Consider the following 57,671-nt stretch of genomic DNA (forward strand, 5'->3'; position numbering starts at 1 on the left):
TCGACAGCCGTTCGGAGCCGCTTTCGGTGCAGAGCACGGTGTCGCCGAGCTTCAAGCCCCAACCCTCATCGTCGAAGATGAGGTTCGGTTCCATGGTGAAGCTCATGTTCGGCGCGAAACGATGCGGATCTCCGGCGTCCAGGATCATGGCCTCCAGCCAGGTCGGCGGATAGGCGATGCCGAGGCTGTAGCCGATGCGATGCGCCCGCCGCCGGACGAGGTCGTGCTGCGCCAGCACCGCGTTACAGGCGGCATCCGGCGCTCCGACCGGCGCTCCCGGCTTCGCGGCCTCCACCGCCGCCGCGAAGGCGTGCGACAACGCATCCGCCGCCGCAAGCACGCGCGACGGCGGCTCGCCGAGCACGGCGGTCCGCATGGTAACGGCATGATAGCGATGGTAGCAGCCGGCGACCTCCAGCATCACGAGATCGCCTGGGGCGAGCGCCACGCGATTGGCCATGGCGTGGACCATGCTGGTCCGCCGTCCGAAGACGACGAGCGGGGGAATCGCCGGATACTCGCTTCCCATCCGGCCGAGCTCGAGCTGCATGAGGCCGGTGAGTTCCGTTTCCGTCAGGCCCGGTCGCAGCGCATCCAATGCGACCCGCATGGCGCGGTCCGCCATCTGCGCGGCTTTCCGCTGGCAATCCACTTCCTCGGACGTCTTGATCAGGCGCGCTTCCGCCACCAGGGTCGTGGCGTCGATGAGACGCCCGTCGGGCAGCGCCGCTTGCAGAGCCAGATACTGCGCCGGGCTGATCCAGGTCGACTGCGTCTCCACTCCAATCCGCGCGCCGGACAGGCCCGCGCCCTTGAGAACATCCGCGACCGCGGCGGCAGGCTCTTCGCTGGCGATATCGTAGTATCGCGTCGCCGCTGCGGCCGACAGTTCCTCGACGGCGCTCGCTTCGATCTGGCGGATGACAAAGACAGGCTCCGGCAGGCGCGGCGACAGGATCAGACCCTGATACCAGAGATAGCCGATCGCGTCATAGCCGCAGAGATAGTTGACATTGTCTGGCGCGGTGGTGACGAGCGCGTCGAGACCCGCCTCCTCCATTCGCGCCAGGACGGCCTCTATCCGGCGGCGATAGGTCGAGCGAGGGAAGGCGGTCTGCATCAGGAATCTCCATGGGGGTTGGCTCCCGTCGGCAACCCGCGCACGCGAGCGGCGAGGACGAGGATGGCGGTGAGGGCGATCATCAGCACGCTGAGCGCCGCGATCGCCGGATCGATGTTGAAGCGCAGCCCTTCCCAGACACGCTTGGGAAGCGTCGCGATGTCGGCGCCTGAGATGAGCAGCGTGACCACTGTCTCCTCCCAGGAGACGGCGAACGCCGTGCCGAAGGCGACGGCGAGCGGCAGGCGCAGATTGGGAGCGGCGACCGTCCAGCCGACACGTAACACGCTTGCCCCCAGGCTTTGCGCCGCACGAGCCAGCGCCGGATCGAGCCGCGCCGTCCCCACGCCCACGGCCACCGCCGCATAGGGCGCCGCCAGGATCGTGTGCGCGAGAACCAGGCCGGCATAGCTGGCCACCAGGCCCAGGCGCGCTTCCGCGACATAGAGCACGACGCCCGAAACGATCTGCGGCGCAAAGAGCGGCAGCATGGTCAAGCCGAGGAGCAGGCCCCTCAGGCGCGTTCGCCTTAGCCATAGTCCAATCATCAGGGCCGCGGCGAGCCCGGTGGCGAGCAGCGCCGACGCGAAGCCCACGACCAGGCTCGTGCCGATGGCATCGAGCCACTGCCCGGCCCCCAGGACTTCCCGGTAATGACGCAGCGACCAGGTCCCATGCGGGAAGGAAAGATATCGTTCCGGAGTGAAGGATACCGGGAAGACCACGAGGACGGGCGCGATCAGGAAGGCGAGCGCCGCCGTCGCGAGGGCCAGCGTCAGCCGGCGAGGCGCGAGGCTCGAGAACATCAGCGTTTCCCCACGACGCGCCGTCCGAGCGCGAATCCGCCGAACAGAACCGCCACCGCGAACATCAGCAGGATGGTGGCCGCGGTTCCCTTCGACCAGTCCGCCAGTTGAAAGATCTGGATGTAGATGAACTCGGCGACGAGCGTTACGCGACCCCCGCCCAGAATCGCCGGCGTCACGAAGAAGCCCAGCGAGAAGACGAAAACGATGATGGCCGCGGCGATGATCCCGGGAAATGCCAGCGGCATCAGCACGCTCCAGAATCTCCGGCCCCTGCCCGCGCCCAGGCTCTGCGCCGCCAGCAGCAGGCGGAAATCGACCGCCTTCATGGCGGCGAGAATGGGAAAGACCGCGTATGGGATCATGTAGTGGACCATGCCGATCACCACCGCGAATTCGTTGCGGACGAGTGCGAGCGGCTCGCCGGACAGGCCGAGCGCGACGATCGCGTCGTTCACCGGCCCGTCCTTGCCGAGCAGCACGAGCCAGGCAAAGGCGCGAACCAGGACCGAAATCCAGAAGGGCACGAGAATGGCGATCTCGACGAGGAGGCGCGCGCGCGGCGTCGCGAACGCCCATACGTAAGCCAGGAGCCCGCCGACGGCGACGCTGATCGCCGTCGTCAGCGCCGCCACGCATATCGTGCGGCCGAGCACCGCGGCGAAAGTCGCGTCGCCGAGGAGCTCTCCATACGCCTCCAGCGAAGGCCCGCCCCGGCCTTGCAGGCTCCACGCCGCAAGGCCGAGGAAGGGCACGACATAGGCGAACACGACAAGAGCCGGGAGCGGCAGCACAAGTCCCGCCAGCGCCAGGTTTTCCCGATGCCCCACTCGCATCATCCGAACAGCGCCAGCCAGCGCTGGAGCGCCGCATCGTAGTTGTCGGCGTACCAGGCATTGTTCTTGATGACCTGGCGGGCGAGGTTGGCCGGATCGGAAGGATTCCGGCCGCGCAGTGCCTCGGCTATGTGGGCGTTCGCGGCCGGGTTCGTCGGACCATAGTTGTAGAGTTCCATGATCCGCGCCTGCACGGCCGGATCCTGGGTCACGGCCAGCGCGCGACGAGCCGCCTCGAGACCCGCCGGATTGCCGCGCGGCACCACCCAGACCCCATAGTCGAGAATGCCCTGGTCGAAGGTCCAGTCGACGGCGCCGCCAGTATCTGCCTTGAGCAGGATCGCGCGCGAGTGCCACACATGTCCGATCGTCACCTCGCCGTCGCGCAGCAGCTGCTGGCTCTCCGCTCCGGAACCCCAGTTGGTCAGGATATGCGGCTTCAGTTCCTCGAACTTGCGCAGGGCCCTGTCGACATCGAGAGGATAGAGCTGGTCCGGCGGCACTCCGTCGGCAAGGAGCGCGCATTCGAGATTGGCGCTCATCCATTTGTAGAACGATCGCTTGCCGGGGTATTTTTCCACGTTCCAGACATCCGCCCAGCTGCGCGGCGGGTCGTCGCCGAAGCGCTTGGCGTCATAGGCGATGACGTAGCTGAAGGTGGAATACGGCACCGCGTGAGGATCGGTCATCCCGGACGGGGCAACCGCGGGGTCCAGCACATCGCTCACTTTCTCCAGGAGACCCTGGCGACCGAGCCTGATGGCCGAATAGGCCTCCACATCCGCGAGGTCCCATAGGGGCGCGCCGCTTTCCACTTGCGTCTTGATGGTGCCCTCGAGCGGTCCGCTGCCGTCGATCCGCAGCGACAGACTTGTCGCGGCCTTCATCGGCTCGGCGTAGGCGGCTTCGTAGGCGGCGATTGCGTCGCCACCCCAGTTGGCAATCATAAGCTCGCCCTGCTTGCCCCACGCCGGTCGGCCGAGCCCAGCCGCAAGCCCCAATGCTCCCAAGCCGACGAGCGCGTCCCGGCGGGTTATTTCCGTGTTGGTCCTCATATCCTGTTCCCCTTCTTGTTTATGCGTGGCCATCATCGGAAATGGTCCACGTCGCCTGATCCTGCCATCCGATGTGCAGGCGCTCGCCCGGCAGGGGGGAGAGCGCGGACTTTTCCGCCTCCGACAACTTGGCCATCCAGACACGCTCGGCGTCGTCGCGCAGAGTTGCGCGCCAGCAGTCCCCGGCGAACACGAGGTCCACGAGCGCGGCATGCCGGTCGTCCTTACCGGAACGGGCGAGCTTGACCTCCTCCGGCCGGATCAGGATCAGGGAGCCGCCGCGCGATCTGCCGGCCGTCATCGGCAGCAGGTTTGCCTCGCCGACGAATTCGGCCACGAAGCGCGAAACGGGACGGCGGTACAGCTCTTGCGGGGTGCCCGTTTGAACCAGCCGCCCGGCGCGAAACACCGCGATGCGATCGGAGAGCGTCATGGCTTCCTCCTGATCATGGGTGACGAGAACGAAGGTCCGGCCCGCGTCGCGATGAAGCGCCCTCAGCTCGGCCTGGAGCCGTCTGCGCAGGTCACGATCCAGCGCCGAAAGCGGTTCATCGAGCAGCAGTAAAGGCGGCTCGAAGACAAGGGCCCTGGCCATGGCCACGCGCTGCTGCTGCCCTCCCGAAAGTTCGGCCGGACGGCGCCCCGCCAGGGATCCAAGCCCCAGCCGATCGAGCATCAGCGCGGCTTGCCGTCGGCGTTCGCCGCGCGGAACGCCGCGGACCCAGAGCGGATAGGCGACGTTGTCGAGCGCGCTCAGATGCGGGAACAGCGCGTAACCCTGGAACACCACGCCGAACCCCCGCGCCTGGGCTGGCTTGGAGGTGATATCGCGCGCCTCGTGGAGGACTGTGCCGCTGAAGGGGGGCACGAAGCCGGCTATTACGTTGAGCGTCGTCGTTTTCCCGGACCCTGAGGGCCCGAGAAAGGAGAGGAACTCGCCAGGATTCACATCCAAGCTGACGCCGGCGAGAGCCGGCGCCGACCCATAACGCACCTCGATGTCGCGAAGCGACAGGATTGCGGTGCGATTTGCAGGTGTCGGCATGCTGGGACGGTCCGAGTGATGAGCTCATATGGATGTAGTTTTTCTCGATCAACAACCGATAATTTTGCAAGATATGTAGAGAAATTCTCAAGCATCTGAGACGCCGCGACCCATCTGTTGTGTAGGCAGTCCATGCTCGCGACGCGGCCGGCTGCAGCCAGACGACGCAGCGCCAAAGCGTGAAGCAGGCCGATCGCCCACCGTGGCGAAGGGCCTGTCAGACGGGTCGATGCTCGCTTCCAAGCGGGCAGAGAAAGCCGCCGAGGCTTTCATCCCGATCGGCGCGCGCCTTCCTGGAAACGAACGGCGTCACGACGTCCTGACCGGCTGCCACCAATCCGGAATCTCATGATCGATCGGCTGGATCTCCCGAGAAAGGCTGGACATGGCCTCGACGCCGGTGTCCCCGAAGATGACGGTGTCGATACAACCGGCACCTCCGACAAAGCTCTCGAAACTGGCGACCAGATTTTTCTGGATCGTCTTTTTTTCACTGAAGTCGATGTCCCAAGTGAACTCGCCCACCCAATCAGGCGTGAAAGCAATGCCGAACTGATATCCGCCGATCCATTCGCGGAGATTCCATATGCCAGCGTCCTTATAGTACTTTTGCAGCGCGCTGCTCACGACCGAGAATGTATCCCCTGCCTTTGCGGTCCTGTGCAATACCTCAATCGCATCTGCCGCGATCTTGCTGGCCTTCGCGAGTTCGGGCGGCACATTCTTGCCGAGGTAAAACTGGCGGGCCGTATTGACGTGGTAGCGATGCTTGACCGCGCACGGATCAAGCAGAAGCGGGCCATTGTTGATGGGGCGGGTGCTGGACAGCGCATGGCAATATCTGCGCGTCCGTGAGACCGTATTGTGCAGCCCGGCAGTTTCGCCGCCCTCCTGGGCCATGGCCCATTCCATCTCGGCCCACACCTGCATTTCGGTCATCCCCGCATGCAGGCGCATCGTCTTTGGAGGATCGGTGCGCTGAATAGGATCATCGCTGTGCCTTATATTGCGGCTTGAGACGTGCAGGTTTCCGGACAGCACGTGAGCATATGCAGCGTCGAGGACCTTTGCGGCCTCCTTCATGACGTCAAGTTCTGCATCGGATTTGATGCGCTGCAGGTCGCGCAGCGGAACAGTGATGTCCTTGATCTTTGCGGTGAACCGTTTCGTGAGCTGTTCGGACAGATCGGCAGTCGTCGCCGCGTTCTGCCGTGGGGACCACATCTCGATCCCGATCACCACGTCTTTGGTCAGCCATCCTTGAGCCTCGAGTTCATCCAAAAGGAACTTGTGCACGCTCTCCTTGTCCGGCTTGGCGTCTTCGGGATGCTTCGGATCATCGAAGTGGCTGAAACCTCCGGCGATCGATGTGAACTGGATCAAATCCTTGTGATCGGAGGAATCGAACAGGAGGAAGCCGTCAGTCAGCTCCAACCCCTGTTTCGGCTTTGGGTTCCATTCTGGATTTGGACTGACGGTCTGGGCCTTTACCGATCTCTTGAAAATCGTGTGGTTGGAGTACTGTGTATCCTCGGTGCGGGCACCGTTCAACGGCACTCGGATCACTGCGTTCTTGCCTATATGGACCGCTGTAAAGTTGCACGGTGCCCATTCCGTGGTCGAGCCGGTTCGGTACCACCGCGCCTGATAGCCATGCAGCCAGCACTGCGCCTCGGGGGAGGACAACAGAACGACCTCGACGCGGCTGGGTCTCGGATTCTTCATTTCCTCCGGATCGTTCGGGTCCTTCATGTCCCCCATCGCGTCACGGAGCTTGCCCAACCGTGAAGCGTATTCGTCGGCCGAGAAGGCTATCTGCGGGGTAACTGCGGCATTGTCGTTCCGCATCCACTCTTCGAGCCTCAACAATTCTTCCATTGTTACTTTTTCGACCATTGTGGCGCCCATCTTCCATCTTGTGGAAGCCGCCAATTGGATTGGCGGTCTCCGGTTGAAATTGAAGGACAATCGATTCTGTAGTCGGGTCTGCTGTTACGCCTGCATAGGCATCGGGGCTGGCTGGAAATAATCTGAATGTATTGATATTGTACATGCAATAGATTTTTTTATGATTTAAATTGAGAAAAAATCAACTTTAGAGTGGCTTTCCAGTGAAACATCCATCAACCCCACCGACGCGGCGTAACCAGGCGAGACATCTCCCGAACCTGACCGCACTGGAGGCCTTCGAGGCAGCAGCCCGGCTCGGTGGACTAGCGCGAGCCGCCGACGAACTCTCGGTAACCACGAGCGCGGTATCCCACCAGGTCCGGGCGCTCGAGGAGCAGATCGGCGTGACGCTCTTCGACCGGACGAGCCGCCCCCTTCAACTGACCGTGGCCGGACAGCTTCTTCTGCCGGCGCTGCGCCAGGCCTTCGACGGCATCGCCGATCGGCTGACGGTGCTCGGCGCGAGCCCCATGCGCGGGGAGCTGCGCATCGCTTGCGCGCCTCTCCTCCTCTCGAGGCGAGTGCTGCCGCTGCTTGCCGAATATCTCGATCAGAACCGGGAGCTGAGCTTGTCCATCGTCACCCAGACCCCCCTGCCGGAAGGAACCGACATCGTCATCTCTTTCGGCGACGTTGACGTTCCCGGCGAGCGCAGGCCGCTCATGACGGACGCCTCCCTTCGCTTTTTCGCAGTGTGCAGTCCGCGACGCCTCAACCTTCCGCCGGCGATCCGGACGCCGAGCGATATCCTCAAGCATCCATTGATACACTACGACGATGGTTCGGACTGGCGCAGGCTGATGGCGACCGCCGGCCTAGTAAGCGATGCCGAGCCGCCGCTGCTGCGGGTGCCCAACCCGGTCATGGCATTCGAGCTGGCGGCGTTGGGCTGCGGGTTCGCGATCGCCGACGCAATGACGGCCGCTGACGAACTCGCGAGCGGCCAGCTGGTGCGTGTCTCCGATGTCGAGATGGACGCGCCGGCGCAGTATATGATGATCCTTCCGACGGACGAACCGCGTCGCCGCCGGGTCCGTGATCTGGAACGTTTTCTGTTCGAACGCCTGAGCTCCGGCCGGGTTTAACTGCTCTTCAAGCCGTTTGCGATGCTTTTCGATGGGAACCACGGGAGAAGGATCGCGTCGTGATCGACGCTGCCAGATGAGCAGATCGTCCCAATGGTCGAGAATCAAGGTGACGTTGATCGGCGCGCCAATGTTGGTTCGATAGCGCCGGATATGCGTCGCCTTTCTCGGATGTGTGGAACTTCCGGTCTTTGAGGTTACGCAGTCGGGGCGCGAAGCGTGCGTCGATACCGAGTTGATCCGCAAGATAGTTGATCACAGCCGCGAGCGGCTGCTCGTTATCCCACAAGAGCCGCACCGTCTGGTGCATTGTGCAAAGTTGAACCGCGAAGCCTAGCTTGTTCTGCGGTCGGCGGCGAAGCTCGCATTCCAAACGATCTGCCGGATCCAGTGTAAAGTGACGGATCAGGCTATCCTCGTCCGTCGATGCTCAGAGGATCGGCCTGGGGCTGTCGGCACGCCGCCTAAACGCCGATTGTGGTCGCGCCAGCTTGTGAATGAGCCTATGCAGGGGAATGATTTTCTACGTTTCCGGGCTCCTAAAAGAGTTTGCGACAGAGCCAGATCGCATAAAGGCCGCCAATCACGATAGCGACTGAAATCAAGCGCCGCATCTATACGCAACAAAATAAATTTCCTGGTTTCTAGCACATTCACTTCCGGCCAAGAGACGGCTCATACAATATCTAGTTGCTAACGACGGTCCGAAACAGCAGATAATCTGCACTTATCTCTGCAAACCGTCCCGCCTTATCTCTCCTGGCGTCACCAGCCATTTCTGATGCATGGTCGCGGTCATATGGCTTTGGCTCGAAAATCCGGTAAGCCGCGCCACTTCGCTGAGCGGGATTTCAGCGTTTGACGCCAGACGTTCAACTTCCCGCAGCCGCAAGCCCAAGACGAACTCATGGGGCGCCTGTCCTGTGCTCTGACGGAATGCGCGGCCAAAATGGCTTGGAGAAAACCCCGCGACCGCAGCGAGCTTTGCAAGGCTGATCTTTTCGCCCATATGAGCCTGAATGTAGTCCACCACACGCGTCATGATATTCGGTGGAATCCCGCCCTGCCTGCGCGGAACTCCACGCTGGCCCAGTTGGGAATAACTGCGCAACAGATGCGTCGCGAAAACGGTGATGAGCGAATCCACATAGAGCTCATTCGGCGAAGCATAACGAGCGCGCTTGAATTCGCTCTCGAGCATCCTGGCAATCCTCAACGCTGCGTGATCGACATGGCCCGGCCGAAGCAATTCCAGATCGATCGTGTCATTGTCGAATTCCGCGATCGCCAATTGCTGCAACCTCTCCGGCGACAACGCGAACAGGAAATTTTCCTTTGGCGTTTCCCAGCCGGCAAAGAATTCCGACTGAGCAGGCACCAGCTCAAGTGTTCCGGCCGTGGCGCTGAACTTTTCGCGCTTGTCGCTATTGAGCCCGACGATCCGCTGGGGTTGAGGGGTCAGCATGACGATGGCAAAATGGGCCGGCGCCGTAAAGGAAATCACATTTGGCCCGGTCCGCGTTCGCGTGACGCTGCCCGCCGATGAATGAAGCTTTGGCCCCCAACCGTCAGGCACCATGCTAAGCATTTTGTGTCGCTACCATCTGCAGCCCTTCCCCATTTCAACTGCGGCGCAAAAAGCGCGATTACATCTCCACCACGACTCTTCATATAGCTGTATATATGCAAATTATGATAACTAGAATCAGATTAACTACGCTCAGAAAGCGCATTCCGGATATTCATACATATTGTCGGCTAACCGGACGTATCGTTGTGCCACTGAAATGGCATTTAAACCGCTTTTTTTCGACTCTCTTCCGAGAAGTAGATTTCCGTCACCCGAAACTGCCCATTGAGGCTCTGTCGCAAACGCGAAGTCGAGATGCAGAAAGGGTGCTTGGTCAGTTTTTACCCGGCCAGGATTTCGAACTGCTCGACAGCGATGGCGCCGGATTATAGGCGTACCTCGTCTGTCGTTTGCGCATCATATGAACCATTTCAATCCCAGACAGGATCGTCGCGGCGCTAGCGCTTTGCCGGATGCGGATTGGCTTCAACGATTGCCGTGATCGATTTTGCAGGCGGCTTTCGCCATCGCAGGCAATGACTGCCCCCGGTTCGTCCGGCTGCCGTCGATGACGATACGATCTGGTCGACCATGACGGTTCAGCGCTTTGCGGATGAAGCGTTTGGCTGCCTGCAGGTCACGGTTCTCACTGAAGAAGAACTCGGCCGTGTCGCCCACGCTATCGATGGCGCGATAGAGATACATCCATCGAGCACGAACCTTCACATAGGTCTCATCAACATGCCATTTACGGGTGACAGGTCGCTTGCGATGGTTGAACCCGTTCGAGCAACAGCGGTGAGAACCGCACGACCCAGCGATGGATTGCGGAATGATCGACGTGAATGCCGCGCTCGGCCATCATCTCTTCCAGACCCGAAGGCTGAGATTGTACGCCAGGTACCAGCGTACACACAGCAGGATCACCGAACGGTTGAAATGGCGGCCTGAAAACAGGAACACCCTCCCAATTGAGGAACTCACATGCCTCAGCCAAGGTTGACGATGGGTTTGCGACAAAGCCAAAGGCCTGAGAACTTACGCATCGATCGCGCAAGGGGCTGAACAATCGCGCCGAAAACTCGCATCTGCCTCTGCGAAAACGCGGGGCGGCTGATGCAACGGTTTCGCTCGCCATGCGCGCTGCAACGCTTCACAAGCGTCTTCTCCGCAGTCCGAAATCTCTTCGTGCCGCCTCGTTCGGAACACTCAGCTATGCGGCATGTCGGAAGCCCACTTCAAGGAATTAACCTGACATCACCCCGGGAACTGCGGATGCTGCACTCTATGAAGCAAAGGCGCTCGGGGAGGGACCGGGTGTTGAGCGCGACTACGGCAGGACAGCGATCCAACCCGTGACCAAATCCCCCGGCGAAAGAGACATCACATGGTATTTGCTGCTCTTCTATCCGCCGGCCACCCTGCTTTTGGTGGGCATGAACACAGAAAACAATCCGAAAGCGCCGCAGGCAATTGCCGCAAAAAGCGGAAGGCCGTGCAAGGTCATCTCCATAGCGATGCCGCACAGGAATGGTCCTGCGAAAGCGCCCACTCCCCATGCCACGGAAAGCAGCGCGTAGATGCCGACGAGTTCCGAGCCTTCATAAAGATCGCCAAGCATCGCCACAGTCGTGGTGTAGATTCCAACGAATACGCCGCCCCAGACGAATAGCAGCGGATAGGCAAGCCAGGCGTGACCGAGCGCCATTGGCCAGAAAGCCGCGCCAATGGTTGCGAGGGCTGCTAGCAATCCTAGAAGCTTCGAACGTGGCATTCGATCTCCCAGCCAACCGATGGGCAGCTGCAGCGCAATCGCGCCGATGAGAAGCACCGTCAGAAGTATGGTGGCGGATTGTTCCGGCCATCCCAAGCTTACGGCATAGATAGGCAGAAGGCTCAGCCCCGCCGCCTCCAACGCTGCGTTGAGCGCCGCAGATGCGACAGCAACAGGCGCCAGCCTGAGATATCCAAATGGATTGCCGATTTCTTCGTGTTCGGCCTTCGGCTCTTTCGGCTTGTCGATGACGAGGACGATACAGGCGGCAAACGTGACCGCAGCGCCTATCACGAACGCCCAGAGCTCGTGACGACCCACAAGGACGAGGATGGCAGGACCAAGCGCCGTCCCGCACGAAAGCGCGGTCATGTATATGGCAATCAGGCGCCCGCGGGATGCCTCACTTGCCAAATGATTGAGCCAGGCTTCTGACACGACGAACAGTGTTTCAGACATCGCACCGAGCGCTGCGCGCAGGGGAAACCATATCCAAAGGAAAGGCGCGGCCGGAAACAGCAGGAGGATGCTCCCCGCACCGACAAGTGCGCTTTTCGCAAGGCGCCCGAAACCGAACCGACCAAAGAGGCGAGGCATGAAGGGTGCAGCCAGCAAGACGCCGACGGCGTACATTGCACTGTTTGCGCCAATGAGGCTCTCGGAATACCCCGCTTCGGAAAGCTCGAGCCCGATCAGGGGTGCGCTCAACCCATAGGTCAAGCCAAAGATGGTCGCCGTAGCGGTGATGACGACCGCGGTTCGCGTCGTCTCTTTCATACCCGGCTCCCCTCGGCTTCTGCACGCTCGTCGTGATGCGCAAAAGAACGGCGCGCCTGCAGGGCCTGGCGGAGCTTTCTGCGCCATCTGCCCTGGTTGTTCTCGACGATCGCCAACAGCAGGCGCGAATAGTCCAGCACCAGCCCTGGCGTCCAGGTCATAGCCTCCGCACGGCCGCGGACGAGGCGCAGAAGCCAGAATTGCGGATTGGTAAGAAGTTTGAAGAGGTCGCGCCAGATATGACCGGTATAGCCGCTGCCTTCAAGCGCAGCGTCCAATGCCTGGATGACTGTGGTCGAGCAATTGCGCGCTGTCAGATTGTAGGTGTTGTCCTGTGAATAGGCGGCCCAGAAGCGCCGAAGCGCCTCAGATTTGAAGCGCCGGAACGCCACGTTCTGATCCGGCATGCACCAATTGGCTGCCTCCCACTCGAGCGACGGATTAAATCGTCCCGGCACGTCGTTCTCATGACCTGCCCGAAGAAGCGCACGGAAGTCGTCCGGATTGTGGTCGATGTCGTCGGCCGGATAGTGGCTGACATAGAGATCCGGCGGCATCTCGAGCGCAGCATGCCCGGTGGAAATCACGCCATTCTTGTCGACCGCCGCAACGTACCGGTCGATCAACACTCTTCGTTCCGGGCTCCCGATCGCGCCCGCGGCCGTCCAGACGCAGACGTTGAGAACCTCATCGCCCGCGCTCCAGACATCTTCGTCCGGTGGAATGACTGGACGCGTAACCCCGCCTTGCCAGTTGCGGGCGGCATAGAGCGGAAGAGCCGTGACGGACCCGCCGTCCGGGAGTTCGCGCAAAGGCAAGGCCATTCGAACAATGGCGTATCCCGAGGTCAGCAGCAAAAGCGCAAAGCAGAACGGCACGGTCAAAAGATGAGGGACGGGCCATGACATCAATATGGCCGCCGCCAGGCACACCTCGACCACCCCGGCAACGATACCGACCCGCCACCGTGAGCTGTGGACGACGAATGCCGTAGCGATCCGGAAAAGCCCATCCACCAGGAAAGCGCAGCCGAACACGATCGCAGCTCCGATATTCTCATCCCAGGGGACGTTGAACACGAGAAACGCCGCGAAAAGGAAGGCGAATCCGCGAAATGCATCGATCCAGTGCTGACGGATGCCGACCGAGACGGCGGCGGCAATCTCGATAAGCCCCTCAACGATGAGGAAGATGGCGAACGTATCAAGCAAGATGAACAGCTTGCCGTCGCTCAGATCAAACAGAATGGCCAGGCCAAGCAGCATCCAGCCAATCCCGGCGATCACCAGGATTCTCCAGGCGGGTTTGAGCGCCTTCGCCCCAAGAAGCAAGAATACGAGCTGTATCATAAGAATCGATCCGGAAGAGCATCTGTTCATCCGGCTTTTGCTTGAGGGTTCTTATCGGCAGGATCCTGCCGAATGGATCGTTGACAATTGGGGGCTCAGAAGCAAACGCCAGAGGAACTGTCTGCATGAGCGAGATTGGAAACAGGCGGCCATCCAATCGCTTGCGAAAGAAACAAGTTCCGCTACTGGCTGAAGCCCTTCGCTTTCATGCAATCCGCGACCAGCTTCTCTCTGTCCAACTCCTGCTCGACCCCCGCAGCGATCCCCGCTCCGATCGCGCTTTGGTAAGTCTTGTAGTGGCCGCCCGAACCAATGCCGATCGTGGCAGCTTCGGCTTGATACTTGCATTCGGCCATAGCCTGCTCCGCTTCCGATTGAGGGACGTCATTCTTGACCCACGGCTTCTTGCTGCTGTTGCATCCGCTCAGAAGAACTGAAGCAGTCAGAACGACAAATGTGGTTCGCGCAATCATTGTCATTGTTCAGAAGTTCCTCAATAGTTGCTGTTCATCATCGTATTGGCGGGTGGGAAGAAGCGGCCCAGGACGCCTGTCTTACGGTCCTTGAAAAACGACAAAGCGAATGTCTTCCGTAGGCGTAAAGTTGTTTCGCCTTATCTCGAACGTCGTCGGCCCGGTTTTGTTAAGTCCGCTCATGCACAGTGACAGGACGGCATGAGGCTTCTCCTTGTCGATCGTCAGATGGAAATCTCCGATCGGTCCTTTCCAGTTCGCGCCGGTCGTCAGGACATAGCCCGCTTCAATCGGAGCGATTCCCTCCGGCTTTTGCGGATCTGCTTTCGCCGCAGCCTGTGCCTGTTTCAGGAGATGGCGAACCCCTGCCTTGCCCTGGTCATCAAGGCAATAGCTCGCATAATCCTTGAACTGCGTTTCGTCGGCGAAAATCGAAACGCCGCCGACGATGGGCTTGTAGCGGTGATCCACGACAAGAGCTTTTCCGGCCGGGAAAGTCTGCTCCCAATGAAATGTTGCGCGCAGGTTCCAGTTGACGCTGAAGTCAGCTGACCGATCGGAAGGATCCTCCTCTTCGATAAGCCCCCGCTCGACAAGGCCCCGCCAGACATTCTCCGGCAAGGCGCGCGCCTTGTCTTCCCATCCCGGGAGCTTCGAATTCACTGGCAGGCCTGCCTTCACGACGATAGCCGATACATCAGCGCCGTCATCGGTAATCGCCCTCTGCTCGAGCTTGGGATGGATGGACTTGTCGTTCGCGGTTACCTGGAAGCCAACGAAGTTCTCCTGATCCTCAACCGGCAGGAACACCGTTGCGAACGCGCTCTGGTCAATGTCCGGCAGGGGAAAGGCTACCGTTGTCGTGATGTCTCCGTCGCTTTCGTTGCGAAAGACATAGTGAACCCTGACCTCGCTCGGCGACAGATGGAGATCCTCGCTCTCCATCACGATATGTTCTGAGGTTGTCAGCGACAGCCCGCCCGCGCCGAGCATGGCGCTGGTGTCATTGGCGTGAAGCGGGGTGGCCATCAATGCAACGATCAAGGCGGGTGCAAACCGTGATTTGACTGGCGAGGGCCTCATATTCATGACTTTCTTGCCCCGTCCCAAAGCTCAGTTCGCATCGCCAGGATCATCGACGAGGCAACCGACGCCATGGCAGCCCTGATAGTTGCCATGTACGTCGAAGTTCGGCTCTCCCTGCCTGTCGAATTGTGGCCTGGGATCGATCGCCTCGTCGGGATTGTCGACCATGCATCCAATGCCATGGCAGCCGTTATATCCGTTGTCGGCACGGTAGTTGCTCGTCGTGTGCCGCCGATTGTGATGATCGTCGGCCATCCCCTCGATGAGCGCACCAAGAATGGCTCCTCCGACGACCGCGCCAACGTCATGACCGCGATGGTCGTACATTCGGGCATTGGGATCGAAGGTGTCGCCACGGCCATGATGGTAGCCGCCGACATCTGCGAAAATCCCGGAGCAGCCTTGCGCGACCCAGATGTACTTGCTGCGTGGATTGTAGCCCCACGTCCTGTTCAGAATACAAGGGCTTCCAGATGTCTGGTGAATGAGCTGCGGCTTGCTCAGCGGCCCTGCCCAGCATTCACCATACTGATAGTGTCTTGATTGGCATTCGACGGTCGATTGCGCGCGGGCGTCAGACATCACCCACGATGAGCCGAGCGCGAGCGAAGCCATGAAAACGTAACGAAGCATAAGATGCCCTCCAGTGTGATCGGATTGTCGGGCTCATCAACGAGCTTGCCTCGGCAAGACTCAGTCATTGATGGCCGTGATCTTGATCGTGTTGGCGTCCCCCACACCGGAGAACCAAACCTCGCCATCACCTATTGAGACGCCCTGCCAATTGGCGAACAGTGTCTCGTACGACTGTTTGGTGATCGCCTGTTTCACCTTGGCGGTAATGATCTTGTCGTAATCCGCGACGAAATGGGCTGCATCCTTCAGTTTGACTGCCTTGCCGTTGATCCGGGCTCGGAAGGGGTAATCAACCATCGACGCGACTGTCTGCTTGTCGCTGGCGCCGACAGCCTCTTGCAGCTTGCCAAAGAACTGCTGGTACGGCGCGTGGGCCCCAAACAGCGTGTCAAGTGTCTGGTTTGTCTCGACGATCGTTTGCGCCGCAGTTCCTGCGATGCTGCAACTCAATAGAGCGGTAGAAACCAGCATGAAAAGGAAGTTCTTCAATATTATTCCTCTCTTCTGGAACACTCAGGCGTACCTTGAACAAATCAGACTTGTCTTTCGAATGCCTCGATTGTCGGCGTGAGCTGGCGTCGGCAAATTGCAGACGACATCTCGTCGATAGCGAGGCGGGCACGTAGATAGCCCATTAAACCCGTTTATTTCATCCCCCCGTCGCCTCAAAGCCTTGCGATTATTGAGTGTGCGGTCCGTTGTCGATTTTGGTCGGATTTCAACATAATGATCAGGTTTCGACATACCTTGTTGCAACGAAGGGGTTTGTGTGCGCCGTAAATTGTATCGCCACGAAAAACGAGAGCGAGAAAGCGCTTCAGATGCTTGTGTTTATTGGCTTTTTCCGGCTATTCGTGAATGAACACGTCTATCTTCAAAGGGAAAGCAATTATGGATTTTGGAACAATTCTGGCGCAGATCATTGGTGGCGCCGTCGGCGGTACCGCGGGCGGCAAGGTCATCAAGGACTCCGATCTCGGCAATATCGGCAACCTCATCGCCGGCGCGATCGGTGGAGTTGGCGGCGGCTCACTGCTGGGTTCGATCCTTGGGGCGGCGACAGGTGACGCTTCAGCGGGTCTCGACATCGGCGCCTTGCTCGGCCAACTGGTCGGTGGCGGCGTGGGCGGAGCGATCGTCCAGATCGTCGTCGGCCTGATCAAGAACAAGCTGATCGGCAGCCGTTAACGCTCTATCAAACCTCAGAGTTTTCCAGCCACGCAATTCGGCTGGCCGCATCCCAGGAAAAAGGAAATATCAGATGTATAAGTTCGAAGTTTACCAGGACAAAGCTGGCGAGTACCGGTTCCGCTTTCGTGCCTCGAACGGTGAGATCATGTTCAGCTCCGAGGGTTATGCCGCGAAGGCGTCGGCCTTGAAGTCGATCGAGTCACTGAAGAAGAATGTTCCAGCGGCCGCAATCGAAGACCAGACGACAGCGACTGCCTGAACGTGGAAAAAAGGCGGGCAGCTTGATCCCTGCCCGCCCTCGCCCGCAATCAATGCAGGTCACGGGTGTAGACAAATTTCGGCATGCTCCAGTTAAAGCGCAGAGCAAGCAGGCGTAACAGCAATCCGACCGCCATTGCGACAAGCATAACAACGTCGTGGTTGACCCGGCTGACAGGCCAGCGACGTAGACGCCGCCAGCGACGACCGAAACGGTGGCGTCAGGACAGATCGTCCGGCTTTCCGGTAACCGACCAATTGTCGCCTGCAACCTCGATGACGAGCAGGTCGATTTATTGCGGGCACATACAAGCCAGCCTGAGGTAATCCCCTACAGCGACAGATCTCCTGCATGGGAGATGCCCAGGGGCGCCGATATCCTATTTGCGTTTTTTCGCGGATGGGCAGATGCTCCCAGAGGAAAGCCTGAGGGATGGCCTTTCAATCTGAAATGGATCCAGATCGTGTCAGCAGGAATCGACGCTTTTCCAACATGGGTTTTCGATGCCCCGCTGGTGACCACGGGACGGGGAATTTCTGCCGAAGCAATCTCGGAATATGTCGTCGCGGCGATCTTCGCTAATGAGAAGCGGCTGTTCGATGATTTCCTGGTTCGATCTTTGGAAGGGTGGACCAGAAAAACTTTGGGCCTCGTGTCGGGAAAGTCAGTCGGCTTTTATGGCTACGGAGCGATTGGTCGTAAAGCGAGCGAAAAGCTCATAGCGTTGGGCACGAAGGTGCACGCTGTTCGTCGTGGCAAGCCCGAGAGCAATAAAGATACCAATTTCATACCTCGCTTGCCGAGTTGGTCGCTTCGGTCGATCACCTGGTACTTGCCGTTCCGTTGACCAAGGCAACGCGACAATCTCTAGACAGGCACATTTTCGATGCTGCTAAACTTGGCTTGCACCTGATCAATGTTTGTCGGGGCGAAGTGCTTGATGACGAGGCGCTCATCGATGCACTCGAAAAAGGGCGTGTGGCCGCAGCGACGCTTGATGTGACAGCCCCTGAACCGCTTCCGGCCGGACACCCGTTCTATTCTCACCCCAAGATCCGATTAACGCCGCATATCTCGTGGTCGTCGGAAGATAACCGGCTGCGTATTGCGGAGAAGCTTCACGCCAATCTCGATCATTTCCTCGCAGGCGAGCCCCTCCCCGATCAGGTCGTCAAGGGCCGAGGATATTGAGCCTGCAATGTTCTGGAGCGACCACGAGGCGATGGCAAAAAGCTGACGACTGTTTCGGAAAAGCTGCTCGGATCCATCGAAAGCCGATAGTGTTAAGGATAGTAGACATGACGAAGACGATCGATTTTTTCTTTGGTATAGGCTCTCCTTGGACTTTTATTGGCCTCGACGGCTTCACGGATCTTGCCAACCGCTTCGGTGCAAAAATTGAGCCGTTTGTCATTCCGTTGATCGAGGAAAACGGCGGCATCTATTCCCACGACCGGCCAGACAAACGTCGGGCCTACTGGACCACAGACCTGAAACGCTGGGCTGCTGTCCGCAACAAGGTTCTCAATTTCAACAATCGCGCGGCTCGGTCCGGGCCGGGTTATGGATGGAGCAGCGAGCACGAACACCGCGCATTCGGATTGAGGTGAAAGACCTGAAAAATTCAGCCATGGGATGAGTACTATTCATTGTCGTTTCAGGCCAAGTGCAAATGCCTCGGCAAACTGAAGCGCGCTTGGATCAATCCCCGTCGAATAGCCCCGGCGGATGAGATGGTTGTTAAGGACGCCGGTGCCGATATTTCCCGCGGCGCCCGGTGCATAGGGGCACCCCCCCAATCCACCCGCGGAACTGTCGAACGTGATGATGCCTCTTTCCAGTGACACATCGACATTTTCCAGGGCTCGCCCCGAAGTGTCATGGAAATGGCATGCCACCATTGAAGCTGGAACCCGGTCGAGCACCGTTTCAAGCATGCGGTCTACACGGTCCGGCAAACCTCGACCGATCGTGTCGGCCACCGAAATTTCATGACATCCCAGATCCCTAAGCTGCGCGGCAACGGTGGCGACCGCATCGGGTGCGATTTCACCTTCGTAAGGACAATCGACAGCGCAGGACACATAGCCGCGCACCCGTATGTTGTGCGATTGCGCGAGGCTGATCACCGGCACGAACCGTTCAAAACTTTCCGCAATGGTGCAGTTGATGTTTCTGGACGCAAAGGTTTCCGAGGCACTGGTAAAGACGGCCAGTTCGTCGGCGCCCGCGGCAATCGCGGCGATGGCGCCCTTGTCGTTGGGCACCAGCACGGAGCGCACCAAGCCTTCTCGCGCCGGCGTGCGGCGCATCACCGCGTCATGATCGGCCATCTGCGGCACCCATCTTGGCGAGACGAACGCGGTGATTTCGATACGAGGCAGACCAGCATCAGCCAGCATGCGGATGAGCTTCAGCTTGTCCTCGGTGGAGACGATGTTCTTCTCGTTTTGCAGGCCGTCACGGGGCCCCACCTCGACAATCGTGATCGCGCGGCCGACCATCAATGGACGGCTGCATACATGATTGTCTCTTCCGTGGCGATGCGGCGGTCCATTTCCTCGACAATCTTGCCCTGACGGGCAATCAGGATACGGTCCGACAGGCTGAGTATCTCGGGCAGGTAGGACGAGATGACCGCGACCGCGATCCCTTGGTCGGCAAGCTGGTTGATGAAGGTATGGATTTCGGCGATGGCGCCGACATCGACGCCTCGTGTAGGCTCATCGAAGACCACGAGCCTTGGTTTCTGGACCAGTGCCTTGGCAATCACGACTTTCTGCTGATTGCCACCCGACAGTTCTATGACCTTGGCATCGGGATCGATAGTCCGCACATTGAGGCGTTTACGCCATTCCTCGGCGACCGACCGCGCCTGCTTCATCGACACGATGTTGAAGCCGCCAAAGGACTGTCCGCCGATCTGCCCCATATAGATGTTCTCGGCGATGCTCATCGTCTCGAAGAAGCCTTCTGCCTTTCGCTCCTCGGTCACATAGACGACGCCGTCACGCACCGCCGGCGCGGGCACCAGATAGCGCTTGGACTGGCCATCGATCTTGACTTCTCCGCCATGAAAGAAATCGCGTTTGAGAACCCCGCATACCACCTTCAGCGTCTCGGTCCGGCCGGAGCCGACCAAACCGAAAATGCCGGTGACCTGGCCCGCATAGAGCGAAAACGATGTGTTGCGCACCATGTTGCCCATCGAGAGATTTTCGACCGAGAGCACTTTTGCGCCACGCGGCCTTGGAGCGCGCATGCGCGAGGCACCGCTGTAGATCTCATCTGTCAGCGTTCGACCGACCATAGCCTGAATAATCTTCTGACGATCGAACGCGGCGGCCTTATCCGAGGCCACCAGCCTGCCATCTCTCAGGATGGTAATCCGATCCGCAACCATGAGCGCCTCTTCAAGCGCATGCGAAATGAATATGATAGAGACCCCCTCGTCCTTCAGCTTCCTGATCAGCTTGAAGAAGTAGCTCTTTTCCTCCGGCGTGAGGGTCGCCGTCGGCTCATCGAAGATGATTACCTTTGCCTTGTGATGCACCGCTCGCGCGATCTCGACCATCTGCTTCTGTGCGGCGCCCAAAGAGCCCACGATGGCTGAAGGATCAACGTGGAAGTTCAGGGATTGGAGGAATTGCTGAGCGGAAATGTAAATGCCGCGAAGCCGGTTCAGAGGCTTCTCCTTTCCCAGATAGATATTCTGCGCCACCGACATCGACGGGACCAGGCTGTTTTCCTGGTAGACCATGGCTATCCCTTTCGCGAGCCCCTCGGCCGGGGTCGCAAGCCTCTCCTCACGGCCGTTGATGAACATCTTGCCGCTGCTGAGCGGATAGACGCCGGCGATGATCTTGGTCAGCGTCGACTTTCCGGCTCCATTCTCGCCGAGCAGCGCATGAACCTCACCAGGCTGCAGCTGGAAGTCGACGTCCGAGAAAGCAGGATTGCCGCGAAAATCCTTTGTTGCAGCCTTGAGTTCGACAATCGGTGTCATGCCGCGGCCTCCTCAAAAGCCGAGAGGTCGTCCGGCTCGGTCGGCTCGAGATGATCGAGCCCAAGGATTTCGCCTCGACCTTTGGAGGCGACGAACAGCCTGTCGCGGATTTCGACACAGGATGTGATGCCGTGCCGGTGGCCATCGGCCCTGCTGTGGGCGCTCCAGATGGGCTGAAAACTGTCATCGAGACGAACCAGCAGACCATAGGATCGGCTCGGCGCCCAGGGTTTGTGGATGCCCAGTCGTATGACACTGCCTGCCTGCAACGGTTCCTTGAAACTGCGTCCGCTCGAAAGTGTAGGGGCGATCCAATATTCCGGCGCGATGGTCTCCATCATTTCGCGCCTGTAGCGGTTTTCGCGCAGCACGAATTCCTGCAATTGGGAGCGGACCGCAAACATGGTCAGCCAGTATCCAGTCTGGCTGGCCGGCTGTATCCGGCCGGGATACGCGGGCAGATCCGCAAGCACGGTTGTGAAGTTGCCGCTGGCAATGTCCAGCGCCAGGAGGCGATGTTTCCAGGCCTCGGTAACGACCAGCCTGCCATTGCCCGCAACGGCAACGCCCGAGGGAAATCCCAGTCCTCCCTTGACGAGGCTCGCATTTCCGGATCCGAGATCAATTTTCACGACGCTTCCGCTGCGGCCAAGGTTCAAGAGATCCCGGCTCCATTCGAGAGCTGAATGCGCGCTTGAGCCATTGCAAACGACCAGCGTGTCTTCATCCAGGAAAACAGCGGCCGTCGGGCAGTCGAGCTGCTGGCCGGACAGGTTCGCGGCAAGTCGCTTGCCATCGTGGCGACCGCCGACGATCGCGATGCCAAGCTTATCCAGCCCCAGGGCAAGAGCGCCCCGCGGTGACGACGACAGGAACGTGATCTCGGCATCGCAGGTGCTGCGAATGGAGGTACTGCCGTTGTCGTGAAGTTCAAGCAGCCGGTTGCCTGACGTCAGCAGCACCTGGCCACTCGCGATCGTCAGATTGTCCGCCGCCTCCACCGTCGAGACGCTGGCGATGCGTTCGAGATAATTGTTGGGCTTGAGCGCGCCGTCCATGACCGGAACCGTGATGGAATGCTCGCCGCGTCCACCCATGAACCTGTCGAGGAAACTGCCGATGCGACGAGATATCCTCATGCGTTTGCTCCCCAGTAGGACGCTTGCGACGTCCAGTTTGGATCGGCATCCGGCAGCTTGAGACGGCCTATTCGATCGTTGTAGAGTCCACCAAGATACAGATAGCCCTTGTGCTCGCGCATCGACGTCACCATCGGGTGGTTCTTGCCTCCGAGATCCCAATAGGATTCCACGATTTCGCCATTCGGCTTGAATTTCAGCACGCAGCCCGTGTTGATGTTCGGGAACAACCATTCATCGCGCGCCACGCGCTTGGCCATGCGTTTGCGCAGCGACGGCATTCTCATCGCCAGGTCGAGAGCCGGCGAGCGCATGCCGACAAGCGCCACCCAGAAACTCCCGTCGGAAGCCCGATTGATGTTGTCGGGATACCCCGGCAGATTTGGGATCGTGGTTTCACAGGTGCCCTTCTTGGGACCGTCGAACCAGTAGCGATTGACACGGCAGCCCCAGGTCTCGGCGAAGAAGAACGACTGACCGTCGCCGGCCATGCAGACCCCGTTGGGGAATTGCAGATTTCTGAGGATCGTCTTCGTCGAACGATCGCGCGGATCAAAGCAGATCAGGCGACCGTTGCCCCGGCTCTCCAGCGCGTCCGTCGCCCAGTCGTGCATGTCGTAGCGGATGGTTGCCTCGGAAAAGAAGATGCGGCCATCCGGCGCGATGTCGAGATCGTCGGCAAGCTTCAGGCGGGAATCGTCGATCACCGAGAGAACCGTCCGCTTGGTCTCGTCGGTCAGCTTTGTCACCTGCCGATCCGGCGAAACCTGATAGAGACCCATCCCGCCGATACAGACATTCAGATTCTCCTTGGCGTCAAAAGCCAGGCCCAGCGGGTGGCCGCCAATATGAACGAATATCTCCCATCTGGTGTAGTCCGGCGCGAAGAAGCGAACGATGTCGCCATGCCGATTTGGACAGTAGAGATTGTCGTTCCTGTCGAAAATGACGTCCTCGGGACCTTCGATCTCGCCCTTGCCGATGAGCGAAACATCCTTCAAGCGATCGTTCAGCGCGTAGGGACTGTCGGATCCCGCGTCGGTCTCAGGGAGGGCCGGGAGACGGAAGTAACCGGGTGACACGTAGACCTTGTTCAGAAGCTTGTGCCGGTTCTTCAGCCAGCGGACATCGATGGCCACGACTGCGAGCAGGACGATACCGAGGATCATCGAACTGACGCCGCCACTGATCCCGACGCGAACCATGCTGTCGGTCAAAATGAGCACGACAACCGCGCCGAGCACCGATTTTACCACTGAGCCACGGCCGCCACCGAGACTGTTGCCTCCAAGAACGGCGGCGGTCAGCGCCGCGATCTCGAGGCCGACCCCGGTATCCGATCCCGCACTGCCCAGGCGCGCCGCGAAAAACACGCCGGCCAGCGACGCAAGCACGCTCGACCAGACATAGGTGGTGAAGATCGTGAACTTGACCCGCAGACCGGCATTGTAGGCGGAGCGACGGCTGCCGCCGACCGCTGTAATATGCCATCCGGCCCGTGCCCTGGTCAGGATGACGTGCCAGAGGCCGATGACGACGATGGCGACGAGGAAAGCGAAGGGAATGCCAAGGACCTGGCCTTCGCCGATGAAGTACCACAGATCGGACTCCGGGAAGACCGCCGATATCTGAACCGCGTAGCGCAGCAGGATGATGTCGACGATCGATCGGATGATGATGAGCGTGACCAGCGTTGTCAGGAACGCCCGGATGCGCAGATAGCCGATCAGGAAGCCGTTGACCGCACCGCAAAGGGCGCCGACAGCCAGGGTGGCCATCACTGTGGCCCAGACCGGCCATCCCAGCAAGGTGATGCAGACAAGGGCCGTGATGTTGGCCAGGGCAAAGACGCTGCCGACCGAGAGGTCGAGGCCGCCGGCAAGCAGGACAATGCCCATGGCGACGACGACCAGCGAGAACTCCGACAGTTGGCGCGACGTCTCCGTGAGGCTCGACAGCGTGAAGAAATGCGGATTCTGGAGAAGAAAGAAGCCGATCGTCAAAATTGTCGCAAGCATGGGAACGGCATTGTCGCTCCAGCGCTTGGTCAGTACCTCGCCAAGCACCTTTTCGGGAAAATAGCGAAAATAGAGGCGCTCGATCGCTTCCATCTTGAAACCCTAACTGCAGACATTGCTGGGAGGGTCACCGCGTTTGCGCGCGGTGACCCGATTCAAAATCACTTCTTGAGCTGATCCAGATCCCAACAGCTGTTCGTCGACATCGTCTCCTTGCTGATGATCTTGTTTGGCGTGTACAGCGCGAACTTCACGGCGCCTGCCGGCTCTTTCGATTGCAGCAGCACCTTGATCGTGTTGTTGAGATCGCGGCCCTGGCCTTCGACATCATAGGAGATGACCTCCTTGAACGTTCCGTTTTCCACCCCTTGGCATGCCGTCTTGTTGCCGCCGCCGGATGTGATCAGATAGATGTCCTTGCCGGACTCCTGGATCGCGGCGCCCGTTCCGGCATCCATCACATCCCAGAAGCCGATGATGCCGCACAGGTCTGGATTCTGCTGGATCACCGTCTGTGCGATGCCGCGCGCCTTCGACTGATCCCAGTCGCCGGTCTGGCTGGACACGATCTTGATGTCGTCATGACCCTTCAGCGTCTCGGAGATCGCGTTGAGCTGGTAGACGCTGGCCGCTGCCGTCGCCGGCCCCTGGATGATCGCGACCTTGCCGCTCTTGCCACTTGCCTTGCCGCACTTCTCGATCATCCGATTGGCCGCATACTGGCCGATGCCATACCAGTCGGCCCCGACAAAGGCGTCCGTCTGGTAACTCGACTTCATGTTGACCTGGATCACCTTGATCCCCGCGTCCTCGGCCTTCTTCAGCGTGCGTGCGTAGGACGCGACGTCGAAGTTCTGCACCACGATCACATCGGGTTTTTCTGTGATCGCCTGGGTCAGGGCGCGCGTGCCGGTATCCGTGCTCCAGTTGGCGTCGCGGATGTCGAGGCTGTAGCCCAGCCGCTTCGCCTCCTTCTGCATGATCGCCGCCCAGCCTTCCGGCAGGTCGAAACTCATGGACATCGGCACGAAGATGACCTTCTTGCCGGCGAGTGAATCAAGTGTGGGCTGTCTCAATTCGTCGACCATGCCATCCTGCGCATGGGCGGCGCCTAATGAGAGAATGCCGGCCACGACCGCTGCTGCGGCATACTTCACTATCATCATGTTGGTTTCCTCCCGTTGGATGATATTGAGCGTCAGATATCTCCCTGCTGCGATGTCTGTTCATCGCGAGGGTTGAGAAGCGCGTCCACCATCAAGGCGCCAAGCAGCACCGTGCTTTTGACCAGGTTCTGGACGGTGTAGGAGATGTCGAGGATCGTCATGCCGTTGAGCAGGAGACCGATCAGAATCGTGCCGACCAGCACGTTGCGGACGCCTCCCCGTCCGCCGGTGAGGCCGATGCCTCCCAGGATGACCACCAGCAGAACGTCGTAGATGAGCGTCGAATTGACCATCCTCATGTTCATGCTGGCGACGGAGGCCGCCGTCACGCAACCGGCCAGAAAGGCCATGACACCCGAGAGCACGTATTGGAGAATGATCATCGGCCTGACGGGAATGCCGGTAATCCGCGCCGTCGAGATGTTGTCGCCGATGGCGTAGATGAAGCGTCCGAACCCTGTCTTGCGAAGAAAGAAATAGAGGGCGGCGGCACAGATCGCGAAAAGCCAGATCGGGATCGGGATGCCAAGAAAGCTGCCGCGCCCCAGGAACAGGAACCAGTTCAGATTGTCCGGAATATTGTTGACGTCGAGCGTGGCGATCACGCCGCGCCCCAATCCGTAAACGATCGCCGAAACAGCCAGGGTTGCAAAGATGGCGGGGATTTCGACATAGGCGATCAGAAAACCCATGATGATCGCGACGACGATGACGAAGGCAAGACCGAGCACCAAGGCGGTTGAAAAGGCATAACCCTGGTTGGCAAGGACAATCGAGAACGTCAGCGACACGGCCATCACCGCGACCAGCGAAAGATCGACGCCGCGGCCGATCACGACGACCGCCATGCCCAGGCTCAGCATGCCGAGCATGGCGACGTTCCGGATCAGATTGAGGATGTTGTCCCGGCTGAGAAAGTTGTCGAGCGTGATCGAGAAATAAGCGAAGAGGGCGATCGATACGAGGAATACGATCAGCTCCTGCGTCACGCCGATGCGATGGCCAACGCCCTTGCGCGGGGCATTCGATGCCAGGTTCTGGGGAGTGCTCGACACGGTCATTTCCCCTTTCCGGCAAAGGCAGCAAGGCCGCGCTTGGCGTCATCGCTCCTGAAAGTCCGCTGCCCCAGAATCGCTTCCTGGCGGAATGCCTCCGTCAGCGGCAGATCCTGCAATGTAAGAGCTGCTTCCTTGATCGTCTGGACAGCGGTCGGGCTCAGGCTTGCGATATGATGCGCCGTTTCAAGCGCGACACGCTCGACGTCCTGGCTGTCCACCGCCTGATTGAGCACGCCTTTGGCGAGCATCTCGGCCGCCGTGAAACGTCGCGCCGTCAGCATGATCTCCATCGCGTGGGCGTAACCGATCTGCCTGACAAGGCGCACCAGCGTGCCGCCGGCAGGCACAAAACCGAGCGTCGCTTCAGGCAGCTGGAAAATGGCGTCATGTGCCGCAATCCGGATATCGGTGGCGAGCATGATCTCGAAGCCACCGCCAAGGCACATGCCCCGGATCGCGCTTATGATCGGCTTGAAGAACCCGGGGAACTTGATATGGGCCGGGTCCCAGGCGGAAATGTCGAAAGTATCCGCGGCAAGTGCGGGAATGGATTCCTTCAGGTCGGCCCCGACGCAAAAGGCGCGCTCGCCGCTGCCCGCCAGGACGACTGCGCGAATGGCATCATCATCCTTGGCGGCCTTGAAGGCGCGGCCCAGATCTTCATACATGGCCAAGGTCAGCGCATTGAGCTTCTCCGGTCGATTGATCCGGACAGTGGCAACGTAACCGTCTTGGGTAAGATCAATCCCCATCTATATCGCTCCCCCGGCCTTGAGCGCATGCAGTTCCTCTGGAGAAAGACCCGCCAATTTTCCAAGGATCAGTTCATTGTGCTCTCCCGGCGCGGGCGCCGATTGGGGCGCGGCCTCAACCGCTCCAGAAAGCTTTATCGGCAGCCCAAACATGCCGATAAGTTTGCCGGCTATCGGAACTTTGACGATCATGTTCCGCGCGGCGATGTGCGGGTCCTCAACGACTTCCGCAATGGTCTTGATCGCGCTCAGCGGAATCTTGTCGCCCGCAATTTCTTCCAGTTCGGCCTTGGTGTAGCGGCTGAACCACCGGTTCAGCAGCGGATTGACCTTCGTCTCCGCCACTATTGGATCGAAGCGCTTCTCCATCGTGTCGATCGCAGAGTCGGACGCCTTGTCCGGCTCGCCGAACAGAGTGCAGGTAATTGCCCAAAACTTGTCCGTGTAGCCTCCGAAGAACACGTAGCCGTCCTTGCAGGGAAACTGGCCGTAGGGTCGCACAAAGGGATGTTCATTACCGAGTGGTGACGCGATCTCGTTCTTCGCGGTGTAGCGAACAACGGCATTCTCCGTGAGCGTCAGCACGGAGTCCTGTTGCGAGACGTCAACCACCTGTCCGAGGCCGCTTTTATCCGCCTCGCGCAGGGCGGCGAGAGTGCCGATGGCAGCGTACAAGGACGCCGCGAGGTCGCCGATAATGGTGCCCACGCGAACCGGTGGCCGGTCCGCATAGCCGTTCATCGACCACAACCCGCCTGAAGCCTGCCCGGTGTTGTCATAGGCAGGCTTTGATGCGTTTGGACCATTGCGACCATAGCCGCTGATCGCGGTATAGATCAGCTTGGGGTTTTCGGCTTTGAGCACCTCGTAGCCGAGATCCAGCTTGTCCATGGTTCCCGGTCGAAAATTCTCGACCAGGACGTCGGCCCGGCGTACGAGCTTTTTTAAAAGCGCCTTACCTTCAGCGGATTTGAGATTGATCGTAATTCCGAGCTTGTTGCGGTTGAACTGCGAAAAAAATGCGCTGAGTTCCTCTCCCTCTTCGCCGACGAAAGGCGGGAAGCTACGCGCGTAGTCCGGCTCGTCCGGATGCTCCACCTTGATCACGGTCGCACCAAGGTCAGCCAGCAACATCGAGCAGAACGGGCCGGCGACGACACGTGTGATGTCGAGAACAGTCAACCCGCTCAGGGGGCCCGTCCGTGTTGGAATCGCGTCATTCTGAGGTGTTTCGATCACGTCATTCTCCCGGAAAACAAGCCTGGGAGATATCTGCCCGGATTTTTGGATCGCGCAATGAACATTGCCGGTCGCCGCATCGCCGACCGACCGCAAATGATTTTTCAGCATCGCGGTACAGCATGATCTCAGACCTTTTCCGCCCGGATCAGCTCAAGCACATCCTTGGCGCGATCGACGCGTACGTCATGGTTGGCGGACAGCGTCGACGCCACTCTGTCGATCTCGTCACCGGTCGCGCCGGCGACGATTGCGATGTTGCGGGCATGCAACGCCATGTGGCCGCGCTGGATGCCCTCGGTGGCCAAGGCGCGCAATGCCCCCATGTTCTGTGAAAGCCCAACAGCCACCGCCACCTCGGCAAGCTCCTGGGCACTCTCGACGCCGAGGATCTTGAGGGCTGCGCGGGCTGCCGGATGGGTCTTTGTCGCACCGCCGACAAGGCCCAGGGCCATGGGCATTTCCAGGGTGCCGACGAGATGGCCCTTGGCATCGAGCTCCCAGGTCGACAACGCGGTGTACCGCCCTGAGCGCGAGGCCCACACATGCGCGCCCGCTTCTATGGCGCGCCAGTCATTGCCCGTGGCCACCACGATCGGATCGATGCCGTTCATGATGCCCTTGTTGTGGGTGGCGGCACGATAGGGGTCGACGATGGCAAGGGCGCATGCCTCGGCAATGCCGCGGGCGATGCGGTCACCCTTGTATTCGTCGGTCTGCAGCGTCTCGGGGGCGACGGTCACCATTGCGCGCGCGATGCGCAGATCGGCGAAGTTCGACAGGATGCGGAGCCGCACCACGCCGCCGCTTATCGCTTCGATCATCGGTGCGACGGCTTCAGCCATCGTGTTCACCGTGTTTGCGCCCATCGCATCACGCACATCGACGATCAGGTGAACGACAACCATGGGGCCGGCATTCGTCTGATCGAAGACGTGGACTTCGACATCGCGGCACCCTCCCCCAAGCGATATCAGGACCTTGTCCTTGAGATTTGCAGCGGCGATGATCGCCTCGCGTTCCCTCAGGATGCGGGCGCGGGCACCATGCGGGTCGCGCACCTGGAGAACCTGCACCTGAGCCCGCATGATCGGCCCGGTGCTCGACGTGAAGAAGCCGCCGCTCTTGCGGGCAAGACGGGCCATGTACGACGCTGCTGCCACGACAGATGGCTCCTCGACGGCCATCGGAATCAGGTAATCTCGGCCATTGATTGTAAAATTTGTGGCCACGCCGATCGGCAGCTCAAATGTCCCAATGACGTTCTCGATCATGCCATCGGCCAGCGCAATCGGGAGGCCGCCGCCTGCAAAAACGCTGCGTTCGGCATCGGTGAGCGACATCACATCGCCCACCCGGCCAAGTCTCTCAGCTGGTGAAAGACTACGCAGATTTTCGAGTCGAGAATTAATGGCGGAACGTGTTCCGCCGTCGTCTTTGCCCCTCACAGGCGCCTCCCACGCGATGTGTCATTTTCTTCTTGATACAAGATTGGACATTGTTACTATGCATTGAAAGATACAGATTTGAGAATTTGTCGCCATCTGTATCCATGTCGGAGCATGTATGACGACGGAAACGAGCGGCGGAAAAGTTGGCGCAACCCTTGCGGAAAACATTGCAGCAAGGCTAATCGACGAGATTACCACAGGCATCCGCGTCCCCGGAAGCAAACTGCCCTCGATCCGGATCGCTGCCCGCGAATATGGCGTGTCTAATAATACTGTAGTTGCGGCGTACGACCGATTGACAGCATCTGGCCACATTAGGTCACAGGCACGATCCGGCTTCATTATCAGCGACATGGCGCCGGCAAACGGCTCGAGGCCCAAACACGTATCGGAAGCTGTCGATATCGCTTCACTGCTCAATGCGCAGCTTGAAGAGAGCTTCGAGATTCGCGTTGGCGACGGGCGCCCGCCTCCTTCGTGGACGGAGGAATCGGAAATCAGGCGACATCTTGGGCTGCTCGGTCGTGGCCCATCTTCCAGTGCGGACGGCTATGGCTCGGCCTGGGGCTTTCCGCCACTGCGCCGGCAGATCGCCGAGCGCCTGGCGAAACAGAATATCCAGGCTACCGAGAAAAACATACTGCTTACGTTTGGCGCCAACCACGCGCTTGATCTCGTCATCAGAGCCTTCCTTTCTCCCGGCGATGTCGTGCTGGTAGACGAACCGGGTTACTACCCGCTCTTCGCAAAGCTGAAGCTTGCCCAAGTCAGGGTCGTCGGCGTGAAGCGTCTACCGGACGGCCCCGATGTCGAGGATTTTTCTGCAAAGATTGCCGCAGAACGGCCAAAGCTGTTCATAACCCAATCAGTCGGACACAATCCGACTGGCGGCTGTATCAGTCTGCCATCGGCCCATTCCGTTCTGACGATCGCGGCCAAGCACAACATCACGATCGTTGAAGACGACCCTTTCGCAGACTTGTCTTTGATCCCGCCCAACCGGCTTGCGACCCTCGACCAACTCAATCACGTCATCTCGATCGGAACCTTCTCAAAAACGCTTTCCGCCAGCCTGCGCTCAGGACACATAGCCGGCAGGGCCGACAAGATCGCAGCGCTTGCCGAACTCAAGATGCTGACGACTGTCAACAGCTCTGGCTATGTCGAGCGGCTTCTTTATCGGCTGATAGCGGAGGGGCACTACGATCGCCACCTCAAACGGCTAGCGCAGCGCATAGAGACGGCTGCTAACCGCGTGCACACCGCCCTGAGTCGATCCGGCCATAAAGTCTTCGCAGGGAATGGCGGCGGCTATTATCTCTACCTTCTCCTCCCGGACACAGTCGATGACATCGAGTTGGCTAGATGTGGCGCGCAGGAAGGAATCTTCATAGCGCCTGGCAGCGTATTTTGTCTCGACAAACAGAACCCCCTGGCAGCTGGGATCCGTATCAACGTTGCGCGCGCTGACGATGAAAAGTTCTTCGATTTCCTCCTGCGAAGGCTTTCTTAGGCAGACCGATGGTCGCCGAACCCTGGGACTTGGACGACCTTTGCTCGCCACCTTCTTCAAAACGAAAGTGAAAAATCCGACACCCGCCGCAAACAGTTTCGAGCATAAGCCGCACGGAGAAGCCATGAAAAGAATACCCACCATCCAGGGGCTGAGAGCCTTGGAAAGCTTCGCTCGCCACGGCTCAGTCTCGAAGGCGGCAGAGGAGATGCGCCTGACACGCAGTGCTGTCAGTCATCAGTTGCGCTTGCTCGAGCAGGATTTGGGTTTTCAGCTATTCGAACGGTTCGGACCGAGAATCGAATTGACCGAGCACGGCCGGGGATATGCCTTCGATGTCAGAAATGCTTTGAACGCAATCGTGGGCTCTGCCGTTCGCTATGCCAACAGTGGATTATCCGGACGGGTCACCGTTTCATGCCCACCCGGTTTCGCGTCAAGCTGGCTCTGCAGCCATATCGGCAGCTTCGTGGACGCGCACCCCGACATCGAACTGTCAGTGATGACGCCGCTTTGGTACGATGATGTTTCGAACACGTCGGCGGATATTTTCATAGCCTTCGGTGACGGCCACTGGCCGAATATGCGCTCAGAACTACTGGTAAAAAGTGAATTCATACCGCTGTGCAGCCCGTCGCTCTTTTCCGGCAACTCGACAATAAAATCTCCGTCCGATTTGAAGAATGTAAGATTTCTGCACATGATCAACGACATCAGCTACTGGGACGACTGGATGACCCTGGCGGGCCTGGACCCGTCGATAAGTCATACAGGCGTTACCTTTGCCGACATGAACCTCGCCTATTCGGCAGCTGTAGCGGGGCAAGGGGTTTTCCTCGGCGACGAGTTTCTTTGCCGTTCTGCCATCTCAAGCGGTCTTCTGGTCAGTCCGTTCGATCTCTACCTGCCGTCAAACGAGTCCTACTACCTAGTCGTCTCGCACGCCCGGGCAGACAGCAAACCTGTGACGGCTTTCTGCAATTGGCTCAAAGATGAAGTTCTGAAAAATTCCGCAGGCAGCCGGGCCGCCAAGCACTGATGTCAAATTCTGCTTGAAATTAGCGTAGATCGATTTCGATTGTGATCTCCAGAGGTGCCGAATAGCCTTCACGAGGCATCGAGACAGCTCAAACACCGTCCGAAAATTCGCTCCGACGTGTCCACAGGATCAACCCAGACCAGCGGCACGCGCCCAGCCGCGCGTGGCACTCATCTGTTTGACCTTTGAAACACAAAGCGGAATGCGCACTGCCTAAGGAAGCCAATGTCAGAATTTGCCCCCACGGAAACGTCGTCAGTCATGGGCATGCCGCTGCCGTTTACGAACGGAGAATATAAGCAGCGCATCGATGCGGTCCGCAAGACAATGGCCGCCGAAAAGCTTGACGCTCTGCTTCTCTATCATCAGGAAAGCATGTTTTACCTATTTGGCTACGACCAGATTGGCTACTACATTTATGCGACTGCGATAGTGACCGCTGACAGTCCGGATATTGTCGTCCTCTGCCGCGGCTTTGACCACGACATGATTGCCGGCCTGCCCTATGTCAAAGACGTCCGGCACTGGCAGGACGACTCGGCTCTCGGCCCCATAGGGGAAACGGTCGCGTTGCTAGGCGACCTTCAATTGCTGAAGCCCGGCGCGCGCATAGGCATCGAACTGGGCACGCATGCTCTGTTGCCGCACTACTACAAACAGCTCTACCAGACATTGCCGGGCGACTGTACGCTGGTTGAGGCGTCGGACCTCGTGACTGAACACCGCCTGCGGAAATCGGATGCGGAAATCGTTTACATGCGTGAGGCCGGAAAGGTGATGGATGCCGCCTACGCCGCAGCATTCGAGGCCTTGCGGCCCGGCGTTCTGGAAACGGAGGTTCTAGGGTCGGCATTGATGGGAATGTTTCGTGCCGGAGGGCACTTCCCCGCCATCGTGCCGCCCTTCGCGAGCGGCCCACGCACCATGTCGAAGACCCATGGCTCGGCTGTCGACCGCCGCATCCTGCCGAACGAACCGGTGACGATCGAGCCCGCCAGTTCGCGTCACCGCTATCACGCGATTGGCGTGCAAACGCGTTGGATGGGCGAGCCGCCGAGGGAGGTCCAGGAGAGCTTCGACGGAATTCTCCATGCACATGCCATGGCCAAACCGTCGATTCGTCCGGGCGTATCTGCTGCGGTGGTGGCTCGCGAGATAAGTCGCGCGCTCGAAGAGCTTAACATCTCCCGTCCGGGTGGCCATCACGGCTATGGCACGGGAATTGGCTATCCCCCAACATGGGTGGACACACTCCGCATCAAGGAAACAGACACGCATGTCCTGGAAAAGAACATGACATTTTTCCTCATGGGGCATTGGACCATAAAAAGGGGAGATGTGCCGGTGGAGTTGTTCGTTGGAGAACCCATACTTGTGACGGAGAATGGCTACGAGAACTTGTCCCTCACGCCGCTCAGTCTTGTATAGCCTTCAGAACGCGCCGGTATGAAGCTAGCGCATCGATTGGGTCGCGACGCCTCTTTGAGGGCGAGTGATTTCTGTCTGCCGTTTGCGTCTGTTACTTCGTGGAATGGCATTAGGCACTACAGCTCAGCAGCCGGTGTTTGAGCGTGACCGGATCGCCCGCAAAACGTCGCGTCGAGGTTCCTTTCCACTACGGTAGAAGAGTCCAAGGCCGGTGCGTAAAGTGTTGAAAAAGCGCATAGCTTCGCCTCATGCTGACAACTCAGAACAACCTCGTTCCCTTCTCTTTAGGCAAGCGTCGATGTCAAATTCTGATTGAAATCAGCGTAGATCGATTTCAATTGTGATCTCCAGACATGCCGAATAGCCTTCTGAAAGGAGGCTGCATGGCAAGCTCGAAAACCGCATCAGAAATCACCGCTCAGGGCATCGGCAAGACCTATGGTGACTTTCATGCGCTCAGCGATATCTCGCTGAACATCAAGCGCGGCGAGTTCATGACCCTGTTGGGGCCTTCAGGTTCGGGCAAGACAACGTTCCTGATGATTCTCGCGGGTTTCCTACAAGCCACCTCCGGCCGCCTTTTCAAGGATGGCGACGATATTACCCGCCTTCCAGCGGAAAAGCGCGGCTTCGGAATGGTCTTCCAAGGTTACGCGCTCTTCCCGCATATGTCGGTGGAGAAAAACATTACTTTCCCGCTTCAGGTCCAGGGCAAGTCAACCGTGGAAATCCGGTCCCGCGTTAACGACATGATCGACAAGGTGGGATTGCGCGGCCATGAAAGGAAGCGTCCGGCAGACCTTTCCGGTGGCCAGCAGCAGCGCGTGGCGCTCGCCCGCGCGCTCGTCTTCGAGCCCTCAGTGCTGTTGCTCGACGAACCGTTTTCGGCGCTCGATAAGAATCTGCGCGGCTCAATGCAGGAGGCCGTCCGCCACCTGCATCAGGAAACCGGCAAGACATTCGTCTTCGTGACCCATGACCAGTCCGAGGCGCTGACACTTTCAACACGCGTGGCGATCTTCAACCATGGCAAGCTGCAACAGGTCGCAACCCCACGCGACATCTACGAGCGGCCAGCAAATCGTTTCGTGGCCGAATTTCTTGGCCACATCAACATCCTGCCCCTGGTCGGCGCATCCGCCAACGGCAACAACGCCGAGGCCAGATGCTGCGACCATACCATACGTGCAACTGCAAGTGCCGGTGCGCCGTCCTCCAACTTTGCCATACGGCCGGAACATATGTTGCTGACTCTGGAAAAGCCGGTATCCGGCAATGTGCTGCCAGTGACGATCCAGTCCGTAACCTATCTGGGATCGATGACGCGGTTCACGGCAAAGATCGACGACGGTTCGGCGCTGACGCTCGAGACGCCCACGCCTGCAGCAGCCTCCAGTCTCGTCGCCGGCACCCACGCGTGGGTCGGCTGGGAAGTAGATCAGGGATACTTCCTCTGACGACAAATCCGTGGCGCGACGGACATGATCGCGATCGAAATCGAACATGCAACCATAACAACGGAGGTGAACATCATGACTGGCAATTTTGAAAAAGACTGCATCGATATCCTGGACCAAAAAGTGGCAAGGGGGGAGATCTCACGTCGCCGATTCACCCAGATCGCGGCCTTGCTTCTGCTTGGGGCGCCTGCAGCGCTGAAGGCCAAGGGCGCAACGGCAGCCGCCAACGAACTCGTCTTCGTGAACTGCGGTGGCGATGCCAGCATGGCCTTCACCAAAGCGTTTGGAGACGCTTTTAAAAGTAACACGGGGGTTTTGGTCAAGCAGGACAGCACGTGCGGTACCGAGGGCGCGATACAGGCTCAGTTTGGATCGGGCAAACCAGGCTGGGACGTCGTCGACGCCGACCCGTTCTCGGCCGAAGCGCTGGGCAAGAAAGGCATGATGGAGGAAATCGACTACTCGATTGTCGACAAGAACAAGATGCGACCCGGCTATGGCTGGAAATATGCCGCATCCAGCTACTTCTACTCCTATGTCATCGCCTACGATTCCTCGAAATTCGGAGACAAGGTGCCGACCGGCATGGCGGATTTCTTCGACGTCGACAAGTTTCCGGGCAAGCGCTCCCTTTATAAATGGGGCGCCGGCATGTGGGAAGCGGCGCTCCTCGCCGATGGCGTGGCCCCTGACAAGCTCTATCCGCTTGACCTCGACCGCGCCCATAAAAAGCTGGCCGCCTTCAAAGACCATGTTGTGTCCTATTGGGGCGGTGGCGGCGAAGCTGCTTCGATCCTGCTCAATGGTGAAGCCTCGATGGCTCTCATCTGGTCGAGCCGCGCAAGCGTGATTGAAAAGGATTCCGGTGGCACAATTAAGTTCACCTGGGATCAAGGCTTGCTGGAACCCGGTTCGATGGCTGTCTTGAAGGGCAATCCGGGCGGCAAGGACAACGCGATGAAGTTCATCGCATCCGCGCAGGATCCGGAGAAGCAAATCGTGTTGTTCGACCTGCTGGGGATGGGTCCGACCAACCCGGCGGCCGATGCGCTAATTCCGGAGGAGAGACGGCGATACAATCCTGTCGATCCGGCCAATATGTCCAAGCAGATCCCAATCGATGTGACTTGGTACGAGACCAATTACGGCCCGGCACTCGACGCCTATACCAAGATCATCGCAGCCTGACGATCCTGCAAGGGCTCGGGACCAATCCCGAGCCCTTCACCGGACACTTGATCCTCGGGGCCAGTCGCCCAAGAACAGGACGCGGTTTCATTTGAGGCCGCCGGCCACTTTTGCCGCGAGTGACAGGCGGTGGCGGGCAAAGCCACGTACATGAGCGCGCATGATGAGCGTCGGAAAATTTGAAGCCTGGAAGTGACGCGCTATGAGCTACTTCACGAAATCCACGCTCCTGATAGCCCCCCTGCTGCTGCTTCTTATACTCACCTACATCGTACCATTCCTCGGCGTGGTGAGATGGAGCTTCACGCTCCCCACGCCCGTCTTCGACAACTACGCAAGAGCCGTCACCGACCCGCTGATCATCTCCGTTTTCGTCCGCACCTTCCGCATATGCCTTTTCGTAACCGCTTTTGCCGTCGCGGCCGCCTACACGATCGCGTTGATCTGGGTACGCGGCACGCACGCGCTGCGGCTGATCGCTGAACTCTGTATCCTTATCCCATTCTGGATCTCCGTGCTGACACGCGCTTTTGGCTGGGTGGCGCTACTGTCGAACCGGGGGTTGGTCAATACGTGGCTGATGCAACTCGGCTTCGTGAGCGAACCGCTGACGTTAGTGCGCAACGAGTTCGGCGTTATACTGGGCATGGTGCACTTCCTCATTCCATTTGCGGTCTTCCCGATCGCCTCCGCCATGCGCAGCCTCGACGAGCGCGTGCTGCTCGCTGCGCGCGGCATGGGAGCGTCGCGCATCCGCACGTTCTGGCAAGTCTTCCTGCCCATGACGGGGGCCGGAGTTCTAGGCGCCACCATCTTGGTCTTCGTCTTTGCGCTCGGCTTTTTCATCACGCCGGCGATCTTGGGTGGCGGCAGGTCTGTCATGGCAGCGGAACTGATCTATATCCGCATCTTCCAAAGTCCGGATTGGGGCCTTGGTGCCGCAATCAGCGTACTGATGATGGCCATTGTCGGGATTTTACTTGCACTCCTCACGCGCCATGCGCGCCCCCAAAACATGCTCTAAGGCAAGCGACGAATGATGCACAGACCAAGCACCATCGCCATCATACTCGCCGGTCTCGTTGCGGTCTTTCTGCTGCTGCCGCTCGTTGCCGTGGTGCCGGTATCCTTCACCCCGGCCCGCTTCCTCTCCATGCCGAACGGCGACTGGTCGCTTCGGCACTATCGCGAGTTGATCGACAACCCGGCGTGGATGGAGGCGGCACTGCTATCCTTCCACATCGCGTTCACAAGCGCCTTGATCGCCACTTGTCTGGCGCTGGCATTCAGCCTCGGCATCTGGATGTTCCAACCACGGTTCGCAAGCTTGTTAGTCGGTCTGGTCCTGATGCCGATCGTTGCCCCTCCGGTCGTATCCGCGATTTCGCTCTATTTCTTCCTGATCTCGCTTTCGAAACTGGACGAAGTCGTTGGCTACGATACCCCGATCGGCGTTGCCATCGCGCATTCCGTGATGATAGCCCCCTTCGCTGTCGTGCTGATCACCGTGGCACTTTCGCAGGTTGACCGCCGCACTGACCTCGCCGCGCGCGGTTTCGGTGCCGGTGTCTTGCAACGCATCTTCAGGGTCATCCTCCCGAATATACGCTTCGGAGTATTCACGGCGTTTTTCCTGGCCTTCGTGTTGTCGTGGGACGAAATCGGCGTCACCCTCTTCATAACCTCCGTCAATGTGGTAACGCTGCCACGCATGATGTGGATGGGCCTACGCGACAATGTCGATCCGGCCATTGCCGCGATTTCGGTTGTGCTATTGGTGATTGTGTTCGCCGTTATCCTCGGAAAACGGCAATTTCATTATACTTGAGATACTTGAGCGATAGGCGGCGAAAGAAGGCCTATCCAGCCGCTGCCATTAATCAGTGACCGCGCAACAGTCGCGCTATTCAACTGCCTATACCCAAGTCTCGAAGCTTGTGCACGCGTCGGTAATGGAACATCGGCCGTTTATTGACCTAGCCATAGACTAGGGATTGATGACCCACGATGAGATGCTGGACATGCTGCACAAAAGCACTGCTTACAACGAGGAGGTCGCCTGAGGCCACTCGCCACCCTGCGAGATTGTCTGACGGGCAACCGTTATGGTTCCCGCGTTTAGCGCGACCGCAGCTGCCTACGGCGAGGTGATCGACGGGCGATGATTGAACGCCCCTGGCCTCATTCGCTATGGAGTTATCTGTAAACAGTGGACTTGAGAGCCCGACCGCTTTCATCAGTTCATCCATACATCCTGACACTCTAGTCGCTTCGTCAACTCCTAGCTAGCTGTGGAGCCTCAACAGGTTGTCCTTGGTCAGACCGAGGCGGCTGATAGGTGGTTTTGATTGTAAGCTGCCATGTGGCCTGTGCCAATTGTAGCGATGAAGCCAGCGTGGCAGTTCGGCGGTGCGTTCGTTAGAAGTGTTGTAGGCGCGGGCATAAGCCCATTCGCGCAGGCTCGTCTGAATGAACCGCTCAGCCTTTCCATTGGTCTTGGGCGTGTACGGCCTGGTGAAGATCTGACGCAGACCCAGACGTTTGCAGGCTGCCCGGAAAGCTTTTGACCGGTAGCAGGAGCCGTTGTCGGTCATCACGCGCTGCACTTTGATGCCGAGGCTGGCGTAGTAAGCGATGGCAGCTTCGAGGAAGGTGACAGCGCTCTCCTTGCGCTGGTCTGGCATGACTTGGACGAAAGCGACGCGCGAGGCATCGTCGATGCAGACGTGGACGAACTCCCAGCCGATGCCGAGAAAGTATGACGCCTCCACGCTGATCGACCTTGATAGTTACCCGATTGCGGACCTTGAGAGCGAGGGTGCTTTGGCCCTCATCGCGCGGTACAGCGAGAGCCTTGCCACGCGTGGTGCGGTGCGAATGGACGGGTTTCTGCGTGCTGACGCTATCGATGCCATGGCTGCGGAGGCAAAAGTATTGGCTCCTTTAGCCTATCAACAAAACGACGAGTTTACAGCCTATATCGGCCAGAAGTTGCCCGACAGCCTGCCGTCTGATCACCCGTGCCGGAATCTGCAGCGCACCGCGCAAGCTGCCGTCGCCTTCGACCTGATCTCGGACGACGCGGCAGTTAGAGCCTTTTACGAGTGGGCGAACCTGACCGCTTTCATCGGCGCCGTCCTCGGAAAGTCGAGCTTCTATCGTAGCGCCGATCCGCTGGCGGCGTGCAACCTTGCCTATATCGGAGACGGTCAGGAGCTTGGCTGGCACTTCGACAGTTCCGAGTTTTCCGTGACCTTGCAGATCCAGGCTCCTGAAGAGGGCGGCGTATTCGAATTCGCGCCGAATATTCGAACCGACGCAGTCGAAAACTTCGAAGCTGTCGGCGACGTCCTCTTGGGTGGCGACAAAAGCGTTGTTCGCTCGCCGTGCCGTGCAGGCACGCTGTCGATCTTCCGTGGACACCATTCCCTACATCGTGTGACCCCCGTTGGAGGGACTACTCCGCGAATAACAGCGGTGCTGACCTATGCAGAAGTTCCCGATTTCAGAGTCAGCGACTATTCCCGGAAGTTGTTTTATGGGCGTCTCGCGTAATAGAACGTATGCGCTTGGCAGATTGCTGCAACTCTAGGACAGACAGTTGATTCACAATCGGAAACCCCCGACTCTAAATGATGTCGCAGCGTTGGCTGGGGTATCCGCCCAGACGGTCTCAAACTATCTCACGGGACGTTTCAAGCCCCGTGGGGCAAACCTGCAGCGTTTGGAGGCCGCGATCCAGGAACTTGGCTACCGCCCTAGCGCTGCCGCCCGGGCTCTGCGCCTGAAACAGTCCAACATCATTGCAATGCTGCTCGAGGATGGTGTCGACGGTGCCGAGGAGGGGTGGGAACCGCTTCATGCGATGTTTCTATATGGTGCGACGACCAAGGCTCGCGAGCTAGGTTTCTACATCACCACAGTACTGACGCGACAAGGAACAGCAGAGGCCGAGGCCGTGCGGCTTGTTCGGGAGGGGCGCGCTGACGGGCTGATCTGCAGTACCGAGTTGATGCCCGAAGCACAATTGCGCCGCTTGCAAAAAGTGGCTCAGACAGAACGAATCCCGATTGTCATGCTTCAGGAAAGTCGGCCTCGTCAGAATATCTGTACGGTCTCAGCTGACGATGAAAGCGGGGCCGCCCTGGCGGCGGAACATCTGGCGGCCCTGGGCCACCGACATGTCGCCGTCATGATGGTGCAGCCCCTCTGGCCGGGCCCGGTCCGTCGACGTAGTGCATTCGAGGCTGCTGCGACCCAGCTCGGCCTGACTGTCCAGACATGGGAGGCGGAACGGTATGCGGTTGATTCGATCCGCGTTCGTGCAGCTGTCGAGCTTGGCCGGTCGGGCCGGCCAACCGCTGTCTTCGCGGTGAATGACGTCATCGCAGTTGCGGTCATGCAGCAAGCGATCGAGTTAGGCCTGCATATCCCTCGAGATCTCTCCGTTGTCGGCTTCAATGACCTTGATGTATCGACCTATTTCCGCCCGGCCGTTACGACCGTGAGGACACCTGCTGCCGCTATGGGAGCCCGAGCGGTGGAGATATTGGTCGATACAATCGCGGGCAAGCCGTTGGTTCCCGCTGCGACCCTACCGATCGAGTTGATCATCCGCGACAGCACGGGCCCGGCGCCGGCCATCGAGGCGTTCGATGAGCGCACAAGATGGCGAGCTAACCCCAAGCCGTCGACGCGTCCAGCCAACATCGATGAATTTGATGGCTAGCTGCAGGAGCAAGCACGATGGCCGACAGCGTTGAACCAGGGCAGGTACCAGTAGACATTTTTCTGGTGGGATGCGGAAATATGGGGTTTGCCCTGCTCAAAGGCTGGCTTGCCGAAGGCAACCTCCTTCGGGTCCACGTCGTAGAGCCCGAGGCGTCGCTTCGTGAACGCGCCGCGGCCCACGGCGCGACCGCCTCGGCTGTGGCAACGGACATCCCTCCGGGCTTCGATCCGCACGTTGTCGTCATGGCAGTCAAGCCGCAATATGTCGGTGAACTGCTCGCCGGCTACCAGCATCTCGCACGCAAGGGCGCTTTCTTCCTTTCCGTTGCCGCGGGCGTCACCATAGCCAGCATGCAGGTGGCGCTCGGCGGCGGAATCCCGATTGTTCGTTGCATGCCTAACACACCCGCCTCCATAGGCGTGGGCGCGCTGGTTTGCTGTCTGAGCCAGCAAGCGGGCCCCCGTGAGGAGGCAATTGCGAGACAACTGCTCTCGTCAAGCGGCGCGGTCTATTTCGTCACGGATGAAGGGTTGATGGACGCGATTACCGCGCTCTCCGGGTCGGGGCCGGCCTATCTGTTCTACTTCATTGAATGCCTGACGGAGGCGGGCATCGCCGCCGGGCTGCCGCATGAACTGGCGAGCAAGTTGGCGCTCCAAACGACGTATGGGGCAAGTCTGCTGGCCAAGAAAAGTGATCAATCACCCGCCGCTCTTCGCCAGGCGGTAACCAGTCCCAACGGAACCACGGCGGCGGCGTTGTCGCACCTTATGTCTTCCGAAGGGCTTCGCCGCGTCGTCACCGATGCGGTGATGGCCGCCAAAGCCCGTTCGATCGAACTGGCGCAGCCGCAACAAAACACCGTGTGATGAGAGCTGCAGCTTCGCCAGGCAGAAGGCTTTCATCCGTGCTCTCAGGCCTTATTGAGCCAGGCAATAAGCGCGCGATCCCGATCGTCATGGCTCTCATTGTAGCGGGCTGATTTTTCTCGCGTGTCCTGGGTAAGAAAAAGGTCGCGGCAAGGCGACGAACTTGTCATGGAGCCGGGCGTTGAGTTCGTAGTAGGTCTTGAAGCGCAGCCTTGGCGTGAGACGCGCCCGATTTGATTCTCGACCTGACCTTTCTCCCAGCCGGGCGCCGGCGTACAGGCGACCGCTGCACAAGACAGTGGCTGCACATGCTGGAAGCGGCGATTGTATTGCCGGCCCTTGCGACGAACACCGGCAACCTGCAATCGCTCGCGTCAATTTCACTACTGCGGTCGCCGCTGGCGTCCTAATGGCTCGCGCTCGTGCTGCTCATCTTTGTCGTTGGTGATCTGCTGGCGCTAGTCAGATGACAGGCCACCATTGATATGTGTGAGTCGGATTGGGGTTACGACAATTGCCCTCCGCACGACACGGTGCAGACACCCTGACGAGAAAGGCACTCCGAAGGACGTAGACCCATTCCCGACTATTTCGTGTGTTCGCGTTCGAGCCATTTCCTGATGATCTTCCTATGACGGCTGCCGCCATAGCTCCCGAAATGCCCGCCATGAACGATGCGAACGGGCAAATCGAGTAAGCGCGTCATGCTCCGATAGTAGTCTGCGGCGTCGGAATGGTACGTGTCCTCGATCAACTCGCCATCGTAAACGACGTCGCCAGAAAAGAGCACGCCGGTGGCCTTCTCCCATAGGGCTATGCCGCCTGGCGAATGCCCCGGCGTATGGATGACCTCGAAGTGGCGGTCACCCAAGTCGATCACGTCACCATCCTCGACGATCCGCGTAGCAGGCGCGGCCTTCACGGCGTAGCGGGTGGAGGAGTAAGGGTATGGCGGTAGCGCAGTGAAGATCTCATCGGTCACATAGGGCGTGGCCAGCGTCGAAAGACGGTCTGGGTCGGCCAGGATATGGGCTTCCGCCCGATGGACGATGCGGTCCTCGAACTCATGGTGAGCCCCGATATGGTCAAAATGGGTGTGGCTCGACACCGCCCAGATCGGGCGCCCGGTGAGGATTGGAACATGCACGCGCAAGTCAACTACCCCCATGCCGCTGTCTACGAGCATATCGGTGTCGCGCCCCCGCACATGCCACATATTGCAGCGATAGAAGGGTTTTATATGCGGCTCCGAGATATGGGTGACGCCGTTGCTCAAGCACGACGTCTCGTACCAGCTCTCAGCTGTTGCGATCTTCACCAGTCAGCGCCTCGTTTCACTATAGATTTCCTAGTATTCGGCCTGGCTTCTCAAGAGGTCCTGACGACAGGACCTCTTGGAACATGAAAGTTCCAGCGACCTTGGCTTGAGGATCGTCGTTCAGGGCGCCGGCCTCGACATTGCCAGAAAGACAGACTGCCGGCTCTTCGACCAAGCAGCGTCAACCTTGGGCAGGTGCGGTCATGAAGTACATTCGGAACAATTCGTTCGCACGAAATGTCCCCTTGAAGCCCTTTTGAATAATAAATGTCTCACCACCAACAAATGTCTGCGCATTCCCTTGTGTGTCAGTCACGGTGCAGCTACCGCTTTGGACCGTGCACATTTCATGCGCCGAGCGTTCGTTGAAATATTCTGCGTAGGGAGTGCTTTCCCAAACACCAATAATCACGCTGCCATCATTTATGATAATCGCGGCACGTTCTTCTGGCTTTCCGTCGACCACGGCGTCGACAGGCACAAACGAGACCTCCTCAAGGGAAACACACGACGCACCTTCGGGGCTAAGTTTTATGACGGCAGGAATTGACATAGTGACCTCTACGGCTACGAATTCGGCGGCTTTCGCTCACGCAAAAGCCTCGATGGCTACAGATATACACGGAGATACGTGGCCCAATATATCTATTTAATTATTATTCTATCCAGGTAATTTTTCTCGTTTATACGAATGTAATGCTTCTCCGCCTTCGACAATAAGCTTCTGTTGTCTTCCACGTCCAGAATAATCCCGTTTTCATCCTTGTAGGCCGTCGGACCGCCCATGACATAAAGTGCTTGCGTATCTCCATCGCTTTCCATGACGACGTTCGTTTCCGTTCCCGGCAGCTCAAAGAAATAGTCTCCCGTCTTTGCCACCCAATTACTTTCAACGAACTGCATCGTCCCCTTGATCATATAGCCGTGCGTCGGGCCCATCCTGACATAGCGCGTTAGCCATCCTTTCTTGCGAACGCGCATGACTTCGCTGCGCTCTCCCGTGAGCAGGTTAATGGACAGAGGCCACACCCAAACCCCTGTCTCGAGCGGAACCCAGAATTCCTCGCTCGGCGCCCGCACTCCAAAAAAGCCATTCATTTTCTGCTCCGTCTAATTGCCCGGATGAACAGCGGTCCATGCGGCTGTTCACCGGATACTATCCATCCAGATGTATTCATGATGCGTAGCTGCCCTCGATGACATTGCGCCGCTCCAGAAGCCGCGTTAGCCACAGGGTGTCGATTTGCGGTACCGACGACAGAAGCCGCTCGGTGTATTCCGGATGCGGAGGAGAAAAGACTTCCGACTTCATGTCCTGCTCGACCACCCGGCCGTTCTGCATGACCACCACCTGGTCGGCGATGGCTTTGACTGTTGCAATGTCATGCGTGATGAATACGTAAGACACGCCCAGATCCCGCTGCAACCTCAGTAGCAGCTTCAAGATCGCCTCCTGCACCACCTGATCCAACGCCGACGTGACCTCATCGCAGATGATGACTTCGGGATCGGCGGCAAGGGCACGAGCGATGCATACGCGTTGCTTCTGCCCTCCTGACAGCTCGTTGGGGTGATGATCAAGGAACCGCTCTTCCATTTCAATCATGTCCATGAGCTCGCGGACTCGTCTGATCAGAGCATCGCCCGACAGGCCGAGATAGAACTGGAGCGGGCGGCGGATGATATCGCCAACTGTATGCCGCGGATTCATTGCCGTGTCCGCCATCTGGTAGATCATTTGAATGCGGCGCAGCTGATCCTTCGTCCTGTCCCTCAACGACGGTGGCAATGGTCGTCCATTGAACACCACCTGACCTGTTCTGGGGGGCAATAGGCCGGTGACGACGCGCGCGACCGTCGACTTGCCGGAGCCCGATTCCCCGACCAGTGCGACGGTACACCCTCTCGGGACCGTTATGTCGATATCGTGCAGCACGTTCAGGGTGCTGCCATAGGCTGCCTCTACATTCTTGACATGGAGCACGATGTCGTTGGACGTTATTTCGGGCTTATGCAGTGTCCGAACAGCCCATAGTGATTTTGTGTATTCGTCCTGCGGGTGGGCTATCATGCGCTCGGCCGGTGCTTCTTCCACCTCCCGGCCGTGACGCATGACCTTGATGACGTCGGCCATCTGACTCACCACCGCAAGATCGTGGGTTATGTAGATCGCCGCCGTGTTGAACCTTTTGACAAGGTCGCGGATAGCCGCCAGCACCTCCACTTGCGTGGTCACGTCCAATGCCGTCGTGGGTTCGTCGAATACGATCAGATCTGGCCGGGGAGACATAGCCATTGCCGTCATGGCTCGCTGAAGCTGCCCGCCCGACACCTGATGCGGAAACCGGTCGCCAAACACTTCGGGCAACGGAAGACCAAGAGACGCGTAGAGAGCACAAGCGTCTGCCTTTGCATCGTATTTCGTCTTCAAACCATGCAGAACGGTCGACTCTACGGTCTGGTCAATTAACCGGAACGCCGGATTGAACGAAGCCATCGCGCTCTGTGCGACATATGTCACACGCGAGCCCCTCAGCCTGGTCTTCGCCCGCTCGTCCAATGCGACGAGATCTTGGCCAAGGAACTTGATCGTTCCGGAACTCAACCTGCACCCGGGGCGCACGAAACCCATCGCGGCAAGGCCAAGTGTGGATTTGCCTGCACCGGACTCGCCAACCAATCCGATGATTTCTCCGCGCCTGAGGCTCAAATTCACATCGGCGACAAGAGGACCCCATTTGCCATTCGAACGCCCTTCGATGCAGACGTCACGCATTTCCAGTAGAAGTTCGGCGTCCTGCTGTTTTGATCCGGGCTCAGCTTTCATCATGCGCTCCGCTCATCTTTTGCAAGAACCAATCCACCACGAAGTTCACGGCAATGGTCAGCACCGCTATGGCTGCGGCAGGCAGCAATGGGGTCAGAGCAGCCTTCAGGTCGAAATCTGCGAAGGAGATCAATGGCGCGCTTTCGCGAACCATTGAACCCCAGTCCGCCGTCGGCGGCTGCAAGCCAACGCCGAGAAACGATAATGAGGCGATCGTAAGAAAGACAAAGCTGAACCGCAGGCCGAATTCGGCGGCAAGCGATGGTACGATGTTCGGCAGGATTTCACGCCGCATCAGCCACCACAGACCTTCACCGCGCAGGCGAGCCGCTTCGACATAGTCCATCACCACGACGTTGAGAGCGAGCGCCCGGGCGAGCCTGAAGACGCGGGTTGCATCCAGGAACCCGATGATCAGGATAAGGTTGAGGACGCTCGATCCAAACATTGCCAGCAACATCAAGGCAAAGATCAACCCTGGAACCGCGAGCACCACATCCACCAGGCGGCTCAGGAGATCGTCGACCCAGGAGCGGTTGAGGGCGGCGATGAGACCCAGACCAACTCCGATCGCAAAGGACAGGAAGGTAGCCGCGGCAGCCACTCCTATGGTATTGCGCGCGCCGAAAATCAGCCTACTGAAGACATCTCGTCCAAGATTGTCAGTCCCCAGAAGGAATTCGGCACTCCACGGCGCATAGGGCTGCGCGAAGACCTGACCCTCGCCATATGGCGCGATCATCGGCGCGAATATCACGACCACTCCATATGTGAGGATAATGAGCAAACTGACCAACACGGGAACCGGGGTGGTGGTTAAGAAGCCGACCTTTTTGCGCCAAATCATCATCTGGTTGCTCTGCCTTACAGATTCTTTGGGCCACATTCGCGCAGGATGACTTTCGTTCATCGCGGATAAAGCAATCGGGGATTGGTGCAGATCGACACGACGTCCGCGAGCAGATTTAGCAGAATGAAAGTAATGGAAAAAAGCAGCGCGCATGCCTGCATCACCGGTATGTCCCTCGTCTTGACCGAGTCCACCATCAATTGCCCCATACCCGGATAGACGAACACGACCTCGACAACGACGACGCCGACGACGAGATAGGCAAGATTCAGCGCGATGACGTTGACAATCGGAGCCCACGCATTCGGCAGGACGTGCCTGATGATCACCTGTGCCTTGGACAGCCCCTTCAACCGTGCCATCTCCACATAGGAGTTACCCAGCAGACCAATGATGGTGGCCCTCGTCATGCGCATCATGTGCGCCGTGATCACAAGCGTGAGCGTCAGCACCGGCAGGGATGTGATATAGATCCGCTGGGCCAGGGCCATGCCCGGCCGAACGTTCGCAAGCGACGGCAATATCCCCCACATGATCGACAGCAGGAGGATTAGTCCGTAGGCGACGAAGAATTCGGGCAGCGCGATCGCCGCCAGTGTCGCGGCATTGGTGGTTCGATCATAAGCCGTATTCTTGTATAGCGCGGTTGTGATGCCCAGCAATAAAGACAATGGAACGGCGACAATTGCCGTCAATCCGGCCAGGAAGAGTGAATTCTCCAACCGGGGCAATACAAGATCGATGACCTCTCGCTGGCCGCCATTCGCTCTGCCGACGAAGGACGCGCCGAAATCACCATGGAGGACGCCGCCGATCCAGTGCAGATAGCGTAGAATGACGGGGTCGTTCAGACCCACCTCCTGGCGAAATGCCGCCACCGATTCCGGTGTGGCGGACTGCCCGAGGATCTGGGTGGCAAAATCCCCAGGCAGGAGTTGCATCGCCGAGAACGCGATCATGGACACCACCATCATGGTGACCAATCCCATGGCTGTACGCCGAAGTAACAAGGAAGCAATTTGGTTCATAGAAGTACCGCGCTCGCTTTCATGTTTACGGCATTGTTTGTGCCGGCAACGAAGCAAAAGAAAATACTCCGGTTCGGCCCACAGGGTCTATTGACGACCGCAAAGCGCAACGGTTGAGCCTATTGCTCGAACCACCAGCGCTCAAAGGATCTGCCGCCGTCGAGTTCCCATGCGCCAGAAATAGAACCTCCATGGCGCAGGTTCTTGCGGCGTGCGGTCAGCCGGTTGCGGAAGAAGGGGATGACCGCGCCCCCGTCGTCGGAGCATATCTGCTGCATTTCCTTGTAAAGCTCGGCCCTGCGACCATCATCAAGTTCGCCCTTGGCCTGTTCGAGGAGCGCATCGAACCGGGTGTTCCGCCAGCGTGTTTCGTTCCATTTCGCGTCGCCGGCATAAACGAGCGAGAACATGGCGTCGGGCGTCGGACGCCCACCCCACTGCGAAACAAAAAACGGACGGTTCATCCACACGTTGGACCAATAGGCATCGTCCGCCTCTCTAACCACTTCAACTTCTATTCCTGCTGGACGGCACATTTCTTTGAACAGGATCGCAGTGTCGACAGCCCCGATGTAGGCTATGTCGGCAGCCGACAGACTGAGCTTTAGGCTGTCATATCCGGCCTTCTTCAGCAGGGATTTCGCTCTGTCAGGATCGTATATGTGCTGCTCCAGCGACGCATGGAACGGCGTTATGGGACCAATGGGATTGTCGTTTCCGATCGTCCCGTGCCCGAGCAGGATCTTCTCGATCAGTTCCGGTCTGTTGACCGCATATTTGAGAGCCCTGCGCACATCGGCATTGTCGAAGGGAGGGGCGTTGCAGGTCATGGCAAGGCAGACATGCGCGCCACTCGGCGTTTCATCGATCTCAATGTCCGGCGCCGCCGCGAGTTGAGCAGAAAATCGCAGATCAAACTCGCTGATTGCGTCAACTGAGCCGGTCCGGAGCGCGCCTATCCGCGCGTTGCCATCGTTCATAGCAATCATCTGGACGCCGTCAAACCAGCCCTTGTCTGTTTTGAAGTAGTTTGCGTGCTTCACAAGCTCGGTGGTGACGCCGGGTTCGTGCCGGGTAATCTTGTAGGCGCCGGTGCCGTTCATACCGCTCCAGTCGACATTCCCTTGGCCGTCAGAGGGACCGATCACCAATTGCTTGTCGGTAAGAAAATATGGCAGGTCAGCAAAACCGCGCTTGCATCGGAAGACAATCTTGCCACCATCCGCAGTAATGCTCTCAACGTCCGCCAACTGGGTAGAAGCCGCGGAATGGGAACCGGCTTTGAGGTGGTAGTTCAAGGAATCGCTGACATCCTTGGCGGTCAAGATCTTGCCGTCGTGGAACTCGACACCAGAGCGGATTTCGAACGTCCATGTCTTGGCATCCGGCGAAGCCTCCCACGAACTGGCGAGGTCGGGGCCGATCATGTTGTCGGACTTGATCTCGACGAGATAGCTCCTGAAGGCGCAATTCAACTGCGTCATATAGATGCCGAACGGTGTCGCCGGATCCATGCTGTCGGTTGTGTTGGCATCATGAATGCCAACCCGGTATGTGCCGCCGCGCTGAGGCGTGGACGCTCGTGCCTGCCTGGACCAGAAGCCCATGGCCACAGTCGAGCCTATGCCGAGCGCGGCAGATCGCACTAGGAATTGCCGTCTGTCGATGCTTCCTGCAACGACCGTCTGCAATGTAGTATTAAGCTTAGCATCCCAACGGGTCATTCTGGTTCCCCTTATTTTATCTGTGGTGACACTTGGCGATAAGTCTTGCGGGTGTCTTGTCCGAAAAACCCGTCAATTGCGCGGTATAACTCCTTCTAGGCAGCAGTAAAAAACCACCTGAAAATGCGAGCCAAGAGTCGGCGATTGTTCACGTGCGAGCAAAATATGCGATTGCATCGTGCCCGGAGATCAACCGACCTAGTCTTTGATCCAGTTGCGGCCGAATCGCGCCTCGAACCACTCTTTCAGAGGGCAATCAGCATCCTGCGGCGCTTGATACCCCAGATGCGTCGACTTCCACCCGAGAAGTTGCTTCTCGATAGGGGTGCACCTCGCCAGCAAGTCGTCCGGCATCTGGATATAGTCGATCGGACGCAGAAACCTGTAGCCATAGCCAAAATAGAGAACGACGCGCGTCTTGTCTGAATGGTTTGGGGCGCCCGCATGCCACAGACCTTCCTGGAAAATGACCGCGGAACCAGCCTTGATCTTGAGCTCTACGGCACCGACGGGGTCATTGCTGCCGTCGGGAAAAACCGGAACGCCGGCGAGTCGATGACTGCCAGGCACGACCATCAGAGAACCCATTCCTGAAGACAGCAGGTCGGTCAGGAAATAACCGATTTTCAGACTGGTAAACGCCCGGCGCCCCTGCACCTGGATGCCCGGCGTACCCCCGTCCGGATGCCAGCCGACATTTCGCTTGTCGGGCTGAGGCGGCACCTTAATCAGATGAGACGTCATCAACTGGATATTATAGTGATTCAGAAAACGGGCGGCCAATGGAAACGTTGCCGGCCAGGTCATCAGATCAAAGAATACCTGATCCTCACCAACCACAGGCCTGATATCAAGGCCAAATATCTCTCTCTTATTGCCAGATTTTCTGAATTTATCATCAAGATTATTTATCGTATCTAGAATGGAGGCAACCATTTCCTGTGACAGCGCGTCTTCAACGACAATGTATCCTTTGTGGTCGAATTCGGCGACATGCTCCGCAGAAACCCGCACCTCCGGTATGTCTGAAAGTCCGTCCATTTTTTCCGCACCTTGCATCCAGCCGGCAAATGCACGCCGGGACATCGATCTCGAGCAAAATGAAGCATCGATAAAAAGTTGTCAATACGTTTTATCAAATTTTGGCATCCAAGGAATCCAAAACTGCCGTCACCTTGTGCGAGAAGTGGCAGCCATTACCCTTGAGTTATGGTAATTTCTTAGCATTCCTGCGCTTTCAGCGCATAAATAACCTACTCTCCCTTTGTGATTGGTCGAAGGAAATGGAATTTCCGAATGGATCAGGGCTTGTGTTTTTGATAAAACGTTTTAATATCCTGCCCAGAGGCATCGATGGTGTTCCGCTAGAGGATACATTTGTGATGATTGGTGGTTTGGGTTGTTGGCACCCTGCCGTTCTACCTGATCGAAATATCTTCGAGCGGCAAAGGCCGCATCGGCCCTATTGGAGCAATGATGGAAAGGACCGATGCGATCGCGCTTGACTGCGGCGTTCCGGTCGCCTGCGATCGCCCGCTTTGGCAGTTTTGCGGCGAGCCACACTGTGACATGGTCGCCATTGGGATGCGAAGCGATCCAGTGGCGGTCGCATTGTGCCAACCCAGATATGCCTACCCCTGGATGAGGATGCGAGAGACATGTCGGCGGATATAAGGGATGTGGCACGTGCTGTGGGAATGTCGGTTGCGACCGTTTCCCTCTCGCTGAACAACAAGGGCCGGGTCAGCGCGAAGACACGGCAGCGTGTACTCGATGCCGCACAGCAACTTGGGTACTTTCCCAATCATCACGCAAGGGGCCTCCGAAAGGGGGCGACCGGCCTGATCGGCTTGCAGATCGGCCACGCCGCCGCTGGCGCGCCGATAACGGATTCGGCCTTCGTCAACGATCTCCTGAACGGTGCGTCCCGGGCAGCGTTGTCGCAGGGCTGGCTCATCACCGTTGTACCCCCGCGCGCCGATCGCAACATCTTGGAGAAACTCGATATTCGCCAGGGCATCATCCTGGATCCTCTCGGCGATGAAACCCTTCTTCGGCACATATGCGAAAACGGCGGCGCGGGTGTTACCATAGGCCGTCCCGCAAGCAATGACTTTGATCGGGGTGGTGCGACCAATGTGACGCATATCGACTATGACGTCGGTTCTGTCGTCAGATGCGGCCTACAGCATCTGTCCAACTCCGGATACAAGAAGCCTGCACTGCTGACAGTGAACTACGGGACTTCCTATATAACCGATACGGTGTCCGAGTTCGAAGCTTGGGCGCACGAGATGAGAATTCCGACGGTTGTAGCGCGCTCGCAGAAGCTCGACATCGCCGCTTCCGCGCACATCGCCCACGAAATGCTCGCTCGCTCGGACAGACCCGATGCGATATATACAACTAATGAGGAAGGCGCGCTTGGGGTAGTCCAGGCGGCTCGGCAATTGGGTCTCAACATCCCGAACGAATTGGGCCTGTTGACGACGATGAGCACACCGAGGCTTCTACAATCCGATCCGACGATCACCACGCTCGATATGCATCCCGACAGGATCGGCGAGCGCGCCATTTCGATTCTGATCGGCATGACGTCAGAAGAAACACCGCTGCAGCGCCCGGCCCCGGTCGCATTTGATCTGAATATTCGGAGATCGACCCTGCGCGTGTCGATACACCGTTTCTCCGCCGAGGGGATGCCGACAGAAGTCGCGGCGGTATCCACGTGACATCAGAAAGAAGAGAATCTGCGACATGCGTGGGCGCGCTCTTCGAAGCATTGCAGTTTCGCCGACAAGGCACGGATTGAGCGATGATCACCTCCGATAGCGACATCAAGCTCCTGCGCATATTCAGTACTGTCGTCGACGCGGGCGGCCTTGCATCTGCACAAGCCCAACTCAATCTATCGCTGTCCACCATTTCCGGTTATCTCGCTTCACTCGAAGCGCGACTAGGCGTCAAGTTGTGCCAAAGGGGGCGATCCGGATTTCGCCTGACCGATGGCGGGCATCTGGTCTACGATGAGACACAAAGACTGCTATCCACGCTAAACCAGTTCAGCGACAAGATCGGCAGCCTGAACGACGATCTGACCGGCATCCTGCGGATCGGTTTAACCGACAACACGATATCAGACGAAAACAGCCCCCTGCATACGGTCTTTGGTAAATTTGGCGCGGAAGCACCAAATGTCATCCTGAATATAACGACAAGACCGCCTAACGAACTCGTGAAAGATCTCGTTGCAGGAAATCTGCATGTCGCGATCGCCAGCTTTCCGCGAACCGCCGACCGTTTAGGTTACAGCAAGCTCTATTCAGAGACGCAACTTTTCTATTGTGGGAAAGGTCACCCGCTTTTCGACAGAGCGGACGATACGATCGAGGTCGATGAGATCGCTGCCCACCCTATCGTTGGCCGGTCGTATTGGGGCGAACGCGACCTCAGAATATTTCCCCATGTCACCCCTCGCGCCGTTGTCAGCGATATGGAGGCTGAAGCTCGGCTGATCCTGTCGGGCCGCTTTCTGGGCTACTTGCCGCAACACTATGCCCAGACTTTTGAGAATGCCGCACGGTTGCGGCCTTTACGCCCAGATCTTCTGCGCTATAGAGCCATTTTCCGTGCCGCTTACCACCCCACAAGAGCCGAAGCGAAGCGTTCGCCACTTAGCGTATTCTTGCGGCTTCTCGAGCAGGCTTACTCAATAAGAAACTGAGCGGACCTGGCACAGCGCCGTTCCCCGAAAATCCATAGATGATAACTGCTGATCGCAACGACTCCGTGCGCAACACGGTCGTCGTTTCATGTCTGCGGCTGCTTTGTTCGAAGTTTTCCGACGTGAACGGCGGATATTCGAGCTTCTTCCCTGCTCGAATATCCGGAACTTGAGCACAAAGCCCGCTGCGCACCGATCGTCCACCCACACGGCTGGTCTGATGCCCCACCCCATAGAAAACGAGAGGAATTTTGATGGTTCATAGAAGCCCTGACGCAAAGGTCGTCATCATCACGGGAGGGTCGAGCGGCAGCGGCAAGGCTGCTGCCCGTGTATTTCTGCGCAACGGTTTCAAGGTCGTCATCAGTGGGCGGGACGAAGTGCGTCTCAACGATGCCCAAAAAGAACTTGAGGCGCTTGGTCCTATCGCTTCGGTTGTCGCCGATGTTGCCGATCCCGAGCAGGCCGACCGTATGATCGCTACCACGGTCGAACTGTTCGGCCGGGTCGACGTTCTCGTCAACTGCGCAGGTATCTTCGGCCCCTTTATCCATTTCCTCGATCTGACTCGTAAGGATTGGGATGACGAACTGGAAGTCCACCTGTTCGGCGTCATTTATTCCTCTCAAGCGGCCGCGCGGCAGATGAAGAGGCAGGGCGACGGGGGTGCCATCGTGACGATCTCCTCGATCAACGCATGGCAAGTGGAACAGCGCTTTACCCCCCACTGCGTGGCCAAGGGCGCAATCCTGTCCCTGACGCGTGGCATGGCATGCGATCTGGCAGAATTCGGCATTCGCGTGAACGGCGTCGCCCCCGGTTGGGTAAACAGCCCCATGGCGACCGCCGACTTCGTTGGCATCGAGGGAGTGCCAATCGACTGCAACATCATCCAGCGCCCTGCCGAGCCGACCGAGATCGCGGAGATTATCTACTTCCTCGCCTCGCCGGCTTCGTCATGCCTGGCTGGCGAAACCATCCTTGCGGATGGGGGTCAGATGGCACTGCTGACTGGCATCCGCACGGTTGAAGACTCCGAGAAGGTCAACCGCATGCGGCGCTGGCAGAACACGCCGCCCGTAAATGTTTGACAATCCGGTTAGGGAGGAATTTAGCTATGTCGCAGCACAAGGACGCAGTTTCGCTTTTTGACGCCTTCAAGTCCCAAGGCATAGATCGCCGGGAGTTTCTCCGCGGTCTCGCCGCCCTGGGTCTTTCCGCCAGCACCGGCGCTGCACTTGTCGCGCTTGGTAGTCCCGCCACAGCAGTCGGGCAAGAAGGCCGACGTCTCCGCTTTGCCATTACTGATCCACGCGACCCAAGCGTCGACCCCGGCTCTATCTTGGGGGGCACCTCGGTGGTGCTCGGCTTCTGTATTTTTGAAGGACTTGTCGGTTTCGAGCCCGCTGTGGCCAACGACCAGGGGATTGTCCAGAACGTGCTCTCAAACCAACTCGTGACGCTCTTCGAATCTTCGAAGGACGGGCTGCGGCATAAATTCCGCCTCAAGGAAGGCGTGCTGTTTCACGGTGGATACGGTGAACTTACCGCCGAAGACGTAAAGTTCAGTTTCGAGCGCATTGCAGGCAAATCTGGCGAGAAGCTGGCTTTTCAAAGCGATTGGGCGGCTCTCGACCGGGTGGACGTAGTCGACAAATACTCGGGCGAGATCGTTCTTAAAACCCCTTACGCGCCGCTGATGGGCACGACCATACCCTGGTTCGTCGGCTGGATACCGTCGAAGAAGGCAATCGAGGAGCGGGGGGCCTCCTTCGCCACAAAACCTATTGGCACCGGTCCTTACGAATGGGCCGAGTTTGTGCCACAGCAGCGGATCTTGCTCAAGCGCTTTGCGGATTGGCACGGCGGCCAGGCCGCGAATTGGGATGAGATTGAAATCGTCTGGATTCGGGATGCCAATGCCCAAGCAATCGCCCTGGAAGCCGGCGACGTCGACGCCACGCGCCTGGCTGTCAACAAGATCAAACAGTTCGAATCGCTGGCCGGGTTCCATGTGTCGTCATCGGTGTCGCTCGACCAGATATGGATCGGGTTGAACCTACTTCGGCCGGTTTTCCAGGACGAGAAAGTGCGCCATGCCATACGCTATGCGGTCGACGTGCCGGGGATTCTCGCCGGCGTTTACGAGGGCCGGTACACGCAAGCAACCGGGCCAATCGCGCCCGGAATGCCGATCGGCTACTGGAAAGACGCGCCCAAATACGAACGCAACGTGGAAAAGGCTCGTGAGCTGCTCAACGAAGCGGGTGCCTCTGGCCTCGAAATTGCCATCGCGGTTCCGCGCGACAGCGAGTTGCGGCTCGCCGCCGAGATTGTCCAGGCCAATCTGGCGGAGGTCGGCATTACAGTGCAAATCGATGTGCGCAGCGATCTGGTCAGCCTCGGGCCGAAGGCACGCGAGCTCGATATGTTCATAGGGTCCTTCACGGCCGTCCCGCCTGACCCGACATGGGCGACACAATGGTGGCGGTGCGACGGGTTTGATCAATATAACTGGATGTACTGGTGCAACAGCGAGTATGACCGCTTGGACGTCGCCGCTACGCTGGAGATGAATCCGCAAAAGCGAAACACTCTTTATATCGACGAGCAAAAGCTCTGGGACGAGGCCGCACACAGCATATGGGTGGCCTGGCCTTCGGTTTTCGTCGGCGCGCGCGAAGACGTAGAAGTGAGTTGGGTCAACAGCGCTCCTAATCTTCCAAGGTTCCGTCGCCGGCCTGGTTAAAGACCCATGCTCAGATATGTGATTGGCCGAGTCTTCGTGGCGGCTCTCGTCGCCACGATCGTCATGTCCCTCCTCGCATCAATTGCGACAATTCTGCCAGGAGATCCTGCGAAGCTACTTCTGGGGCCTCGTGCCGCACCGGATCAGATCGCATCGGTCCGCCTGCAAATGGGATTGGACGATCCAGTTTACTTGCAGATCTGGAACTTTGCCTCACGTGCTGTGAGATTGGATTTCGGTCGCGACTTCGTCAATCAGATACCAGTGGCCAAAATCATTGGCGCCGCCTTGCCACATACCGTTATCCTGGCTGTCTCGGCACTCCTCGTGGCATTGATGAGCGGTATACTCGCGGGCGCCTTTTGCGCGCGATTTCCGAACTCTCTCTTTGATCGATGCGCCGGGGTTGCGCTGGTGATCTTCTTGTCCACCCCAGCCTACGTGATCGGCTTATTCCTGCTTCTGATTTTCGCGGTGCAGCTGAAGTGGTTTCCCGCGCAGGGCGCCGGGACATTCGACGACCCGATCAACTATTGCCGCTCGCTCGTGCTGCCCACCGCATCGCTGGCGGTTTTCTGGATGGCCTATATTGCGCGTCTTCTCCGTGCCAACCTGCTTGAGGCGCTCGACATGCCCTATATCCGGGTTGCGAAGGCATTCGGCCTTTCGCCGAGAGTGATCACTTTCCAGTACGCACTCCGCAACGCCATTATTCCGCTCGTCGCCGTCCTCGGGGTAGGGTTAGGCAGCCTCCTGGGCGGGGCTATCTTCATCGAACTGATTTTCTCTCGTCCGGGGCTTGGAACGACCATCGTCTCGGCCATCGAAGTGCGGAATTTCCCTGTGGTGCGTGGTGCGGTCTTCACGATCGCCCTCTTGTTCATAACAGCCAATCTGCTGGCCGACATAACCTATCGCTTTCTCGACCCACGAATTCGGGAAGGCTCCAGCTCATGACAAAGATCATTATTGCGTCGGTGATGAGGGAGGGCGAACTTGCCGACCCACAAGACATATTGACGATTCGTGGCCGCCCACGTCGATCTCTGATCCGGCGGATAGTTTCCACTCCGGGCGGGGCAGTCGGACTTATCCTGGTAGGCATACTGATAGCGCTTTCCCTGGCAGCGCCACTTCTCAGCCCGTACGATCCAAGCGCGCAGAATATCGCGAGCCGGCTACAAGGTCCCTCCGTCCAACATCTTCTCGGAACAGACCAACTCGGTAGAGATCTGCTGTCACGCATCATCTATGGTGGTCGGCTCGCCCTTATCGTGAGTTTACCAACGGCGGCGCTGGCACTGTCCTTAGGAGGTCTACTCGGCATCGTTGCGGGCTACTATGGAGGCCCTGTGGACCGCATCGCGATCATCGTCATGGA

General features: G+C 58.6%; 51 protein-coding genes and 5 pseudogenes (2 of these 56 running past the window's edge). 23 read left to right on the forward strand and 33 right to left on the reverse strand.

What is annotated here, in order from left to right:
* The 6 genes from AC07UC_RS31380 to AC07UC_RS31405 form a co-directional block, all read right to left on the reverse strand.
* Window positions 1-1,120, reverse strand: partial view of a M24 family metallopeptidase gene (locus tag AC07UC_RS31380; RefSeq protein WP_494908556.1) — the 5' portion only. The gene continues 32 nt to the left of window position 1, outside the view; 1,120 of the gene's 1,152 nt are visible here — the first part of the coding sequence; its start codon is at window positions 1,118-1,120; the stop codon falls past the left edge of the window.
* Window positions 1,120-1,926: an ABC transporter permease gene (locus tag AC07UC_RS31385; RefSeq protein WP_494908557.1), complete on the reverse strand. Its 807-nt coding sequence runs from the start codon at window positions 1,924-1,926 to the stop codon at window positions 1,120-1,122. Before AC07UC_RS31385 ends, AC07UC_RS31380 begins: the two co-directional genes overlap by 1 nt.
* Window positions 1,926-2,696, reverse strand: coding sequence for an ABC transporter permease (locus AC07UC_RS31390; RefSeq protein ID WP_494908558.1), 771 nt, complete (start codon window positions 2,694-2,696; stop codon window positions 1,926-1,928). Before AC07UC_RS31390 ends, AC07UC_RS31385 begins: the two co-directional genes overlap by 1 nt.
* A 65-nt stretch (window positions 2,697-2,761) precedes the next feature.
* Window positions 2,762-3,817, reverse strand: coding sequence for an ABC transporter substrate-binding protein (locus AC07UC_RS31395; protein WP_494908559.1), 1,056 nt, complete (start codon window positions 3,815-3,817; stop codon window positions 2,762-2,764).
* 19 nt (window positions 3,818-3,836) lie between these two features.
* Window positions 3,837-4,862 (reverse strand): ABC transporter ATP-binding protein, encoded by a 1,026-nt coding sequence (locus AC07UC_RS31400; protein WP_494908561.1) that lies wholly within the window; start codon window positions 4,860-4,862, stop codon window positions 3,837-3,839.
* Between the two features lie 309 nt (window positions 4,863-5,171).
* The gene (locus AC07UC_RS31405) at window positions 5,172-6,770 is read right to left on the reverse strand and encodes a M24 family metallopeptidase (RefSeq protein ID WP_494908562.1); all 1,599 of its coding nucleotides are present in this window, start codon (window positions 6,768-6,770) and stop codon (window positions 5,172-5,174) included.
* A gap of 203 nt (window positions 6,771-6,973) precedes the next feature.
* On the opposite strand from AC07UC_RS31405, the gene AC07UC_RS31410 reads away from it, so the two are divergent.
* The gene (locus AC07UC_RS31410) at window positions 6,974-7,897 is read left to right on the forward strand and encodes a LysR substrate-binding domain-containing protein (RefSeq protein WP_494908564.1); all 924 of its coding nucleotides are present in this window, start codon (window positions 6,974-6,976) and stop codon (window positions 7,895-7,897) included.
* Between the two features lie 49 nt (window positions 7,898-7,946).
* Here the strand turns inward: AC07UC_RS31410 and AC07UC_RS31415 are convergent.
* From AC07UC_RS31415 to AC07UC_RS31425, 3 genes and pseudogenes are all read right to left on the reverse strand, one after another.
* Window positions 7,947-8,306 (reverse strand): annotated as a pseudogene (locus AC07UC_RS31415) (DUF4158 domain-containing protein); the annotation flags it as partial.
* Window positions 8,307-8,624: 318 nt separating this feature from the next.
* Window positions 8,625-9,485, reverse strand: coding sequence for a helix-turn-helix domain-containing protein (locus tag AC07UC_RS31420; RefSeq protein ID WP_494908565.1), 861 nt, complete (start codon window positions 9,483-9,485; stop codon window positions 8,625-8,627).
* A 323-nt stretch (window positions 9,486-9,808) separates the two neighbouring features.
* Window positions 9,809-10,424: pseudogene (locus AC07UC_RS31425) on the reverse strand (IS6 family transposase).
* 86 nt (window positions 10,425-10,510) lie between these two features.
* On the opposite strand from AC07UC_RS31425, the pseudogene AC07UC_RS31430 reads away from it, so the two are divergent.
* Window positions 10,511-10,685, forward strand: a pseudogene (locus AC07UC_RS31430) (DDE-type integrase/transposase/recombinase); the annotation flags it as partial.
* Window positions 10,686-10,872: 187 nt separating this feature from the next.
* Here AC07UC_RS31430 and AC07UC_RS31435 read toward each other — a convergent pair.
* From AC07UC_RS31435 to AC07UC_RS31460, 6 genes are all read right to left on the reverse strand, one after another.
* Window positions 10,873-12,018 carry an MFS transporter gene (locus tag AC07UC_RS31435; protein WP_494908566.1) on the reverse strand — a complete coding sequence of 382 codons (1,146 nt, stop codon included), beginning with the start codon at window positions 12,016-12,018 and terminating at the stop codon, window positions 10,873-10,875.
* On the reverse strand, window positions 12,015-13,367 hold the full coding sequence (locus tag AC07UC_RS31440; RefSeq protein ID WP_494908567.1) for an HdeD family acid-resistance protein: 1,353 nt from the start codon (window positions 13,365-13,367) through the stop codon (window positions 12,015-12,017). Before AC07UC_RS31440 ends, AC07UC_RS31435 begins: the two co-directional genes overlap by 4 nt.
* Before the next feature lie 182 nt (window positions 13,368-13,549).
* Window positions 13,550-13,846 (reverse strand): hypothetical protein, encoded by a 297-nt coding sequence (locus AC07UC_RS31445; RefSeq protein ID WP_494908569.1) that lies wholly within the window; start codon window positions 13,844-13,846, stop codon window positions 13,550-13,552.
* A gap of 75 nt (window positions 13,847-13,921) precedes the next feature.
* A complete protein-coding gene (locus tag AC07UC_RS31450; RefSeq protein ID WP_494908570.1) occupies window positions 13,922-14,869 on the reverse strand; it encodes a DUF4424 domain-containing protein in 948 nt (315 codons plus the stop codon).
* Between the two features lie 84 nt (window positions 14,870-14,953).
* The gene (locus AC07UC_RS31455; protein WP_494908571.1) at window positions 14,954-15,541 is read right to left on the reverse strand and encodes a DUF3011 domain-containing protein; all 588 of its coding nucleotides are present in this window, start codon (window positions 15,539-15,541) and stop codon (window positions 14,954-14,956) included.
* Window positions 15,542-15,619: 78 nt separating this feature from the next.
* The gene (locus AC07UC_RS31460; protein WP_494908572.1) at window positions 15,620-16,051 is read right to left on the reverse strand and encodes a hypothetical protein; all 432 of its coding nucleotides are present in this window, start codon (window positions 16,049-16,051) and stop codon (window positions 15,620-15,622) included.
* Between the two features lie 402 nt (window positions 16,052-16,453).
* On the opposite strand from AC07UC_RS31460, the gene AC07UC_RS31465 reads away from it, so the two are divergent.
* The 5 genes and pseudogenes from AC07UC_RS31465 to AC07UC_RS31485 all read left to right on the forward strand — a co-directional run.
* Window positions 16,454-16,750: a hypothetical protein gene (locus AC07UC_RS31465; protein WP_494908573.1), complete on the forward strand. Its 297-nt coding sequence runs from the start codon at window positions 16,454-16,456 to the stop codon at window positions 16,748-16,750.
* A gap of 73 nt (window positions 16,751-16,823) precedes the next feature.
* Window positions 16,824-17,012 carry a YegP family protein gene (locus AC07UC_RS31470; RefSeq protein ID WP_494908574.1) on the forward strand — a complete coding sequence of 63 codons (189 nt, stop codon included), beginning with the start codon at window positions 16,824-16,826 and terminating at the stop codon, window positions 17,010-17,012.
* Window positions 17,013-17,226: 214 nt separating this feature from the next.
* A complete protein-coding gene (locus AC07UC_RS31475; protein WP_494908575.1) occupies window positions 17,227-17,859 on the forward strand; it encodes a Rossmann-fold NAD(P)-binding domain-containing protein in 633 nt (210 codons plus the stop codon).
* Window positions 17,856-18,203 carry an NAD(P)-dependent oxidoreductase gene (locus AC07UC_RS31480; RefSeq protein WP_494908576.1) on the forward strand — a complete coding sequence of 116 codons (348 nt, stop codon included), beginning with the start codon at window positions 17,856-17,858 and terminating at the stop codon, window positions 18,201-18,203. The genes AC07UC_RS31475 and AC07UC_RS31480 overlap by 4 nt, the downstream gene beginning before the upstream one ends.
* Window positions 18,204-18,310: 107 nt before the next feature.
* Window positions 18,311-18,571, forward strand: a pseudogene (locus AC07UC_RS31485) (2-hydroxychromene-2-carboxylate isomerase); the annotation flags it as partial.
* Window positions 18,572-18,658: 87 nt separating this feature from the next.
* Here the strand turns inward: AC07UC_RS31485 and AC07UC_RS31490 are convergent.
* The 9 genes from AC07UC_RS31490 to AC07UC_RS31530 all read right to left on the reverse strand — a co-directional run bounded on the left by AC07UC_RS31490 (window position 18,659) and on the right by AC07UC_RS31530 (window position 29,838).
* Window positions 18,659-19,516, reverse strand: a complete 858-nt coding sequence (locus tag AC07UC_RS31490) for a hydroxymethylglutaryl-CoA lyase (protein ID WP_494909016.1) — start codon at window positions 19,514-19,516, stop codon at window positions 18,659-18,661.
* Window positions 19,516-21,018 (reverse strand): sugar ABC transporter ATP-binding protein, encoded by a 1,503-nt coding sequence (locus tag AC07UC_RS31495; RefSeq protein ID WP_494908577.1) that lies wholly within the window; start codon window positions 21,016-21,018, stop codon window positions 19,516-19,518. Before AC07UC_RS31495 ends, AC07UC_RS31490 begins: the two co-directional genes overlap by 1 nt.
* The gene (locus AC07UC_RS31500; RefSeq protein WP_494908578.1) at window positions 21,015-22,157 is read right to left on the reverse strand and encodes a YncE family protein; all 1,143 of its coding nucleotides are present in this window, start codon (window positions 22,155-22,157) and stop codon (window positions 21,015-21,017) included. Before AC07UC_RS31500 ends, AC07UC_RS31495 begins: the two co-directional genes overlap by 4 nt.
* Complete coding sequence (locus AC07UC_RS31505) at window positions 22,154-24,268, reverse strand: ABC transporter permease (protein WP_494908579.1); 2,115 nt, start codon at window positions 24,266-24,268, stop codon at window positions 22,154-22,156. Before AC07UC_RS31505 ends, AC07UC_RS31500 begins: the two co-directional genes overlap by 4 nt.
* Window positions 24,269-24,336: 68 nt before the next feature.
* Entirely contained in the window at window positions 24,337-25,341 is a 1,005-nt protein-coding gene (locus AC07UC_RS31510) for a sugar ABC transporter substrate-binding protein (RefSeq protein ID WP_494908580.1), read from the reverse strand.
* Between the two features lie 32 nt (window positions 25,342-25,373).
* Window positions 25,374-26,396 carry an ABC transporter permease gene (locus AC07UC_RS31515; protein WP_494908581.1) on the reverse strand — a complete coding sequence of 341 codons (1,023 nt, stop codon included), beginning with the start codon at window positions 26,394-26,396 and terminating at the stop codon, window positions 25,374-25,376.
* A 2-nt stretch (window positions 26,397-26,398) separates the two neighbouring features.
* On the reverse strand, window positions 26,399-27,151 hold the full coding sequence (locus AC07UC_RS31520) for an enoyl-CoA hydratase/isomerase family protein (RefSeq protein ID WP_494908582.1): 753 nt from the start codon (window positions 27,149-27,151) through the stop codon (window positions 26,399-26,401).
* Window positions 27,152-28,501, reverse strand: coding sequence for a CaiB/BaiF CoA transferase family protein (locus AC07UC_RS31525; protein ID WP_494908583.1), 1,350 nt, complete (start codon window positions 28,499-28,501; stop codon window positions 27,152-27,154).
* A 17-nt stretch (window positions 28,502-28,518) separates the two neighbouring features.
* Window positions 28,519-29,838, reverse strand: a complete 1,320-nt coding sequence (locus AC07UC_RS31530) for a hydroxymethylglutaryl-CoA reductase, degradative (RefSeq protein ID WP_494908584.1) — start codon at window positions 29,836-29,838, stop codon at window positions 28,519-28,521.
* A 118-nt stretch (window positions 29,839-29,956) separates the two neighbouring features.
* On the opposite strand from AC07UC_RS31530, the gene AC07UC_RS31535 reads away from it, so the two are divergent.
* From AC07UC_RS31535 to AC07UC_RS31565, 7 genes are all read left to right on the forward strand, one after another.
* The gene (locus AC07UC_RS31535; protein ID WP_494908585.1) at window positions 29,957-31,354 is read left to right on the forward strand and encodes an aminotransferase-like domain-containing protein; all 1,398 of its coding nucleotides are present in this window, start codon (window positions 29,957-29,959) and stop codon (window positions 31,352-31,354) included.
* A gap of 40 nt (window positions 31,355-31,394) precedes the next feature.
* Window positions 31,395-32,393, forward strand: a complete 999-nt coding sequence (locus AC07UC_RS31540) for a LysR substrate-binding domain-containing protein (protein WP_494908586.1) — start codon at window positions 31,395-31,397, stop codon at window positions 32,391-32,393.
* Window positions 32,394-32,618: 225 nt separating this feature from the next.
* A complete protein-coding gene (locus tag AC07UC_RS31545; protein WP_494908587.1) occupies window positions 32,619-33,821 on the forward strand; it encodes a M24 family metallopeptidase in 1,203 nt (400 codons plus the stop codon).
* A gap of 383 nt (window positions 33,822-34,204) precedes the next feature.
* Window positions 34,205-35,278: an ABC transporter ATP-binding protein gene (locus tag AC07UC_RS31550; protein WP_494908588.1), complete on the forward strand. Its 1,074-nt coding sequence runs from the start codon at window positions 34,205-34,207 to the stop codon at window positions 35,276-35,278.
* A gap of 75 nt (window positions 35,279-35,353) precedes the next feature.
* The gene (locus AC07UC_RS31555) at window positions 35,354-36,469 is read left to right on the forward strand and encodes an ABC transporter substrate-binding protein (protein WP_494909017.1); all 1,116 of its coding nucleotides are present in this window, start codon (window positions 35,354-35,356) and stop codon (window positions 36,467-36,469) included.
* Window positions 36,470-36,671: 202 nt separating this feature from the next.
* On the forward strand, window positions 36,672-37,493 hold the full coding sequence (locus AC07UC_RS31560) for an ABC transporter permease (RefSeq protein WP_494908589.1): 822 nt from the start codon (window positions 36,672-36,674) through the stop codon (window positions 37,491-37,493).
* Between the two features lie 12 nt (window positions 37,494-37,505).
* Window positions 37,506-38,297, forward strand: a complete 792-nt coding sequence (locus AC07UC_RS31565) for an ABC transporter permease (protein WP_494908590.1) — start codon at window positions 37,506-37,508, stop codon at window positions 38,295-38,297.
* Between the two features lie 457 nt (window positions 38,298-38,754).
* Here AC07UC_RS31565 and AC07UC_RS31570 read toward each other — a convergent pair.
* A pseudogene (locus AC07UC_RS31570) lies at window positions 38,755-39,219 on the reverse strand (integrase core domain-containing protein); the annotation flags it as partial.
* Here AC07UC_RS31570 and AC07UC_RS31575 point away from each other — a divergent pair.
* The 3 genes from AC07UC_RS31575 to proC are packed head-to-tail and all read left to right on the forward strand — an operon-like array spanning window position 39,215 to window position 42,070.
* Window positions 39,215-40,024: a HalD/BesD family halogenase gene (locus AC07UC_RS31575; protein WP_494908591.1), complete on the forward strand. Its 810-nt coding sequence runs from the start codon at window positions 39,215-39,217 to the stop codon at window positions 40,022-40,024. The pseudogene AC07UC_RS31570 and the gene AC07UC_RS31575 sit on opposite strands and share 5 nt — an antisense overlap.
* Before the next feature lie 46 nt (window positions 40,025-40,070).
* Window positions 40,071-41,198 carry a LacI family DNA-binding transcriptional regulator gene (locus tag AC07UC_RS31580; protein WP_494908592.1) on the forward strand — a complete coding sequence of 376 codons (1,128 nt, stop codon included), beginning with the start codon at window positions 40,071-40,073 and terminating at the stop codon, window positions 41,196-41,198.
* A gap of 17 nt (window positions 41,199-41,215) precedes the next feature.
* Entirely contained in the window at window positions 41,216-42,070 is an 855-nt protein-coding gene (gene proC, locus AC07UC_RS31585; protein ID WP_494908593.1) for a pyrroline-5-carboxylate reductase, read from the forward strand.
* A 586-nt stretch (window positions 42,071-42,656) separates the two neighbouring features.
* Here proC and AC07UC_RS31590 read toward each other — a convergent pair.
* From AC07UC_RS31590 to AC07UC_RS31625, 8 genes are all read right to left on the reverse strand, one after another.
* A complete protein-coding gene (locus AC07UC_RS31590) occupies window positions 42,657-43,388 on the reverse strand; it encodes an MBL fold metallo-hydrolase (protein WP_494908594.1) in 732 nt (243 codons plus the stop codon).
* A 181-nt stretch (window positions 43,389-43,569) separates the two neighbouring features.
* Window positions 43,570-43,869 carry a cupin domain-containing protein gene (locus tag AC07UC_RS31595; RefSeq protein WP_494908595.1) on the reverse strand — a complete coding sequence of 100 codons (300 nt, stop codon included), beginning with the start codon at window positions 43,867-43,869 and terminating at the stop codon, window positions 43,570-43,572.
* Between the two features lie 164 nt (window positions 43,870-44,033).
* Entirely contained in the window at window positions 44,034-44,486 is a 453-nt protein-coding gene (locus AC07UC_RS31600; protein WP_494908596.1) for a cupin domain-containing protein, read from the reverse strand.
* Window positions 44,487-44,562: 76 nt separating this feature from the next.
* A complete protein-coding gene (locus AC07UC_RS31605; protein ID WP_494908597.1) occupies window positions 44,563-46,218 on the reverse strand; it encodes an ABC transporter ATP-binding protein in 1,656 nt (551 codons plus the stop codon).
* Window positions 46,205-47,065, reverse strand: a complete 861-nt coding sequence (locus AC07UC_RS31610) for an ABC transporter permease (protein WP_494908598.1) — start codon at window positions 47,063-47,065, stop codon at window positions 46,205-46,207. The genes AC07UC_RS31605 and AC07UC_RS31610 overlap by 14 nt, the downstream gene beginning before the upstream one ends.
* A 56-nt stretch (window positions 47,066-47,121) precedes the next feature.
* Window positions 47,122-48,093, reverse strand: coding sequence for an ABC transporter permease (locus AC07UC_RS31615; protein ID WP_494908599.1), 972 nt, complete (start codon window positions 48,091-48,093; stop codon window positions 47,122-47,124).
* 119 nt (window positions 48,094-48,212) lie between these two features.
* Window positions 48,213-49,817 (reverse strand): ABC transporter substrate-binding protein, encoded by a 1,605-nt coding sequence (locus AC07UC_RS31620; protein ID WP_494908600.1) that lies wholly within the window; start codon window positions 49,815-49,817, stop codon window positions 48,213-48,215.
* Between the two features lie 198 nt (window positions 49,818-50,015).
* Window positions 50,016-50,903, reverse strand: a complete 888-nt coding sequence (locus tag AC07UC_RS31625) for a phytanoyl-CoA dioxygenase family protein (protein ID WP_494908601.1) — start codon at window positions 50,901-50,903, stop codon at window positions 50,016-50,018.
* 572 nt (window positions 50,904-51,475) lie between these two features.
* Here AC07UC_RS31625 and AC07UC_RS31630 point away from each other — a divergent pair.
* The 6 genes from AC07UC_RS31630 to AC07UC_RS31655 all read left to right on the forward strand — a co-directional run.
* Complete coding sequence (locus AC07UC_RS31630; protein ID WP_494908602.1) at window positions 51,476-52,549, forward strand: LacI family DNA-binding transcriptional regulator; 1,074 nt, start codon at window positions 51,476-51,478, stop codon at window positions 52,547-52,549.
* Between the two features lie 83 nt (window positions 52,550-52,632).
* Window positions 52,633-53,541, forward strand: a complete 909-nt coding sequence (locus tag AC07UC_RS31635) for a LysR family transcriptional regulator (protein WP_494908603.1) — start codon at window positions 52,633-52,635, stop codon at window positions 53,539-53,541.
* Window positions 53,542-53,795: 254 nt separating this feature from the next.
* Window positions 53,796-54,632 carry an SDR family NAD(P)-dependent oxidoreductase gene (locus tag AC07UC_RS31640; protein WP_494908604.1) on the forward strand — a complete coding sequence of 279 codons (837 nt, stop codon included), beginning with the start codon at window positions 53,796-53,798 and terminating at the stop codon, window positions 54,630-54,632.
* A 26-nt stretch (window positions 54,633-54,658) separates the two neighbouring features.
* Window positions 54,659-56,290 (forward strand): ABC transporter substrate-binding protein, encoded by a 1,632-nt coding sequence (locus AC07UC_RS31645; RefSeq protein WP_494908605.1) that lies wholly within the window; start codon window positions 54,659-54,661, stop codon window positions 56,288-56,290.
* A 6-nt stretch (window positions 56,291-56,296) separates the two neighbouring features.
* Window positions 56,297-57,247 carry an ABC transporter permease gene (locus AC07UC_RS31650; RefSeq protein ID WP_494908606.1) on the forward strand — a complete coding sequence of 317 codons (951 nt, stop codon included), beginning with the start codon at window positions 56,297-56,299 and terminating at the stop codon, window positions 57,245-57,247.
* Window positions 57,244-57,671, forward strand: the 5' end (the start) of a protein-coding gene (locus AC07UC_RS31655; RefSeq protein ID WP_494908607.1) for an ABC transporter permease. The gene runs 490 nt beyond the window's last position; the window shows 428 of its 918 coding nt (coding positions 1-428); the start codon lies at window positions 57,244-57,246; the stop codon falls past the right edge of the window. Before AC07UC_RS31650 ends, AC07UC_RS31655 begins: the two co-directional genes overlap by 4 nt.

Source organism: Mesorhizobium sp. GW821-FHT04C10 (assembly GCF_059420305.1).

What these genes read in the sequence shown, in the direction of transcription:
- AC07UC_RS31385 (WP_494908557.1), bottom strand. Translation starts at nt 1,926, where the DNA reads ATGTTCTCGAGCCTCGCGCCTCGCCGGCTGACGCTGGCCCTCGCGACG.
- AC07UC_RS31395 (WP_494908559.1), bottom strand. Translation starts at nt 3,817, where the DNA reads ATGAGGACCAACACGGAAATAACCCGCCGGGACGCGCTCGTCGGCTTG.
- AC07UC_RS31400 (WP_494908561.1), bottom strand. Translation starts at nt 4,862, where the DNA reads ATGCCGACACCTGCAAATCGCACCGCAATCCTGTCGCTTCGCGACATC.
- AC07UC_RS31405 (WP_494908562.1), bottom strand. Translation starts at nt 6,770, where the DNA reads ATGGGCGCCACAATGGTCGAAAAAGTAACAATGGAAGAATTGTTGAGG.
- AC07UC_RS31420 (WP_494908565.1), bottom strand. Translation starts at nt 9,485, where the DNA reads ATGCTTAGCATGGTGCCTGACGGTTGGGGGCCAAAGCTTCATTCATCG.
- AC07UC_RS31435 (WP_494908566.1), bottom strand. Translation starts at nt 12,018, where the DNA reads ATGAAAGAGACGACGCGAACCGCGGTCGTCATCACCGCTACGGCGACC.
- AC07UC_RS31440 (WP_494908567.1), bottom strand. Translation starts at nt 13,367, where the DNA reads ATGATACAGCTCGTATTCTTGCTTCTTGGGGCGAAGGCGCTCAAACCC.
- AC07UC_RS31445 (WP_494908569.1), bottom strand. Translation starts at nt 13,846, where the DNA reads ATGACAATGATTGCGCGAACCACATTTGTCGTTCTGACTGCTTCAGTT.
- AC07UC_RS31450 (WP_494908570.1), bottom strand. Translation starts at nt 14,869, where the DNA reads ATGGCCACCCCGCTTCACGCCAATGACACCAGCGCCATGCTCGGCGCG.
- AC07UC_RS31455 (WP_494908571.1), bottom strand. Translation starts at nt 15,541, where the DNA reads ATGGCTTCGCTCGCGCTCGGCTCATCGTGGGTGATGTCTGACGCCCGC.
- AC07UC_RS31465 (WP_494908573.1), top strand. Translation starts at nt 16,454, where the DNA reads ATGGATTTTGGAACAATTCTGGCGCAGATCATTGGTGGCGCCGTCGGC.
- AC07UC_RS31470 (WP_494908574.1), top strand. Translation starts at nt 16,824, where the DNA reads ATGTATAAGTTCGAAGTTTACCAGGACAAAGCTGGCGAGTACCGGTTC.
- AC07UC_RS31490 (WP_494909016.1), bottom strand. Translation starts at nt 19,516, where the DNA reads ATGGTCGGCCGCGCGATCACGATTGTCGAGGTGGGGCCCCGTGACGGC.
- AC07UC_RS31495 (WP_494908577.1), bottom strand. Translation starts at nt 21,018, where the DNA reads ATGACACCGATTGTCGAACTCAAGGCTGCAACAAAGGATTTTCGCGGC.
- AC07UC_RS31500 (WP_494908578.1), bottom strand. Translation starts at nt 22,157, where the DNA reads ATGAGGATATCTCGTCGCATCGGCAGTTTCCTCGACAGGTTCATGGGT.
- AC07UC_RS31505 (WP_494908579.1), bottom strand. Translation starts at nt 24,268, where the DNA reads ATGGAAGCGATCGAGCGCCTCTATTTTCGCTATTTTCCCGAAAAGGTG.
- AC07UC_RS31510 (WP_494908580.1), bottom strand. Translation starts at nt 25,341, where the DNA reads ATGATGATAGTGAAGTATGCCGCAGCAGCGGTCGTGGCCGGCATTCTC.
- AC07UC_RS31520 (WP_494908582.1), bottom strand. Translation starts at nt 27,151, where the DNA reads ATGGGGATTGATCTTACCCAAGACGGTTACGTTGCCACTGTCCGGATC.
- AC07UC_RS31525 (WP_494908583.1), bottom strand. Translation starts at nt 28,501, where the DNA reads ATGCTGAAAAATCATTTGCGGTCGGTCGGCGATGCGGCGACCGGCAAT.
- AC07UC_RS31535 (WP_494908585.1), top strand. Translation starts at nt 29,957, where the DNA reads ATGACGACGGAAACGAGCGGCGGAAAAGTTGGCGCAACCCTTGCGGAA.
- AC07UC_RS31545 (WP_494908587.1), top strand. Translation starts at nt 32,619, where the DNA reads ATGTCAGAATTTGCCCCCACGGAAACGTCGTCAGTCATGGGCATGCCG.
- AC07UC_RS31550 (WP_494908588.1), top strand. Translation starts at nt 34,205, where the DNA reads ATGGCAAGCTCGAAAACCGCATCAGAAATCACCGCTCAGGGCATCGGC.
- AC07UC_RS31555 (WP_494909017.1), top strand. Translation starts at nt 35,354, where the DNA reads ATGACTGGCAATTTTGAAAAAGACTGCATCGATATCCTGGACCAAAAA.
- AC07UC_RS31560 (WP_494908589.1), top strand. Translation starts at nt 36,672, where the DNA reads ATGAGCTACTTCACGAAATCCACGCTCCTGATAGCCCCCCTGCTGCTG.
- AC07UC_RS31565 (WP_494908590.1), top strand. Translation starts at nt 37,506, where the DNA reads ATGATGCACAGACCAAGCACCATCGCCATCATACTCGCCGGTCTCGTT.
- AC07UC_RS31575 (WP_494908591.1), top strand. Translation starts at nt 39,215, where the DNA reads ATGCCGAGAAAGTATGACGCCTCCACGCTGATCGACCTTGATAGTTAC.
- proC (WP_494908593.1), top strand. Translation starts at nt 41,216, where the DNA reads ATGGCCGACAGCGTTGAACCAGGGCAGGTACCAGTAGACATTTTTCTG.
- AC07UC_RS31600 (WP_494908596.1), bottom strand. Translation starts at nt 44,486, where the DNA reads ATGAATGGCTTTTTTGGAGTGCGGGCGCCGAGCGAGGAATTCTGGGTT.
- AC07UC_RS31605 (WP_494908597.1), bottom strand. Translation starts at nt 46,218, where the DNA reads ATGATGAAAGCTGAGCCCGGATCAAAACAGCAGGACGCCGAACTTCTA.
- AC07UC_RS31610 (WP_494908598.1), bottom strand. Translation starts at nt 47,065, where the DNA reads ATGATGATTTGGCGCAAAAAGGTCGGCTTCTTAACCACCACCCCGGTT.
- AC07UC_RS31615 (WP_494908599.1), bottom strand. Translation starts at nt 48,093, where the DNA reads ATGAACCAAATTGCTTCCTTGTTACTTCGGCGTACAGCCATGGGATTG.
- AC07UC_RS31620 (WP_494908600.1), bottom strand. Translation starts at nt 49,817, where the DNA reads ATGACCCGTTGGGATGCTAAGCTTAATACTACATTGCAGACGGTCGTT.
- AC07UC_RS31625 (WP_494908601.1), bottom strand. Translation starts at nt 50,903, where the DNA reads ATGTCCCGGCGTGCATTTGCCGGCTGGATGCAAGGTGCGGAAAAAATG.
- AC07UC_RS31630 (WP_494908602.1), top strand. Translation starts at nt 51,476, where the DNA reads ATGTCGGCGGATATAAGGGATGTGGCACGTGCTGTGGGAATGTCGGTT.
- AC07UC_RS31635 (WP_494908603.1), top strand. Translation starts at nt 52,633, where the DNA reads ATGATCACCTCCGATAGCGACATCAAGCTCCTGCGCATATTCAGTACT.
- AC07UC_RS31640 (WP_494908604.1), top strand. Translation starts at nt 53,796, where the DNA reads ATGGTTCATAGAAGCCCTGACGCAAAGGTCGTCATCATCACGGGAGGG.
- AC07UC_RS31645 (WP_494908605.1), top strand. Translation starts at nt 54,659, where the DNA reads ATGTCGCAGCACAAGGACGCAGTTTCGCTTTTTGACGCCTTCAAGTCC.
- AC07UC_RS31650 (WP_494908606.1), top strand. Translation starts at nt 56,297, where the DNA reads ATGCTCAGATATGTGATTGGCCGAGTCTTCGTGGCGGCTCTCGTCGCC.